This is a genomic window from Stenotrophomonas sp. YJH_SMC_73, assembly GCF_059370155.1.
In genome coordinates, this window is the sequence record NZ_JCAFTJ010000005.1 from 167,166 (window position 1) to 220,259 (window position 53,094).

General features: G+C 67.8%; 60 protein-coding genes and 1 pseudogene (2 of these 61 running past the window's edge). 23 read left to right on the forward strand and 38 right to left on the reverse strand.

Features of this window, described 5'->3' with window-relative positions:
- Positions 1-53 carry the 3' portion of an MFS transporter gene (locus tag AC5P8R_RS10105; protein ID WP_014646208.1) on the forward strand. Its footprint begins 1,465 nt before the window's first position, so only the last 53 of its 1,518 coding nucleotides appear in the window; its start codon lies off the left edge, out of view; its stop codon occupies positions 51-53.
- 278 nt (positions 54-331) lie between these two features.
- On the opposite strand, the gene AC5P8R_RS10110 is transcribed toward AC5P8R_RS10105, so the two are convergent.
- Entirely contained in the window at positions 332-736 is a 405-nt protein-coding gene (locus AC5P8R_RS10110) for a GFA family protein (RefSeq protein WP_014646209.1), read from the reverse strand.
- A 167-nt stretch (positions 737-903) separates the two neighbouring features.
- Between AC5P8R_RS10110 and AC5P8R_RS10115 the strand changes: the two genes are divergently transcribed.
- Both AC5P8R_RS10115 and AC5P8R_RS10120 read left to right on the forward strand, forming a co-directional pair.
- Positions 904-1,878 carry an Lnb N-terminal periplasmic domain-containing protein gene (locus tag AC5P8R_RS10115; RefSeq protein ID WP_014646210.1) on the forward strand — a complete coding sequence of 325 codons (975 nt, stop codon included), beginning with the start codon at positions 904-906 and terminating at the stop codon, positions 1,876-1,878.
- On the forward strand, positions 1,878-3,899 hold the full coding sequence (locus tag AC5P8R_RS10120; RefSeq protein WP_014646211.1) for an esterase/lipase family protein: 2,022 nt from the start codon (positions 1,878-1,880) through the stop codon (positions 3,897-3,899). The genes AC5P8R_RS10115 and AC5P8R_RS10120 overlap by 1 nt, the downstream gene beginning before the upstream one ends.
- Positions 3,900-3,986: 87 nt before the next feature.
- On the opposite strand, the gene AC5P8R_RS10125 is transcribed toward AC5P8R_RS10120, so the two are convergent.
- A complete protein-coding gene (locus AC5P8R_RS10125) occupies positions 3,987-5,408 on the reverse strand; it encodes an MFS transporter (protein ID WP_495223349.1) in 1,422 nt (473 codons plus the stop codon).
- A 29-nt stretch (positions 5,409-5,437) separates the two neighbouring features.
- Between AC5P8R_RS10125 and soxR the strand changes: the two genes are divergently transcribed.
- Positions 5,438-5,872 carry a redox-sensitive transcriptional activator SoxR gene (gene soxR, locus AC5P8R_RS10130; RefSeq protein ID WP_021202603.1) on the forward strand — a complete coding sequence of 145 codons (435 nt, stop codon included), beginning with the start codon at positions 5,438-5,440 and terminating at the stop codon, positions 5,870-5,872.
- Positions 5,873-5,944: 72 nt separating this feature from the next.
- Here soxR and AC5P8R_RS10135 read toward each other — a convergent pair.
- Positions 5,945-6,574 (reverse strand): annotated as a pseudogene (locus tag AC5P8R_RS10135) (short chain dehydrogenase); the annotation flags it as partial.
- 71 nt (positions 6,575-6,645) lie between these two features.
- Between AC5P8R_RS10135 and AC5P8R_RS10140 the strand changes: the two are divergent.
- The gene (locus tag AC5P8R_RS10140; RefSeq protein ID WP_495223350.1) at positions 6,646-7,521 is read left to right on the forward strand and encodes a LysR family transcriptional regulator; all 876 of its coding nucleotides are present in this window, start codon (positions 6,646-6,648) and stop codon (positions 7,519-7,521) included.
- Between the two features lie 59 nt (positions 7,522-7,580).
- Here AC5P8R_RS10140 and proC read toward each other — a convergent pair whose 3' ends face one another.
- Both proC and AC5P8R_RS10150 read right to left on the reverse strand, forming a co-directional pair.
- Complete coding sequence (gene proC / locus AC5P8R_RS10145) at positions 7,581-8,402, reverse strand: pyrroline-5-carboxylate reductase (protein ID WP_495223351.1); 822 nt, start codon at positions 8,400-8,402, stop codon at positions 7,581-7,583.
- 18 nt (positions 8,403-8,420) lie between these two features.
- Positions 8,421-9,098 carry a YggS family pyridoxal phosphate-dependent enzyme gene (locus AC5P8R_RS10150; protein ID WP_032958502.1) on the reverse strand — a complete coding sequence of 226 codons (678 nt, stop codon included), beginning with the start codon at positions 9,096-9,098 and terminating at the stop codon, positions 8,421-8,423.
- An 87-nt stretch (positions 9,099-9,185) separates the two neighbouring features.
- Between AC5P8R_RS10150 and AC5P8R_RS10155 the strand changes: the two genes are divergently transcribed.
- From AC5P8R_RS10155 to AC5P8R_RS10165, 3 genes are all read left to right on the forward strand, one after another.
- The gene (locus AC5P8R_RS10155; RefSeq protein WP_004147099.1) at positions 9,186-10,223 is read left to right on the forward strand and encodes a type IV pilus twitching motility protein PilT; all 1,038 of its coding nucleotides are present in this window, start codon (positions 9,186-9,188) and stop codon (positions 10,221-10,223) included.
- A gap of 78 nt (positions 10,224-10,301) precedes the next feature.
- Complete coding sequence (locus AC5P8R_RS10160) at positions 10,302-11,465, forward strand: PilT/PilU family type 4a pilus ATPase (protein WP_042358565.1); 1,164 nt, start codon at positions 10,302-10,304, stop codon at positions 11,463-11,465.
- Positions 11,466-11,586: 121 nt separating this feature from the next.
- Positions 11,587-12,570, forward strand: a complete 984-nt coding sequence (locus AC5P8R_RS10165) for an aldo/keto reductase (RefSeq protein ID WP_495223352.1) — start codon at positions 11,587-11,589, stop codon at positions 12,568-12,570.
- Between the two features lie 62 nt (positions 12,571-12,632).
- On the opposite strand, the gene AC5P8R_RS10170 is transcribed toward AC5P8R_RS10165, so the two are convergent.
- The gene (locus tag AC5P8R_RS10170; RefSeq protein WP_014646219.1) at positions 12,633-13,529 is read right to left on the reverse strand and encodes a LysR family transcriptional regulator; all 897 of its coding nucleotides are present in this window, start codon (positions 13,527-13,529) and stop codon (positions 12,633-12,635) included.
- 298 nt (positions 13,530-13,827) lie between these two features.
- On the opposite strand from AC5P8R_RS10170, the gene AC5P8R_RS10175 reads away from it, so the two are divergent.
- Both AC5P8R_RS10175 and AC5P8R_RS10180 read left to right on the forward strand, forming a co-directional pair.
- Entirely contained in the window at positions 13,828-14,040 is a 213-nt protein-coding gene (locus AC5P8R_RS10175) for a DUF4287 domain-containing protein (RefSeq protein ID WP_014646220.1), read from the forward strand.
- A 110-nt stretch (positions 14,041-14,150) separates the two neighbouring features.
- A complete protein-coding gene (locus AC5P8R_RS10180; protein WP_014036228.1) occupies positions 14,151-14,858 on the forward strand; it encodes a YitT family protein in 708 nt (235 codons plus the stop codon).
- Positions 14,859-14,918: 60 nt separating this feature from the next.
- Here the strand turns inward: AC5P8R_RS10180 and AC5P8R_RS10185 are convergent, their stop codons facing one another.
- Positions 14,919-15,464, reverse strand: coding sequence for a DNA-3-methyladenine glycosylase I (locus AC5P8R_RS10185; protein ID WP_014646222.1), 546 nt, complete (start codon positions 15,462-15,464; stop codon positions 14,919-14,921).
- Entirely contained in the window at positions 15,461-17,248 is a 1,788-nt protein-coding gene (locus AC5P8R_RS10190) for a DUF4153 domain-containing protein (protein ID WP_495223354.1), read from the reverse strand. Before AC5P8R_RS10190 ends, AC5P8R_RS10185 begins: the two co-directional genes overlap by 4 nt.
- Positions 17,249-17,339: 91 nt before the next feature.
- Here AC5P8R_RS10190 and AC5P8R_RS10195 point away from each other — a divergent pair, with 91 nt between their 5' ends.
- Genes AC5P8R_RS10195 through AC5P8R_RS10205 form a run of 3 tightly spaced genes read left to right on the forward strand, consistent with a single transcriptional unit; the run spans position 17,340 to position 19,359 of the window.
- A complete protein-coding gene (locus AC5P8R_RS10195; protein ID WP_014646224.1) occupies positions 17,340-17,906 on the forward strand; it encodes a YqgE/AlgH family protein in 567 nt (188 codons plus the stop codon).
- Positions 17,899-18,393, forward strand: a complete 495-nt coding sequence (gene ruvX, locus AC5P8R_RS10200) for a Holliday junction resolvase RuvX (RefSeq protein WP_049440988.1) — start codon at positions 17,899-17,901, stop codon at positions 18,391-18,393. The genes AC5P8R_RS10195 and ruvX overlap by 8 nt, the downstream gene beginning before the upstream one ends.
- Before the next feature lie 15 nt (positions 18,394-18,408).
- Positions 18,409-19,359 (forward strand): aspartate carbamoyltransferase catalytic subunit, encoded by a 951-nt coding sequence (locus tag AC5P8R_RS10205; RefSeq protein ID WP_014646226.1) that lies wholly within the window; start codon positions 18,409-18,411, stop codon positions 19,357-19,359.
- Positions 19,360-19,451: 92 nt separating this feature from the next.
- Here AC5P8R_RS10205 and AC5P8R_RS10210 read toward each other — a convergent pair whose 3' ends face one another.
- The 17 genes from AC5P8R_RS10210 to AC5P8R_RS10290 all read right to left on the reverse strand — a co-directional run bounded on the left by AC5P8R_RS10210 (position 19,452) and on the right by AC5P8R_RS10290 (position 33,398).
- Positions 19,452-19,943, reverse strand: coding sequence for an REP-associated tyrosine transposase (locus tag AC5P8R_RS10210; RefSeq protein ID WP_014646227.1), 492 nt, complete (start codon positions 19,941-19,943; stop codon positions 19,452-19,454).
- Positions 19,944-20,079: 136 nt separating this feature from the next.
- The gene (locus AC5P8R_RS10215) at positions 20,080-20,880 is read right to left on the reverse strand and encodes a carboxylesterase family protein (RefSeq protein WP_180835094.1); all 801 of its coding nucleotides are present in this window, start codon (positions 20,878-20,880) and stop codon (positions 20,080-20,082) included.
- Positions 20,881-20,951: 71 nt separating this feature from the next.
- The gene (locus AC5P8R_RS10220; protein ID WP_049405333.1) at positions 20,952-21,218 is read right to left on the reverse strand and encodes a hypothetical protein; all 267 of its coding nucleotides are present in this window, start codon (positions 21,216-21,218) and stop codon (positions 20,952-20,954) included.
- Positions 21,219-21,324: 106 nt separating this feature from the next.
- A complete protein-coding gene (gene mgtE, locus AC5P8R_RS10225) occupies positions 21,325-22,686 on the reverse strand; it encodes a magnesium transporter (RefSeq protein WP_008266103.1) in 1,362 nt (453 codons plus the stop codon).
- A gap of 227 nt (positions 22,687-22,913) precedes the next feature.
- Positions 22,914-24,683, reverse strand: a complete 1,770-nt coding sequence (ptsP, locus tag AC5P8R_RS10230) for a phosphoenolpyruvate--protein phosphotransferase (RefSeq protein WP_495223355.1) — start codon at positions 24,681-24,683, stop codon at positions 22,914-22,916.
- Positions 24,684-24,685: 2 nt separating this feature from the next.
- Positions 24,686-24,955: an HPr family phosphocarrier protein gene (locus AC5P8R_RS10235; RefSeq protein WP_005408385.1), complete on the reverse strand. Its 270-nt coding sequence runs from the start codon at positions 24,953-24,955 to the stop codon at positions 24,686-24,688.
- Complete coding sequence (locus AC5P8R_RS10240; protein ID WP_032958481.1) at positions 24,948-25,340, reverse strand: PTS sugar transporter subunit IIA; 393 nt, start codon at positions 25,338-25,340, stop codon at positions 24,948-24,950. The genes AC5P8R_RS10235 and AC5P8R_RS10240 overlap by 8 nt, the downstream gene beginning before the upstream one ends.
- A gap of 311 nt (positions 25,341-25,651) precedes the next feature.
- Entirely contained in the window at positions 25,652-26,536 is an 885-nt protein-coding gene (rapZ, locus tag AC5P8R_RS10245) for an RNase adapter RapZ (RefSeq protein WP_032958479.1), read from the reverse strand.
- 26 nt (positions 26,537-26,562) lie between these two features.
- Positions 26,563-27,513 carry an HPr(Ser) kinase/phosphatase gene (gene hprK, locus AC5P8R_RS10250; RefSeq protein ID WP_005408388.1) on the reverse strand — a complete coding sequence of 317 codons (951 nt, stop codon included), beginning with the start codon at positions 27,511-27,513 and terminating at the stop codon, positions 26,563-26,565.
- Positions 27,510-27,962, reverse strand: coding sequence for a PTS sugar transporter subunit IIA (locus tag AC5P8R_RS10255; RefSeq protein WP_032130191.1), 453 nt, complete (start codon positions 27,960-27,962; stop codon positions 27,510-27,512). The genes hprK and AC5P8R_RS10255 overlap by 4 nt, the downstream gene beginning before the upstream one ends.
- A 21-nt stretch (positions 27,963-27,983) precedes the next feature.
- The gene (gene hpf, locus AC5P8R_RS10260) at positions 27,984-28,301 is read right to left on the reverse strand and encodes a ribosome hibernation-promoting factor, HPF/YfiA family (RefSeq protein ID WP_169412598.1); all 318 of its coding nucleotides are present in this window, start codon (positions 28,299-28,301) and stop codon (positions 27,984-27,986) included.
- A 58-nt stretch (positions 28,302-28,359) separates the two neighbouring features.
- Positions 28,360-29,781 carry an RNA polymerase factor sigma-54 gene (locus tag AC5P8R_RS10265; protein ID WP_014646233.1) on the reverse strand — a complete coding sequence of 474 codons (1,422 nt, stop codon included), beginning with the start codon at positions 29,779-29,781 and terminating at the stop codon, positions 28,360-28,362.
- A gap of 40 nt (positions 29,782-29,821) precedes the next feature.
- A complete protein-coding gene (lptB, locus tag AC5P8R_RS10270; RefSeq protein ID WP_005415558.1) occupies positions 29,822-30,541 on the reverse strand; it encodes an LPS export ABC transporter ATP-binding protein in 720 nt (239 codons plus the stop codon).
- Positions 30,541-31,107 carry a lipopolysaccharide transport periplasmic protein LptA gene (gene lptA, locus AC5P8R_RS10275; RefSeq protein WP_032959333.1) on the reverse strand — a complete coding sequence of 189 codons (567 nt, stop codon included), beginning with the start codon at positions 31,105-31,107 and terminating at the stop codon, positions 30,541-30,543. Before lptA ends, lptB begins: the two co-directional genes overlap by 1 nt.
- Positions 31,108-31,208: 101 nt before the next feature.
- Positions 31,209-31,784: an LPS export ABC transporter periplasmic protein LptC gene (gene lptC / locus AC5P8R_RS10280; RefSeq protein ID WP_014646235.1), complete on the reverse strand. Its 576-nt coding sequence runs from the start codon at positions 31,782-31,784 to the stop codon at positions 31,209-31,211.
- Complete coding sequence (locus AC5P8R_RS10285; protein ID WP_014036245.1) at positions 31,781-32,329, reverse strand: KdsC family phosphatase; 549 nt, start codon at positions 32,327-32,329, stop codon at positions 31,781-31,783. Before AC5P8R_RS10285 ends, lptC begins: the two co-directional genes overlap by 4 nt.
- Positions 32,330-32,396: 67 nt before the next feature.
- Positions 32,397-33,398 (reverse strand): KpsF/GutQ family sugar-phosphate isomerase, encoded by a 1,002-nt coding sequence (locus AC5P8R_RS10290; RefSeq protein ID WP_014646236.1) that lies wholly within the window; start codon positions 33,396-33,398, stop codon positions 32,397-32,399.
- 54 nt (positions 33,399-33,452) lie between these two features.
- Between AC5P8R_RS10290 and AC5P8R_RS10295 the strand changes: the two genes are divergently transcribed.
- Genes AC5P8R_RS10295 through AC5P8R_RS10305 form a run of 3 tightly spaced genes read left to right on the forward strand, consistent with a single transcriptional unit; the run spans position 33,453 to position 35,290 of the window.
- Positions 33,453-33,683 (forward strand): BolA family protein, encoded by a 231-nt coding sequence (locus AC5P8R_RS10295; protein WP_005408396.1) that lies wholly within the window; start codon positions 33,453-33,455, stop codon positions 33,681-33,683.
- Positions 33,684-33,704: 21 nt separating this feature from the next.
- Complete coding sequence (gene murA, locus AC5P8R_RS10300) at positions 33,705-34,976, forward strand: UDP-N-acetylglucosamine 1-carboxyvinyltransferase (protein WP_014646237.1); 1,272 nt, start codon at positions 33,705-33,707, stop codon at positions 34,974-34,976.
- A complete protein-coding gene (locus AC5P8R_RS10305; RefSeq protein ID WP_014646238.1) occupies positions 34,973-35,290 on the forward strand; it encodes a hypothetical protein in 318 nt (105 codons plus the stop codon). Before murA ends, AC5P8R_RS10305 begins: the two co-directional genes overlap by 4 nt.
- 139 nt (positions 35,291-35,429) lie before the next feature.
- On the opposite strand, the gene AC5P8R_RS10310 is transcribed toward AC5P8R_RS10305, so the two are convergent.
- The 7 genes from AC5P8R_RS10310 to purM all read right to left on the reverse strand — a co-directional run bounded on the left by AC5P8R_RS10310 (position 35,430) and on the right by purM (position 40,359).
- Positions 35,430-36,113 carry a DUF3108 domain-containing protein gene (locus AC5P8R_RS10310; RefSeq protein ID WP_014036249.1) on the reverse strand — a complete coding sequence of 228 codons (684 nt, stop codon included), beginning with the start codon at positions 36,111-36,113 and terminating at the stop codon, positions 35,430-35,432.
- A gap of 2 nt (positions 36,114-36,115) precedes the next feature.
- On the reverse strand, positions 36,116-36,943 hold the full coding sequence (locus AC5P8R_RS10315) for a DUF3108 domain-containing protein (protein ID WP_049405384.1): 828 nt from the start codon (positions 36,941-36,943) through the stop codon (positions 36,116-36,118).
- 68 nt (positions 36,944-37,011) lie between these two features.
- Entirely contained in the window at positions 37,012-37,671 is a 660-nt protein-coding gene (gene purN / locus AC5P8R_RS10320; protein WP_014646240.1) for a phosphoribosylglycinamide formyltransferase, read from the reverse strand.
- Positions 37,668-38,330, reverse strand: coding sequence for a DUF2238 domain-containing protein (locus tag AC5P8R_RS10325; RefSeq protein WP_014646241.1), 663 nt, complete (start codon positions 38,328-38,330; stop codon positions 37,668-37,670). Before AC5P8R_RS10325 ends, purN begins: the two co-directional genes overlap by 4 nt.
- Before the next feature lie 41 nt (positions 38,331-38,371).
- Positions 38,372-38,794 carry a hypothetical protein gene (locus AC5P8R_RS10330; RefSeq protein ID WP_014646242.1) on the reverse strand — a complete coding sequence of 141 codons (423 nt, stop codon included), beginning with the start codon at positions 38,792-38,794 and terminating at the stop codon, positions 38,372-38,374.
- Entirely contained in the window at positions 38,791-39,279 is a 489-nt protein-coding gene (locus AC5P8R_RS10335) for a hypothetical protein (RefSeq protein WP_032957615.1), read from the reverse strand. The genes AC5P8R_RS10330 and AC5P8R_RS10335 overlap by 4 nt, the downstream gene beginning before the upstream one ends.
- A 21-nt stretch (positions 39,280-39,300) precedes the next feature.
- Positions 39,301-40,359, reverse strand: a complete 1,059-nt coding sequence (purM, locus tag AC5P8R_RS10340; protein WP_014646244.1) for a phosphoribosylformylglycinamidine cyclo-ligase — start codon at positions 40,357-40,359, stop codon at positions 39,301-39,303.
- 99 nt (positions 40,360-40,458) lie between these two features.
- Between purM and AC5P8R_RS10345 the strand changes: the two genes are divergently transcribed.
- The 3 genes from AC5P8R_RS10345 to hda are packed head-to-tail and all read left to right on the forward strand — an operon-like array spanning position 40,459 to position 43,471.
- Positions 40,459-41,598, forward strand: coding sequence for a DUF2066 domain-containing protein (locus AC5P8R_RS10345; protein ID WP_014646245.1), 1,140 nt, complete (start codon positions 40,459-40,461; stop codon positions 41,596-41,598).
- Entirely contained in the window at positions 41,595-42,764 is a 1,170-nt protein-coding gene (locus tag AC5P8R_RS10350; protein ID WP_495223356.1) for an AI-2E family transporter, read from the forward strand. Before AC5P8R_RS10345 ends, AC5P8R_RS10350 begins: the two co-directional genes overlap by 4 nt.
- Positions 42,764-43,471: a DnaA regulatory inactivator Hda gene (gene hda, locus AC5P8R_RS10355; protein ID WP_495223357.1), complete on the forward strand. Its 708-nt coding sequence runs from the start codon at positions 42,764-42,766 to the stop codon at positions 43,469-43,471. The genes AC5P8R_RS10350 and hda overlap by 1 nt, the downstream gene beginning before the upstream one ends.
- A 503-nt stretch (positions 43,472-43,974) precedes the next feature.
- Here the strand turns inward: hda and murU are convergent.
- The 4 genes from murU to AC5P8R_RS10375 all read right to left on the reverse strand — a co-directional run bounded on the left by murU (position 43,975) and on the right by AC5P8R_RS10375 (position 47,604).
- The gene (murU, locus tag AC5P8R_RS10360) at positions 43,975-44,685 is read right to left on the reverse strand and encodes an N-acetylmuramate alpha-1-phosphate uridylyltransferase MurU (protein ID WP_049408158.1); all 711 of its coding nucleotides are present in this window, start codon (positions 44,683-44,685) and stop codon (positions 43,975-43,977) included.
- On the reverse strand, positions 44,682-45,707 hold the full coding sequence (locus tag AC5P8R_RS10365; RefSeq protein WP_111205814.1) for an aminoglycoside phosphotransferase family protein: 1,026 nt from the start codon (positions 45,705-45,707) through the stop codon (positions 44,682-44,684). Before AC5P8R_RS10365 ends, murU begins: the two co-directional genes overlap by 4 nt.
- A gap of 64 nt (positions 45,708-45,771) precedes the next feature.
- Entirely contained in the window at positions 45,772-46,041 is a 270-nt protein-coding gene (locus AC5P8R_RS10370) for a GlsB/YeaQ/YmgE family stress response membrane protein (protein ID WP_005415577.1), read from the reverse strand.
- 69 nt (positions 46,042-46,110) lie between these two features.
- The gene (locus AC5P8R_RS10375; RefSeq protein ID WP_032957377.1) at positions 46,111-47,604 is read right to left on the reverse strand and encodes a M20 family metallopeptidase; all 1,494 of its coding nucleotides are present in this window, start codon (positions 47,602-47,604) and stop codon (positions 46,111-46,113) included.
- A gap of 199 nt (positions 47,605-47,803) precedes the next feature.
- Between AC5P8R_RS10375 and AC5P8R_RS10380 the strand changes: the two genes are divergently transcribed.
- The 4 genes from AC5P8R_RS10380 (at position 47,804) to AC5P8R_RS10395 (ending at position 50,950) form a co-directional block, all read left to right on the forward strand.
- Entirely contained in the window at positions 47,804-48,130 is a 327-nt protein-coding gene (locus AC5P8R_RS10380; RefSeq protein ID WP_014036262.1) for a ComEA family DNA-binding protein, read from the forward strand.
- A 351-nt stretch (positions 48,131-48,481) separates the two neighbouring features.
- Positions 48,482-49,564, forward strand: coding sequence for a L,D-transpeptidase (locus tag AC5P8R_RS10385; protein ID WP_046429332.1), 1,083 nt, complete (start codon positions 48,482-48,484; stop codon positions 49,562-49,564).
- 17 nt (positions 49,565-49,581) lie between these two features.
- Positions 49,582-50,307, forward strand: coding sequence for a murein L,D-transpeptidase catalytic domain family protein (locus tag AC5P8R_RS10390; protein WP_032957373.1), 726 nt, complete (start codon positions 49,582-49,584; stop codon positions 50,305-50,307).
- 34 nt (positions 50,308-50,341) lie between these two features.
- Complete coding sequence (locus tag AC5P8R_RS10395; RefSeq protein ID WP_014646254.1) at positions 50,342-50,950, forward strand: HutD/Ves family protein; 609 nt, start codon at positions 50,342-50,344, stop codon at positions 50,948-50,950.
- A gap of 147 nt (positions 50,951-51,097) precedes the next feature.
- Here the strand turns inward: AC5P8R_RS10395 and AC5P8R_RS10400 are convergent, their stop codons facing one another.
- Together AC5P8R_RS10400 and AC5P8R_RS10405 are read right to left on the reverse strand one after the other, a co-directional pair.
- Positions 51,098-52,702 carry a sulfite reductase subunit alpha gene (locus tag AC5P8R_RS10400; protein WP_495223358.1) on the reverse strand — a complete coding sequence of 535 codons (1,605 nt, stop codon included), beginning with the start codon at positions 52,700-52,702 and terminating at the stop codon, positions 51,098-51,100.
- Positions 52,699-53,094, reverse strand: partial view of an FAD:protein FMN transferase gene (locus AC5P8R_RS10405; RefSeq protein ID WP_481440953.1) — the 3' portion only. 576 nt of this gene lie beyond the right edge of the window; 396 of the gene's 972 nt are visible here — the last part of the coding sequence; the start codon falls outside the window, past its right edge; it ends in the stop codon at positions 52,699-52,701. Before AC5P8R_RS10405 ends, AC5P8R_RS10400 begins: the two co-directional genes overlap by 4 nt.

Consider the following 53,094-nt stretch of genomic DNA (forward strand, 5'->3'; position numbering starts at 1 on the left):
TGCGCCTGTTGCTGCGGAAACGCACAGGTGCCTTGGTCGGGGACATGGTGTAGCAGGCTCATCGCCGCCTCCGCCGTCATCCCGCTGTCGTGTCCCGCTCACGCCGCCTATGCCCACCCGGGCCTAGTGTTGATCGTCCCCGTCCCCCACGGAGACCCGCCATGTGGCTGCTCGACCATCTCTGGCCCAGCCGTCGACCCCTTCCTCCCCCGGTCGAGGACGCGCCACAGGCACCGTCACGCCGGCCCTGGCTGAAACGCCCGGCGCGGGCCGGGCGCAGCGGCATGGCGCCCTGGCAGAAGGTGGCCACGCCACCGCGGCGCACGCGCCACTAGCCGGTGCGGTCTGATGGGTGGTTGACCCCGTCGCTGACCGGGATCACCCCAAGCGCGAACGGGTCGATGCCCTCCAGGCAGGCCACGTTGTAGCCGTACTGGTCGGGGTTGGAGCGGCGCCGGTGATGGGTGTAGATGCCGCACACCCCGCAGAAGTAGTGCTCGGCCACATGGGTGTTGAACTGGTACTTCTGCAGGTGATGCTGCCCGCGCACCACCTGCAGGCCCTGGCGGGGGACGCTGGCGGCGATGGCACCCCGGCGTCGGCACATCGAGCAGTCGCAGCGGCGCGGGTCGACGATGCCGTCCGGGAGGTCCAGCAACAGCTCGACCGTGCCGCAGTGGCAGGTGGCGCGGTGCTGGGGTTGGACCGGAACGCCGGCCACGGAAGTGATGCCCATCGTTGCTCCTGTGAGGTGAACCTGGCCGCATGGACGCAGACGGTGCGCCGCGGTCCCTGAACGGGCCGTAGATGCCACGGTGAACCCGCTTGTGGCTAACTATGCGGCTTCGGGACCGCGACAGGATGCCAGTGAGAGCCGCAGGACGTTGGATGACAGGAAGTGCCATGGCGCTGGCAGCGTTGTGGGTGACCGGGCTGCTGGCCTATCAGATGCCGGGGCCGGGCTGGCTGGCCAATGGCATTGCGGTGCTGTGGCTGCTGGTTGCGCTGTGGGCGTCGTGGCAGGTCGCGCGTGGCCGTGGCCATCGTCGCCTGGGCATGGCGTTCGGCGCGTCGCTGGCGCTGGCCGGCCTGTGGTGGCTGCTGCTCACCCCGCGCCAGGACCGCGTCTGGGCCGATGACGTGGCCCAGCGCCTGCACGTGGTGTCCTTCGACGGGCGCCACGTGGTGCTCGACAACGTGCGTGATTTCACCTGGCGCAGCGAGACCGACTACGACGCGCACTGGGTGCGCCGCGCGTACGACCTGGACCAACTCCGCTCGGCCGATCTGGTGCTGTCGTACTGGATGGGCCCGGCGATCGCCCACACCCTGATCTCGTTCGGTTTCGAGGATGGGCGCCACGTGGTGTTCTCGCTGGAGATCCGCAAGGAACGCGGCGAATCGTTCTCGGCGCTGGGCGGCTTCTTCCGCAAATTCGAGATGACCCTGGTGGCCGCGGAGGAGACCGACATCATCCGCACCCGCACCAACGCGCGTGGCGAGGATGTCTACCTGTACCGCCTGCACGGCATGGACCAGGCGCAACTGAAGCAACTGTTCGCCGCGTACATCGCGCAGGCGCGCGAACTGGATGCGAAGCCGGGCTTCTACAACACGCTCACCAGCAACTGCACCACCATCGTCTTCGATCTGGCCCGCCACATCGCGCCGCGCCTGCCGCTGGACTACCGCCTGCTGCTGTCCGGCTACCTGGCCGAATACGCACAGGAGGTCGGCGCGCTCACGCCGGGCGTGCCTTATGCCGAACTGCATGACAAGGGCCGCATCACCCAGCGTGCGCTGGACCTGGGCAGCGGCGACCACTTCTCCACCGTGATCCGCCAGGGCGTGCCCGGCACCGAGCAGGACCCGCAGTAATGACCCGACTCTTCCTGATCCGCTGGCAGCGCGCGCTGCCGGTGTTGTTCGCCGCCTTCCTGCTGCTGGGCAGCAGCGGCTGCGCGATGGTGACTGTCAAGCAGGTGAAGTCCAGCGATTCGCTGGTGAACAAGCGCGCCGATGTGCTCAACACCGGCAAGCTCAGCCCGGCCGCGCGCGAGACGCTCAGCGCGGCGGGCCTGGATGAGTCGCAGTGCGAGAAGGACTTCCTGGTCTGCCGCAGCACGTTGTTGATGACCGATGACCTCAACGTCGAGCAGCGGCTGTCGGCGTTGTCCGAACTGTGGGTGAAGGCCGCGCTGGCGCTGACGCCGAAGAAGACCGCCGCCGGCGATCCGCCGATGAGCGACGCGGCGCTGGATGCCTGGCTGGAAGCCGCGCGTTATGCCTATGCCTACCTGTTCTACAGCGGCCGCTCGCCGTCCGACCGCGCCTTCGAAGACCGGCAGACGCAGGTGCGCGACTACTACAACTACGCCGCCGAGAAGGCGGCGGTGGTGCTGTTCGTGCGCGCGCGTGCAGCGGCACTGGCCGGCGAGGACTATACGAAGCCGATCTCGGTCGGCAGCTGGTCGCTGGCCTCCAACTACCAGCAGTTGAACCTGAAGAGCATTCCGGCGCAGCTGGTGCCGGCCGGCACGGTCAGCTTCGTCGGCCTGCGCAGCACCTATCGCCGCGATGGCTTCGGTGCCGAGCTGGTGATGGTGATGGACCCGCCCAAGCTGGTCGCGCCGGTGATCGCGGGCGATGGGCCGAAGGCGGAAACAGCGGCGGATGATGCTGACGACGAGCGCCGTGGCCGCCGCCATCGGCATGACGATTCGGTGCCGGAATTCAGCGAGATGTCCTCGATCAACGTCACCGCGCTGCTGCGTTTCGAAGGCAGCAGCCTGGAAGACGTGATGCGCACGCGCCGGGTTGAACTGGACGCCTATTCGCCGGAGGCCACTGAACGCATCACCCTGCACGGCGAACAGGTGCCGCTGGCCGGCAATTTCACCGCTGCCTACGGTCTGTGGCTGGCGCAGAGTGGCTTCGCCCGGCAGTCACTGCGCACACTGTTCGGCATGAGTGAGGGCATCGGCGAACCGCACATCTACCTGATGCAGCCGTGGGACCCGAACCGCCGCATCATCTTCATGCTGCACGGCCTGGCCAGCAGCCCGGAAGCCTGGGTGAACCTGGCCAACGAGATCATGGGCGACCCCGAGCTGCGCCAGCAGTTCCAGGTGTGGCAGGTCTACTACCCGACCAATGCACCGATCGCGCTGAACCGCTACGAGATCGCCAACGCGTTCAATGACACGCTCAAGCACTTCGACCCCAACGGCAGCACACGCGCATCGAAGGACATGGTCTATATCGGCCACAGCATGGGCGGCGTGCTCGCGCGGCTGCTGGTGAGCGACTCGGGTGATGTGCTGTGGGATGACCTGCTGGCCAACTATGACCTGAAGGGCGAGCGGCTGAAGCGGGTGCAGGCCAAGCTGGGGCCACTGCTGCATTTCAAGGCGCAGCCGAACGTGGAACGCGCGATCTTCATCGCCGCGCCGCACCAGGGCACGGATATCGCAGGCAACAAGGTCGGGCGGCTGATCGGGCGCCTGGTACGCCTGCCGCTGACCATTCTCGGCAAGTTCGAGGACGTGTTCATGGCGCTGGCACAGGCCGAGCAGCAGGTCGACGGCACCGCCAAGCCGAAGATTCCCAACAGCATCGACAACCTCAAGGCCAGCGATCCGTTCGTGAAGGCCGCCGCACAGCTGCCGATCGAAGCGGGCCTGAAGTACCACTCGATCATCGCCCAGCGCAAGCCGGAGCTGCCGGTGGAGAAGTCCGATGACGGGCTGGTGCCGTACTGGAGCGCGCATCTGCCGGGCGCGCTGTCGGAGAAGGTGATCATTTCCGGCCACAGCGTGCAGGAGACCCCGCAGGCCGTGCTGGAAGTGCGCCGCATCCTGCATCGGGATATCGATGATGTGGGAGCCGGTACACGGTAATGCCGGCCTCTGGCCGTCGCCATCATGGGATTCCCGCGTGCGCGGAGGTTGCCGGCCAGCGGCCGGCACTACCGGAATCCGGCGGCGCTACACCCGCCGCGCGATCACTGCGGCCAGCACCGCCAGACCGAAGGTGATGGCCAGGCACAGCAGGTAGCCGGTGTGCGGCGCGCTTTCCACGAACATGGCGAATAACGCGCCGGACACCGCCAGCGCGGTGGTCACCGACAACGCCTCGCTCAGCTGCAGCGCCGAGGTATTGGCACCCTGCTCATGCGGTGCTGACAGCGACAGGGTCAGCACCGACAGGCTGGCGTAGATCATGCCCATGCCGAAGCCGGTCACGGCCCAGCCGACCAGCGCGACCGGCAGCGGCATCGGGTTGAACAGCACCGACAGCGTTGCGGCGATGCCGAACGTCATCATCACCGTGCCAACGCGCAGCAGCTGCTGGCGTGACCAGCCACGCTGCTGGTGGCCCTGCAGCCATGAACCGGCGAACCAGCCCAGCGCACCGAGGCTGAGCACGGCGCCTGCCCAGCTGGGCGAGAGCCCGCGTTCGCGCTGCAGCAGCAGGGGCAGATAGGCCTCGCAGGCGAAGAACGCCGCTGCAGCAATGCCGCGCAACGCGATCACGCTGGGCAGGCCGCGGCGCAGGATCAGGGTTCCGGCCGGCAGCAGCCGATGCACGCAGAACAGCAGCGCCAGCATCGCCACGCCGATGCAGAGCAGGGCGGCCATGCCCTGTTGCTGGCCGCCGACGTAGAGCAGTAGTGCGGCCAGTGAGGCGCCAGAGGCCCAGCGCACCACGTTGCTGCGTTCGCCATCGTTGCAGACCGCAACGGGAGGTTGCATGCGCGCCAGTGCCGGGCGCAGCAGCAGTGCGGCCGGTATCGCCAGCAGTGGCACTGCCAGGAATACCCAGCGCCAGCCCAGGTGCTGCACCATCAGGCCACTCAACGCCGGGCCGACCATCGAGGGCACCACCCAGCCTGCGGAGAACGCCGCGAACACCTTCGGTCGCAGGTGCTTGGGGTAGCTGCGGCCGACCATCACGTAGAGCGAGACCGAAATCGCGCCCGCGCCCAGGCCCTGCATCAGGCGCCCGGCCACCAGCATGCCCATGCGCGTCGCAAAGCCGGCCAGCAGCAGGCCCAGCACGAAGCAGCCCAGGCCGTACCAGAGTGGCCGCGCGGGGCCGTGGCGATCGGCCCAGCGCCCGGCCAGGGTCATGCCGATCACACTGGTGGCCAGGGTGCCGCCAAAGGCCAGCGCGTACAGGCGCAGTCCATCGAGTGCTTCGGCCACGGTGGGCATCGCGGCCGCGACGGCCAGTGCTTCGAAGGCGTGCAGCGCGACCAGTGCGACCATGCCGATGGTCGTGGCGCGGTAGCGCGCGGACAGGATCGAGCTGTCAGCCGGCAGGTGGGTGTCGGCGGGAGAGAGGGTCGGGGTCATACGGGTCAGGTGCAGGCCGCGCTTGTCAACGGGCGGCGAAGATAGCAGCATGCCACCTCAACTGTAGTTGAGGTCAAGCAATGGCATCCCAGGAACTCAGCGTTGGCGAGGTCTCCCAGCGCAGTGGCGTGGCCGTTTCCGCACTGCATTTCTACGAGCGCAAGGGGCTGATCAGCAGCCTGCGCACCTCGGGCAACCAACGTCGTTACAGCCGGGACGTGCTGCGCCGGTTGGCGGTGATCCGCGTGGCGCAGCGGGTGGGCATGCCGCTGGAAGCAGTCGGCCGTGCCTTCGAAAGCCTGCCTGACGGACGCGCACCGACCAAAGCGGATTGGGCCAGGCTGTCCGCGCGCTGGCGCACCGAGCTGGAAGAGCGCATCCACATGCTGCAGCTGCTGCGCGACGAACTGACCGGCTGCATCGGTTGTGGCTGCCTGTCGCTGCAGCATTGCCGCCTGGCCAATCCCGGCGACGTCCTCGGCGAACGCGGCGACGGCCCGATGCGCTGGGAGTGAGCGACAAAAAGGGGACGGAGGGGATTATGTCGTTTGTGCACTTGCGACTTAATCCCCTCCGTCCCCTTTTTCTTACCAGACCGTGATCGTCTCGCCGCTCTGGATGCCTTCCACCGCGCGCTGGAAGGCCAGTGCCGCGCGCTGTGCGCTTACCGCCTCGAAGCCCGGGAAGTAGGGGCCGTAGGCGGCCATCGATTCGATCAGTACGTTCGGGCTGACCACGTTGATGCGCAGGCCGCGCGGCAGCAGCTCCAGTGCGGCTGCGCGCACGAAGCCTTCCAGTGCGGCATTCACCGAGGTGGCGTTGACGCCGTCGCGGATCGGTTGTGCGCTGACGATGCCGCTGGTCAGGGTGATCGAGCCGCCGCTGTTGAGATGATGCTGCGCGGCCAGTGCCAGCCTCACCTGGCCCAGCAGTTTGTCCTGCAGGCCGAGGTTGAACTGCGCCGGCGTCATCTGCTGCAGCGGGCCGAAGTGCAGCTTGCCGGCGGTGGAAATCACCGCATCGACCGGGCCGGTACGTGCGAACAGTTCGGCGACGCTGGCGTCATCGGTCAGGTCCACGCGCAGTTCGCCGCTGCTGCGGCCGGCGGCGAGAATCTGATGCTGTTGGCCGAGCTGGCGGGCGACTGCCTGGCCGAGGGTGCCGCTGGCACCAACGAGGAGGATCTTCATGGCCGTTCCTTGCGTAAGGGAGTGAGCGCAGTCTGCGCCCTCACAATGGGGTTAGGTAAGCGGCGTATGATTCGCAGATTCCTAACTAAGGATTAGTAATGGATACCCTTCGATGCATGCAGGCCTTCGTTGCCGTGGCCGAGCGTGGCAGCTTCGCCGGCGCCGCCGAACAGCTGCAGGTCTCGGCGGTGATGGTGGGCAAGTACATCCAGCAGCTGGAGGCGCATCTGGGTGCCGCGCTGCTGCAACGGAACACCCGCCGCCAGCGCCTGACCGAAGCCGGCAGCGCCTATCTGGCCGGATGCCGGCAAGTGCTGGAGCAGGTGCAGCAGGCCGAGGCCGATGTGGCCGGTCTGCAGGTACAGCCGCGTGGCCTGCTGCGGGTCAGTGCGCCGACCACCTGGGGCAGCTGCGTGCTGGCGCCGCAGCTGGCCGGCCTGCTGCGCGCGCAGCCGCAGTTGAACATCGAACTGGATCTGAGCAACCGCCGTGTGGACCTGATCGAGGACGGCTTCGACGTGGCGATCCGGGTCGGGCCGTTGCCATCGCAGGAGGTGGTGGCGCGGCCGCTGCCGCCGTATGCGATGAGCCTGTGCGCGGCGCCGTCTTACCTGCGCAGGCGCGGCACGCCACGCACGCCGGCGGACCTGCAGGGGCATGATTGCCTGAGCCATCTTGCCTGGCGTGGTGGCCATGGCTGGCAGTTGGCCAACGGTGAACAGGTGGATTGGGAGGCGCGGCTGACCTGCAACGACGGGTTCGCGCTGCGCGGAGCCGCCGTGGCCGGGGCCGGGTTGGTGTTGCAGCCCACCGCGCTGTTGGCGGGGGAGATCGCAGCAGGGCGCCTGAAGCCGCTGCTGCGCGACTGCCTGCCCGAACCGCGACCGATGCATCTGATCTACCTGCCGGATCGACGGCCGCGCCCGCGGCTGCAGTGCTTCGTCGATTTCGTCATGGCCACATTTGGGCAATGAGCATCCACGCCATGCGTGGATGATGGTAGGTGCCGACCGTTGGTCGGCACACATCGGGATCAATCATTCGCCGCAGACAATTCCCGCCCGCGCACCTGCGCAGCACGCAGCGCGTTGTCCACCAGCACTTCGAAACCACCGGCCTGGAAGCTCTCGATCGCGGCCTGGGTGGTGCCGTTCGGCGAGGTCACACGGCGGCGGAGCTCGGCCGGGCTTTCGCCGGCTTCATCGAGCATGCGCGAGGCGCCCAGCAGGGTCTGCACCACCAGCGTGCGCGCGGCGTCGGCCGGCAGGCCCTGGGCAATGCCCGCCGCTTCCATCGCTTCGGCCAGCAGGAACACGTAGGCCGGCCCGCTGCCGGACACGGCAGTGACCGAATCCATCAGCGCCTCGCGCTCGATCCACACGGTACGGCCGGCACTGGCCAATACCTGTTCGGCCTGCGAGCGCTGCTGTGCATCCACCGACGGCGTGGCATACAGGCCGGTCACGCCGGCGCCGAGCAGGGCCGGCGTGTTGGGCATTGCACGCACCACCGGCAGGTTGCCGCCCAGCCAGCGTTCCAGCTGCGCGCTGGTGATGCCGGCGGCGATCGACACCACCAGTGGCCGGCTTGCCTGGGCCAGTGCCTGCAGCGACTGGCAGACCTCGCGCAGCACCTGTGGCTTCACCGCCAGCAGCCAGGTGCGGCCCTGTGCGGCGGCATCGGCGGCATTGTCGTGCACCTGCACGCCGAAATCGGTGGCCAGCGACTCGCGCAGTGCTGCAACCGGTTCGGCCACGTGGATGTGTGCGGCGGGCACGCCCTGGCGGATCAGGCCGGCGATCAGGCTGCGCGCCATGTTGCCGCCTCCGATGAAGGTGATGGAATCAGCTGTCATGAAACTCTCCTTGCAAGATCAGGCCGGGCGAGGACGCGCGCCGAACAGGGCGGTGCCGATGCGCACCAAAGTGGCGCCCTCGGCGATGGCGTCGGCGTAGTCGCTGCTCATGCCCATCGACAGCGTGTCGACCTGCGCGTGCTGGGCGGCCAGCGACTGGAAAAGTGTGCGCATGCGCACGAACGCATCCCGACGGCGTTCCGCCTCGGGCCATGGCGCGGGAATCGCCATCAGGCCACGCAGGCGCAGGGTGGGCTCGGCGGCAATCGCAGCGGCCAGCACCTCGACATCCTCCGGCGCACAGCCGTGCTTGCTGGATTCATCGTCGATGTTGACCTGGATCAGCACATTCAGCGGACCACGCGCTGCCGGGCGATGGCGCGCCAGCGCCGTCACCAGCTTGGGCCGGTCCACGCTCTGCACCCAATCGAAGTGGGTGGCCACGGCCTCGGCCTTGTTCGACTGCAGGTGGCCGATCAGGTGCCACTCCAGCGCCAGGTGCTGCAGCGCCTGCATCTTGGCCAGCGCTTCCTGCACATAGTTCTCGCCGAAGGCCTGCTGGCCCTGCGCGGCCAGCGCAGCCACGGCCTCGGCCGGTTGGGTCTTGGAAACGGCCAGCAGGCGCGGATCGGGCCGGCCGGCCGCCTCGGCGGCGGCATGCAGGTTGCTCAGGATCTGGGGCAGGGGAGTGGCCACGTAACGCGTTCCGTTGAATCAGGAGGCTATACTGCCGCCCGGGGAAAGATCCTTCCAGTCGAAGCCGTTATTGGGGAGTAGCCGCTCATGGATATCGCCGAACTGCTGGCGTTTTCCGTAAAGAACAAAGCGTCCGACCTGCACCTGTCCGCAGGCCTGCCGCCGATGATCCGCGTGGACGGCGACGTTCGCCGGATCAACATCCCGGCCCTGGACCACAAGCAGGTCCATGCGCTGGTGTACGACATCATGTCCGACAAGCAGCGCCGCGATTACGAGGAATTCCTCGAAGTGGACTTCTCCTTCGAGATCCCGTCGCTGGCGCGCTTCCGTGTGAACGCGTTCAACCAGAACCGTGGCGCCGGTGCGGTGTTCCGTACCATTCCGTCCGAGGTGCTCACCCTCGAGGACCTGGCCTGCCCGCCGCTGTTCCGCGAGGTGATCCAGCAGCCGCAGGGCCTGATCCTGGTGACCGGCCCCACCGGTTCGGGCAAGTCGACCACGCTGGCGGCGATGATCGACTACATCAACAAGAACGAATACGGCCACATCCTCACCGTCGAGGATCCGATCGAATTCGTGCACACCTCGCAGAAGTGCCTGATCAACCAGCGCGAAGTGCACCGCGATACGCATGGCTTCAACGAAGCGCTGCGCTCGGCACTGCGTGAGGACCCGGACATCATCCTGGTGGGCGAACTTCGCGACCTGGAAACCATCCGCCTGGCACTGACCGCCGCGGAAACCGGCCACCTGGTGTTCGGAACCCTGCACACCAGCTCGGCGGCCAAGACCATCGACCGCATCATCGACGTGTTCCCGGCCGGCGAAAAGCCGATGGTGCGTTCGATGCTGTCCGAGTCGCTGCGTGCGGTGATCTCGCAGGCGCTGCTGAAGAAGGTTGGCGGCGGTCGTACCGCAGCGTGGGAAATCATGGTCGGCACTCCGGCCATCCGCAACCTGATCCGCGAAGACAAGGTGGCGCAGATGTATTCGGCCATCCAGACCGGCCAGCAGTACGGCATGATGACCCTGGACCAGCATCTGCAGGACCTGGTCAAGCGCAGCCTGATCACCCGCAACCAAGCCCGCGAGTACGCCAAGGACAAGCGCCTGTTCGAGTAAGGCGGGACAACCACGGGCGGCGTGCACCAGTGCGGCGCCGTCCCCGTGCCGTTTCCTCCACCGACCGTTTCCTGGTACATGCCCTCTTGGGAGCCCGCCGTGAACAGCACCGCGACCACCATCGATTTCACTTCGTTCCTCAAGCTGATGGCGCACCAGCGCGCCTCGGACCTGTTCATCACGGCCGGCATGCCGCCGGCGATGAAGGTCAACGGCAAGATCTCGCCGATCACCCAGACCCCGCTCACGCCGCAGCAGAGCCGCGACCTGGTCCTCAACGTGATGACCCCGGCGCAGCGCGAGGAATTCGAGAAGACGCACGAATGCAACTTCGCCATCGGCCTGTCCGGCGTCGGCCGCTTCCGCGTCAGCTGCTTCTACCAGCGCAACCAGGTCGGCATGGTGCTGCGTCGCATCGAGACGCGCATTCCGACCGTGGAAGAACTGAGCCTGCCGCCGATCATCAAGACGCTGGCGATGACCAAGCGCGGCATCATCCTGTTCGTCGGCGCCACCGGTACCGGTAAATCGACCTCGCTGGCAGCGATGATCGGTTACCGCAACCAGAACTCGACCGGCCACATCATCACCATCGAAGACCCGATCGAGTTCGTGCACAAGCACGAGGGCTGCATCATCACCCAGCGCGAAGTCGGCATCGATACCGACAGCTGGGAAGCCGCGCTGAAGAACACCCTGCGCCAGGCGCCGGACGTGATCATGATCGGCGAGGTGCGTACCCGCGAAGGCATGGATCACGCCATCGCGTTCGCCGAAACCGGCCACCTGGTGCTGTGCACCCTGCATGCGAACAACGCCAACCAGGCGATGGACCGCATCGTCAACTTCTTCCCGGAAGACCGCCGCAACCAGCTGCTGATGGACCTGTCGCTGAATCTCAAGGGCGTGGTCGCGCAACAGCTGGTGCCATCGCCCGATGGCCGCTCGCGCAAGGTGGCGATGGAGATCCTGCTGGGCACGCCGCTGGTGCAGGACTACATCCGCGACGGCGAGATCCACAAGCTGAAGGAAGTGATGAAGGACTCGGTCCAGCTGGGCATGAAGACCTTCGACCAGAGCCTGTTCGAGCTGTACCAGGCCGGCGAGATCAGCTACGAGGACGCGCTGCGCTACGCCGATTCGCAGAACGAGGTGCGCCTGCGCATCAAGCTCAGCCAGGGCGGCGACGCACGTACCCTGTCGCAGGGGCTGGACGGCGTGGAGATCTCGGAGATCCGTTGACCTGGCCGGCATCGGTCGTGGCTGGATTGATGAATTCCGGTCATGACCGACTGCGGCCGGGCTGGCTCAATCCAGCGCCACGACAGGCGTATCGTCATCACTCCCCCTCTGGAGCACGACGATGCAGACACGCGAACTGGGCCGCAGTGGCCTGAAGGTTTCCGCCCTCGGCCTGGGCTGCATGGGCCTGACCCATGCCTACGGGCAGCCGGTCGAGCAGGGCCAGGGCATCGCCCTGCTGCAGGCCGCCGTCGAGCGCGGCGTGACCTTCTTCGACACCGCCGAGGTGTATGGTCCGTACACCAACGAAGACCTGCTCGGCCGCGCGCTGGCGCCCTACCGCGACAGGCTGGTGATTGCCACCAAGTTCGGATTCAAGGGCGCGCGCACCGATGACGGCCTGGACAGCCGCCCCGAGAATATCCGTGCCGTTGCCGAAGCCAGCCTCAAGCGCCTGCGCACCGACCATATCGACCTGTTCTACCAGCACCGCGTCGACCCGAACGTGCCGATCGAGGATGTGGCTGGCACCGTGCGCGACCTGATCGCCGAAGGCAAGGTCGGCCACTTCGGGCTGTCCGAGGCGAGCGCTGCCACCGTGCGTCGCGCGCATGCGGTGCAGCCGGTTGCCGCCGTGCAGAGTGAGTACTCGCTGTGGTGGCGCGAACCGGAGCGCGAGTTGTTGCCGACGCTGCAGGAGCTGGGCATCGGCTTCGTGCCATTCAGCCCGCTTGGCCGCGGCTTCCTCACCGGCACGATCAACGCCGACACCACCTTCGATGCCAACGATTTCCGCAACAGCGTTCCGCGTTTCGAAGTGGAGGCGCGCCGCGCCAACCAGGCGCTGGTGGATCGCATCAGTACGATTGCCGCAGCACGGGGCACGACGCCGGCGCAGGTGGCGCTGGCCTGGCTGCTGGCACAGGCGCCGTGGATCGTGCCGATCCCAGGCACCACCAAGATCCATCGCCTGGAAGAAAACCTGGGCGCGGCCGACCTGCAGCTGGCACCGGAGGAGCTGCAACGCATCGCACAGGCGCTGGACGAAGTGTCGATCGTCGGCGAGCGCTACAACGCGCAGCGTGCCGCCCAGGCCAAGGGCTGATCACCAGCTGGGTGCGGACCGTTGGTGGTGGGTGCGGACCGTTGGTCCGCACGCCTTGCCCCTCACCCCAGCGGCCCGCGCAGCGCATCAAGCACCGTGCGCATCGCCACGGTGACGTGGCGGCGCGACGGGTAGTACGCGTAGTAGCCATCGAAGTGCGGGCACCAGTCGTCCAGCACCGACTGCAGGCGGCCATCGTCCAGCATCGGCTGCACCTGGTCTTCCGGCAGCCAGGCCAGTCCGCTGCCGGCCAGCGCAGCGGCGCGGGTCATGCCCATGGTGTTGAACGTCCATTGCCCGCCAACGCGCACACTCAGTTCGTTGCCATCCTGGCCGAAATCCCACGGCATCAGTCCCCCATGCGTAGGCAGGCGCAGGGTCACGCAGTTGTGCTTGGCCAGGTCGTCCGGATGCTGCGGCACCACGTGCTGGCGGAAGTAGCTGGGTGCACCGACCACGCGCATGCGCAGCGGCGGGCTGATCGGCACCGCGACCATGTCGCGCGCCAGGCGCTCGCCGAGGCGGATGCCGATGTCGTAGCGCTCGGCGACGATGTCGGCCAGGCCGTAGTCGGTGGTCAGTTCCACCTTCAGGTCCGGATAACGCTGCAACAACGGCGCCAGCCGCGGCCAGGCGATGTACTCGGCGGCATGGCCGGTGGCGTTGATGCGGATGGTGCCGGCCGGGCGTTCGCGGTACTCGGCCAGCGCGGCCAGCCCGTCCTCGATCTCGGCCAGGCGTGGGCCCAGGGTGTCGAGCAGGCGGGCACCGGCTTCGGTGGTCGATACGCTGCGGGTGGTACGGGTCAGCAGGCGCACGCCCAGGCGCTGTTCCAGGCCGCGCATGGCATGGCTGAGCGCGGACTGGGACACGCCCAGCTGGGCGGCGGCCCGGGTGAAGCTGCCCTCGCGGGCAACGTGGACGAAGGCCTGCAGGTCGTTGAGGTTTTCGCGGGGCATGCTGGAATGATACGGCCGGGCTGCGCCCGGCACCTGCCGAAGCAACGTCAACGGCCACGTCAACTTCAAAAACTGGCTATCCGTGAGATGGCGGGGTGGGCCCGGTTGAGGGGGACGCCGTAAACCCATCCATGGGGGCTTGGTCGCGGCATCCATGCCGCTCACACCCCCTCAACCGGACCCACCCCGCCTTCGACAGTTGGCTGCGGCCTGTCGGGCGAGGCGGGGTCGGACGTTTGGGTGTGTCGATTTCTGCGTCTGTGGTTCGTCGAATGAATGACTTCAACGGGAGCTGCACATGAGCACTGACACCAAGCCGAAAGGCCCGGCCTCGTATTTCCCCTCCATCGAGAAGACCTACGGGCAGCCGGTGGCGCACTGGTTCGGGTTGCTGGCCGGGAAGAAGGGCCTGAAACACATGGAACTGGTCAGCTTCCTGAAGAGTGAACATGGCTTGGGCCATGGCCATGCCAACGCACTGGTGGCTCACCATCTGGCCGGCAAGGGCTGAGCAGCGCCGAGCCCGGGGCAGTGCGAGGCGCATTCAGCTGAACGATTTCATCTGCAACTGTCATGCAGATCGTGTCTAATACCGCTCCCCACCTGCTGTTCCCCCACCGCATGTCCCTTCCTTCCCATGGCCCCGCGCCGTGCGACGACGCTGACGGCCACCTGGTCACCGCCGGTCCGCTGACCCCGCCGCCCGACAGTGCTGGCACCACCGCCGACGAAAAAGCGCTGCGTCACTCGATCGCCGAGGACGTGCAGGGCATGGTGCTGGCCACGATGGTGGCCTCGCTGGGCTTGGCCATCTTCGCCAAGGGCGGGCTGATGATCGGCGGCATGGCGGGCATGGCCTTCCTGCTGCACTACGCGATGGGCTGGAACTTCGGCCTGGTGTTCGTGCTGGTCAACCTGCCGTTCTACTGGGTGGCGCTGCGGCGCATGGGCTGGGAATTCACCCTGAAGACCTTCGCCGCAGTCACCGCCTGTGGCGTGCTGACCGACCTGCTGCCGCGCTGGATCGACTTCTCGCACATCAACCCGCTGTATTCGGCGATCGTCGGTGGTGCCTTGTCCGGCCTCGGCATCCTGTTCTTCATCCGACACCGCGCCAGCCTTGGCGGCATCGGCATCCTGGCGGTGTACCTGCAGCGCACCCGAGGCTGGAGCGCCGGCAAGGTGCAGATGTCCTACGACGCCTGCCTGATGGTAGCCGCGTTCTTCGTGCTGTCGCCATCGAAGGTGCTGTACTCGGCCATCGGCGCGGTGGTGCTCAGCCTGGTGCTGATGTTCAACCACCGCCCCGGCCGTTACATGGGCGTGTGACCGTTCAACGGGGTTGCCGGCCAGCGGCCGGCACTACCGGCACCCACGCGCGGAGATCCCTCAGCGGGCGGCGGCCTGCAACCACGGCGGCGACAGCGTCAGCAGCCGCGCATGCACCGGGCAATCCTCGGCGTGCGCGCCGGGCAGGTAGCCCAGGCTCATCAGGAACTCGCCGGTGATCTCGCCACCGGTGAAGCGGAAGGTCTTCTTGAACAGCTTCACCCAGTCGGCCTTGCTGCGCGGATGATGGGCATCCAGCCACGCCGCGAAGCTGCCATGACTGGCCCGCAGCTGCTGGATCACCTGCGCGTTGTGGATGGCGGCCAGTACCTTCAGCCGGTTGCGGATGATGCCCGCGTCCGATAGCAGGCGCTCGATGTCCTGCTCGGCATAGGCCGCCACGCGGTCGACATCGAAGCCGTCATAGGCCGCGCGGAAGCCCTCGCGCTTTTTCAGGATCGTCTCCCAGCTCAGCCCGGCCTGGTTGATTTCCAGCACCAGCCGCTCGAACAGTTCGCCCTCGTCACGCTGCGGGAAGCCGTACTCGTTGGCGTGGTAGTAGTCGTGCACCGGATGGCCCGGGGCGATGAGGCAGTAGCCGCTCATGGGGAAGACTCGCTGGATTCGGGTTCGGGATCGATGGCCACTGCGGGGCGCCCACCGATGGACAGCATCGGCCAGCGTGGTGGTTCGAGAGTGAGTTTGCCATCACGCAGCGCCTGGTTGATTGCCTCGGCCTGGCCGCTGGCGGTGCCGAACAGCGAACCGGCCCGGCGCCAGTGGGTGTCCCTGCCACGTGCGTACAGCACGCAGTCCGGCCCACGGATGGTGTACAGCTCGCACAGCAGCACTTCGCCGGTACCATCGCCGTCGAGGTCGCGATGCACGATCAGGCAGTCGCGCTCGCTCTGGGCGCAGGATTCGCCATCGATCGCGCGCGTGGCCAGTGCCTGCCACCAGTCGTCCGGTGGCGAGCTGGATCCCTTGGCCAGCTTCAACGCGCGCTGCAGGGCGACGACGTCCTGCGGCCCCTTGTCGAGGCGCTGGCCGTCATCCCAGCGCGAGGTACGTGCCAGCGCGGCAGCGATCACCTGTGGCGCGTTGGCATCGGCGGTGATGGCTGGATCACGCTGCAGTTCGCGCAGCGCCCGCACACCGCGGTGGCCAAGATCGAAGCGCAGCACGTTGACGTCACTGCTGGTGATCGCGGGCGGGTCCGCACGCAGGCGCGCCAGCTGGCTGGACAGGGTCAGCCGCACCGGGTCCAGCAGCGGCGAGTTGCCCAGCAATGCCAGTGCCAGCACCGCCCAGCACATCCAGCGGTTGACCGGCTCCAGCATCTGCAACCAGCGGCGCTGCCGGCGCAGCACCGCCAGCGCGTAGCCCACGGCATAGCCGGCCACGGCCACTGCGACGAGTACCGCCCAGAACCGGTCCACGGTCCAGCCGTACTGCACCACGCGCAGCCCCAGTGCGTACAGCGCCAGTGCGGCGTAGACCGGCAGCGCCAGCAGGCTGGCTTCAACCAGACGGCGCAGCACGACGGGGTAGGGCGCGGTGTCGTCCCCCTGCTGGTAGACCGCATTGGTGAACGTCACCAGCAACAGCGACAGCACCAGCAGCAGGCTGGCGGCCGAGCGGGTCTTCCACAGCGGTTCCAGCCCGGTAAGCGGCAGGCTCAGCACGAACAATACGGCGATGAACGAGAGCAGCGGCAGCAGTCCGCGGCAGATCGCGAACAGCACCTGGCGGGTGATCTGGATCGCGCGGTGCTGGGTGCGCCCGATCAGCACGCCGAACCCGGCCAGGCTGCCGGTAGCCAGCGCAATGAAGGCATCCTGGCGGAACAGGTCGCGGAAGACGGTGACCTCCAGCAGCTGGAACAGCGCCGCCCACAGCCACAGCAGCAGCCAGGTGAGCCCGGTGAACAGTGCCGCCAGGGCGAGGGTCAAACCGTTCTGCCAGGCGCGCTCGAACAGCTCGGGGTAGCTGGCGCGCCAGTGCCCGTGCTGCAGCTGGAACTGCCACCAGGGCAGCACCACGAACACCGCCACGGCCATGCCCAGGGTCAGTGGAAACTGCAGCGCGCTCGACTCCAGCGCGGTCTCGACAGTGAGGTTCCAGCCGATCCAGGCGGCCAGCGCCAGCACCACCGCCGAGCCGAGCACGGCCTGCAGCCACAGGCGGCGCTGGCCCAGCTCGACCAGGCTCAGCGCCACCGCGCTGGGAATGGCCAGCACCCAGGCGTACCAGCAGTAGCGCCAGCCGATATCGCGGAACGGCCACGCATCGGACAGTTCCTGCGCGGCATACAGCATCAGACCCTGCAGCAGGGCAATCAGGACGATGGCGCTGCGTGCCGGCAGGGTCAGGGGCGATGAAGACTGCATCGATGACCTTCCATGGCAAAGCACCATCCTAGCCCATCGCGGTTCGCCGCCTTTGCGCGACCATCCCGCCCCCAGCAGGTAGAATGGGACCATGCCTGTAACGCCGACCTCCCTCGCCGATCACCTCCTCGTCGCGCTGCCGTCGCTGCTCGACGCGACCTTTGCCCGCAGCGTCGCGCTGATCTGCCAGCACGACGAGAACGGGGCGATGGGCGTGCTGGTCAATCAGCCTTCCGAGTACACGCTGGGTGAAGTGCTTGCACAGATGGACATCACCACCGGTGACGGCGACCTGCAGGCGCGCATGGTGCTCAACGGCGGCCCGGTGCATCCCGAGCGCGGCTTCGTCATCCATGACGACGCGCGGGCGTGGGATTCCAGCCTGATCGTGGGTGACGGCCTGTACCTGACCACTTCGCGCGACATCCTTGAAGCGATGGCGCGTGGCGAAGGCCCGGCCAATGCCGTGGTCACCCTCGGCTGTGCCGGTTGGGGCGCAGGGCAGCTGGAAAGCGAGCTGTCCGAGAACAGCTGGCTGACCGTGCCGGCCGATGCCGAGCTGGTGTTCCAGCTGCCACTGGAGCAGCGCTGGCAGGGTGCGGCCTCGCGCATCGGCGTGGACCTGTTCCGCCTGACCGACTACAGCGGCCATGTCTGAGCCGGCCACGCCCGTACCGGCTCCTGCTGCCCCGGCGATCCGCCGTGACGGCACCGTTCTGGGTTTCGACGTCGGCTCGCGGCGGATCGGCGTGGCCATTGGCAGTGCCTTCGCTGCGCATGCGCGCGCGGTGGCGGTGGTCGATGTGCACGGCAATGGCCCGGACTGGACCGCGATCGAACGCCTGCTCAAGGAATGGAAGCCCGACGGCCTGGTGGTCGGCGACCCGCTGACCCTGGACGGCCAGGACCAACCCAACCGCAAGCGCGCGCAGGGCTTCGCCCGCCAGCTGCGGGAACGTTTCAAGCTGCCGGTGGTGATGATCGACGAGCGTTCCAGCTCGGTCGAGGCCGCCCGCCGCTTCGCCGTCGAGCGCGCCGAAGGGCGCAAGCGCCGCCGTGATGCGGCCGCGCTCGATGCCGTGGCCGCGGCGGTGATCATCGACCGCTGGCTGTCGTCCCCCGACGACGCCACCCCCATTCCCTGACTGCCCGACACCGCCATGACCGCCCAGCAAATCGATGCCTCCGGACGCCTGCGCCACCTGCTGACCCTGGAGGGCCTGCCGCGCGGGACCCTGCTGCAGCTGCTTGACCGGGCAGGTCAGATCCGCGATGCCGCAGTCGGCCGCGTCGGCAACAAGCGCCACGTGCTGGCCGGTTCGGCGGTGTGCACGCTGTTCTTCGAGCCGTCCACGCGCACCCGCAGCTCATTCCAGCTGGCCGCGCAGCGCCTGGGCGCCGATGTGCTCAACTTCGATGCCTCGACCTCGTCCACCCGCAAGGGCGAAACCGCCTGCGATACGCTGCGCAACCTGGAAGCGATGGGCGTGCGCGGCTTCGTGGTGCGCCACCCGGAGGATGGCGCGGTAGCCGCACTGGCAGAAGCGGCGGGCGAGGGCACCGCACTGATCAACGCCGGTGACGGCCGCAGCGCGCACCCGACCCAGGGCCTGCTGGACATGCTGACCCTGCGCCAGGCCAAGGGCCCGGATTTCTCGAAGATGAAAGTGGTGATCGTCGGCGACGTGAAGCACTCGCGCGTGGCCCGCACCGACCTGCATGCGCTGCGCACGCTGGGCGTGGGTGAGATCCGCGTGTGCGGCCCGCAGTCGCTGCTGCCGGACGATGAGACCCTGAAGGGCTGCGTGGTCGGCGATGATTTCGACGCGATGCTGGAAGGCGTCGACGCGCTGATGATGCTGCGCCTGCAGCGCGAGCGCATGGAAGAAGGCCTGGTGCCGTCGCTGGAGCAGTACCACGCCCAGTACGGCCTGACCCGCGAGCGCCTGGCGCGCGCCGGCAAGGATGCCGCGGTGCTGCACCCGGGCCCGATCAACCGCGGCGTGGAAGTGACCGACGACGTGGCCGACGGCCCGCAGTCGTGGGTGCTGCGCCAGGTCGCCAACGGCGTCGCCGTGCGCATGGCCGTGCTGGAAACGCTGCTGGGCTGACCACCCGCTCTGGTAGGTGTCAACCTTGGTTGACACACTTGCCGCGCGGCTTGTCCGCGCACCGCTCTGGTAGATGCCAACCTTGGTTGGCACTATCCATCCGCGCCCAAGTTGTCGAGCGGATCACACGAAGCCCCAAGCTCCCATTCGCACCATGCATGGGGATATTGCCCAAGCCGCGTCGCCAGTCCGGCCCTGATCGGATTTCCCATCAGGTACATCGCACGCCGGTGCAACGATTCGTCAGAGCGGATCGCATGATCGTGATAGCAGGCCTGCCAGAAGCGCCCGACTCGCCCCAGCAACCGGTTTGCCTGCTGGGCTGTGCGCGACTTGAAACGCTTCATGACGGTTTCCAGCGTTCCCGCACGTAGTTCGACCAGCCAGTGGATGTGGTCGGGCATGACCACGTACGCAATCGAGCGGGTGAAGCCTTCCTGATCCAGTCGCTGGAATTCGCGGACTGCCAAGGCGGCCGCTGCGGCGTTGGTGAAGAGCGGCGCGCGGTCATGGACGACGGCGGTGAGGATATAGCTGAGGCCGATGCTGGAGCGACGACCGAGCAGGAGACGTGTGTTCTGCATGGAGCAAGCATGGACGGGCCTGCTTCCAGTGAACATCGGGGAATGGGTTGGTTTCAGGTAGGCCAGTGCCAACCAAGGTTGGCAACTGCCAGGGCAGTCAATGCCAACCAAGGTTGGCAACTACTGAAGCTGCGGCTCAGCGCTTCTGCGCGAACAGCCATGCCCACATCGCCGGGTCGGCGTAGGTGGCGTCCCAGGCATTGTGGTTGCCTTCCGGGTACTCGGTGTAGCGCACGTCGCGTGCAGCGGCGCTCCGGAATGCGGCGTGCAGTCTGCGATCGTCGTCCGGTGGCACTACATCATCCAGCGCACCGTGGAAGATCCAGATCGGCGTGCCTCTCAGGCGCTGGGCGATGGCCGCATACGGATCGGTTTCCTGGGCGACCTGCTCGACGAACAGGGTCGGGCGCACCGCGCGCGGCGCCAGCACCGCGCCGCACACGGGCACGATCGCGGCGAAGCGCCCGGGGTCATCCAGCGCGATGTTCCAGCTCCCATAGCCGCCCATCGACATCCCGGTCAGGTACTGCCGTGAGGGATCGGCACCGAACTCGGCGATGGTGGCGTCCAGGGCGGCCAGCGCAACGCGGTTGTTGCGCCCGCTCCATTCCTGGTGGCCCGGCACCTGGGGGAATACGGCCAATGCGGGGAAGTCGGCCGCGTGCCTGCGCAGGTGCGGCCCCAGCCCCGCATGGGTCTGCTTGACACCGTCGCCGCCACGCTCGCCGGAGCCGTGCAGGAACAGGATGACCGGGAGTCTGGTGGGAGCGGTGGCCTGAACGCCGGCCGGAATGAACACCTGGTAGTAGGCGGTCTCGCCGTCCACCTTCACTGCGCGGCCCTCGAAGCGGCCGCGCGCGCTGTCCGGCAGCGAAGTGCAACCGCTCATCATCAGAAAGGCCAGCAGCGGCAGCCAGCGCGACATCGATCGGACCATGGGATTTCCCGGGGCGGCAGGGTCAGCTGCATCCTAGCCCGCCGCAGGTCAACGCGGCATCGTGCGGCGCGTCACTCCGGTCGCGGGAAACTGGCAATGATGTCCAGCTGCTCCTGCGCTTCGGCATTGCCGTCGGCGGCGGCCGCCTGCACCTGCGCGATGTCCGGATGCAGCACCACCAGCAGCGGGTTCTCGCAGACCGGGCAGGCGTACTCGGTGGCGTCCTCGTCCAGCTCCATCTCCATGGCACGCGAGCTGCCCTTCCATTCGCAGGCCGGGCAGGTGTGCTGCTGGTCGCGCCAGCCGGGCTGGAAATAGTTTTCGATCGTTGTTGCCATGGGTGTTCCAGTTGGGATCGGGTCAGAGCCCCGCGCAGCGGAGATCCGACCCTGGGTTTTGGCGTGGGTCGGAACTCCGCGCGGCGGGGATCGGACCCTGCAGGGTTCAGTGCAGCAGCACCAGCGTGGCCAGGCCGAGGAAGGTGAAGAAGCCCATCGAGTCGGTCACGGCGGTCAGGAAGATGCCGCTGGCCAGCGCCGGGTCGAAGCCGAAGCGTTTCAGGGTCAGTGGCACCAGCACGCCGGCCAGTGCGGCGAACAGCAGGTTGCAGGTCAGCGCGATGGCGATCACTGCCGACAGCCCGGGCGAGTGGAACCAGGCCAGCACGATCAGCCCCAGCACGGAACCCAGCATCACGCCGTTCAACAAGGCGACCCGCACCTCCTTCCACAGCAGCGTGCGCGCGTTGGACGCGCCCACCTGGCCCAGTGCCAGGCCGCGCACCATCAGCGCCAGCACCTGGGTACCGGCATTGCCGCCCAGGCCCGCCACGATCGGCATCAGCACGGCCAGCGCCACCAGCTTGTCGATGGTGCCTTCGAAGTGGCCGACTACGCTGGAGGCCAGGAAGGCGGTGCACAGGTTCACCGACAGCCACATCAAGCGCCGGCGCATGGCGCGCCAGACCGGGCTGAACAGGTCTTCGTCCTCGTCCAGGCCGGCGGCGCCCAGTGCCTGGTGCTCGGCCTGGCCACGGATGATGTCGACCACGTCATCGATGGTGATGCGGCCGATCAGGATGTTGTTGTCGTCCACCACCGGCGCGGAGATCCAGTCATGGTCGGAGAACTGGCGGGCGACCTCCTGGTCGCTCTCGCCGACGTCAATGGCCGGCTGCTCGTCGTCGATCAGGCGGTTGATCGGGGTGGTGTCCTCGTGGGTCACCAGTGCCGCCAGCGACACCCGGCCGAGGTACTGATGGCGCCGGCTGACCACGAACAGGTGATCGGTATGGTCCGGCAGTTCGCCGCGCAGGCGCAGGTAGCGCAGCACCACGTCGACATTGACGTCGGCGCGCACGGTCACCACGTCCGGGTTCATCAGGCGGCCGGCGCTGTCCTCGGGATAGGACAGCACCTGCTCCAGACGCTCGCGGTTCTCGCGGTCCATCGACTTGAGGACCTCGTCGATGACCGTATCGGGCAGGTCTTCGACCAGGTCGGCCAGGTCGTCGATGTCCAGGTCTTCGACCGCGGCGATGATCTCGTCCGGGTCCATGTCCGCGAGCAGGCTCTCGCGCACGTCTTCGCCGACGTGGACCAGCACCTCGCCGTCATCTTCCGGATCAACCAGGCCCCACACCACCTCGCGCTTGCCCGGCGGCAGCGATTCAAGCAGGTTGCCGATCTCGGCCGGGGCCAGGGTGTTGACCAGCCGACGTACCGGGCCCAGCCGGCCGCTGTCCAGTGCATCGGACAACATCCGCAGTTGGCGCGCAGTCTTGTCGTGGCGTACAGCTTCAGCCATCGCAGCTCCCGCGGGATAAGAAAAGCCGCGATCCCGGCAAGGATGCGGCAACAGGGGTGTTCAGCGCGTCATTATCGCAAGGGGATGTTTCAACGCATAGCCGCCGGGTGGCGGTAGTGCCGGCCGCTGGCCGGCAACCTCTTGGCCTTCAACGAGACGGGGTCAGATCCCTTTTCCCGCGGAAAAGGGATCTGACCCCAGGCGTGCATCCCGGCGAGCGGGTGGTGTCAGGGCGTATCGGCCACCAGCGCCAGCCAGCGTTCGATGGCGCGGCGGTCGCGCGCGGCCAGCAGCTTCGGGGCACGGGCGCGCAGCGCACCCAGATCGGCTTCGCGGATGGCACGGCGCACCTCCAGCAACGTACCGGGATGCAGGCTGAACTCGCTTAGGCCCAGCGCCAGCAGCAACGGGGTCATCCGCGCATCACCGGCCATCTCGCCGCAGACCGCCACCGGAATGCGGTGGCGTGCGCCGGTCTCGATCACCATCTGCAACAGCCGCAGCACCGCCGGGTGCAACGGTGAATACAACTCGCCCAGCGCCTCGTTGTTGCGGTCGGCGGCCAGCAGGTACTGCACCAGGTCGTTGGTGCCGATCGACAGGAAATCGACCAGATCGATGAAACTCTCCAGCGCCAATGCCGCCGCCGGGACTTCGATCATCGCGCCCAGCGGCACGTGCTCGGACACCATATGGCCTTCGCTGCGCAGCTGTTCGCTCAGCTTGAGCATGCGCCGGCGCACCGCCAGCAGTTCCTCGCGGGTGCTGACCATCGGCACCAGCACGCGCAGCTTGCCGTAGGCCGAGGCGCGCAGGATCGCGCGCAGCTGGGTGTCGGCCACCTTGGGCCGTGCCAGCGACAGGCGCACGCCGCGCAGGCCCAGTGCCGGGTTCTCTTCGTTGCTCAGGGTCAGGCCGGTACGATCGGCCTTGTCCGCACCCAGGTCGAGCGTGCGGATGGTTACCGGCCGGCCGCTCATGCCCAGTGCGGCATCACGGTAGGTCTGGAACTGTTCTTCTTCGTCCGGCAGCTCGTTGCGCTGCAGGAACAGGAATTCGGTGCGGTACAGGCCCAGCCCCTGCGCGCCCAGCGCATGCGCCTGGGTGACGTCCTCCAGCGATTCGGCATTGGCCAGCAAGGCAATGTCGACCTGGTCGCGGGTACGGCTGGGCTTGCTGCGCAGGCGGCCAAGCTCGCGCTGCTCGCGCGCGTGTTCCTTCAGGCGTGCGCGGTAGTCACGCAGGTTGTCGGCCAGCGGGTTGACGGTGATGCTGCCGTCGGCACCGTCGATGATCAGCACGTCGCCGTCGGCGACGCGGCTGAGCAGTTGCGGCACATTGACGATCAGGGGCAGGTGCAGGCTGCGCGCCAGGATCGCGCTGTGCGACAGCGCGCTGCCGGCGGCGGTGACGATGCCGACCACGCCCTGCGCCTGCAGCTGCGCCAGTTCGGATGGGGCGATGTTGTCGCAGACCAGGATCTCGCCGGCCAGGCCCTTCATCACCGGCGGGCGTTCGGGTTGCAGGAAGGCGTGGATGCGGCCGATCACATGGTCGAGATCGTCCATGCGGCTCTTCAGGTAGGCATCGTCCATGCCATCGAAGACCTTGGCCAGGCGGTCACGCTGCAGGCGCAGCGCGTAGCCGGCACTGTACGGGCCGCTGCGGATCAGTTCGTCCAGGCCATACAGCAGCTCGGGGTCGTCCAGCAGCAACGCGTGCAGGTCGAGGAACTCGCCCACTTCCTGGTTCAGTGCGCCATGCAGGCGCTGACGCAGTTCGTGCATTTCCGTACGCGCGGCATCCAGCGCACGGTGCAGGCGGGCCAGTTCGGCCTCGACCTGGTGGGCGGCCACGCGTTGCTCGGCCACTTCCAATGCATGCGGCAGTCGCACGCGCGTCCGGCCCATCGCCGTTCCGCGCGCCGCGCCATGGCCGGCCAACAGCTGTACCGGCCGTTGGCCGGAAGGGAGCTGGCCGGCGCGTGCGCGTGGCACGCTCAGCTGTCCTCGTCGAAGCGGCGTTCGAACAGGCCGACCACCGCCTCCATCGCGGCGGCTTCATCTTCGCCGTTGATGCGCACGGTGACCGGAGTGCCCTGGCCGGCGGCCAGCAGCATCACGCCCATGATGCTCTTGGCGTTGATCTCACGGCCCTTGGCGGCCATGGTCACGTTGCAGCGGAACGGCGCCAGGGTCTGCACCAGCTTGGCGGTGGCCCGGGCATGCAGGCCCAGGCGGTTGCTGACGGTGAGTTCTCGTTCAAGCATCGTCGACTATCGCTCCATTACGGGTACCCGCCGCGGCTGTGGCGGGCAGTTGATCCAGTCCCTGTTCCGGATAATTCATCACCCGCAGCAACATCGGCAGGCTCAGCGCCGACACCCGGCGAACCGGGGTTCCCAGCCGGGCCAGCTGCCCTGCAAGGTTGGCGGGGCTGGCGCCGTACAGGTCGGTCAGGATCAGCACGCCCTCACCACTGTCGACCCGCCGCAGGGCGGCCGAGGCGAGCGGGAGGAGGGCGTCCATGTCTGCGTCGAACGGTACTTCGAAAGCTTCGGTTTTCAGCGGCAATTGCCGCAGGAGCCGGGTCGCCACGTCAAGCAGGGCGGTCCCGACCCCGGGATGTGTTACGAGGAGAATGCCACAGGTCATTACTGCACGTTAACAGGTCAAGGTGAATCGGCGATAGCAGCAGATGAGGGGCACTGTGTCCCGTATTCAGCGTTATCGGGGTCAGAGCCCTTTTCCCCTGGAAAAGGGATCCGACCCCATGCGTTTTTCGATGCCTGGCAGCGATTCATCCACGCATGGTGTGGATCCATCGTGTCGACCAAGGTCGACACCTACCCACACCGCCCCGCCATCCCACGGAATGACGCTTTTGCTGTTGCTGTTGCTGTTGCTGTTGCCGGCCAGCGGCCGGCACTACCGACGGGTGCCGGGCGCAGCCCGGCCGGCCCCCCTCAATCCTGTTCGCGGTGGTAGGTCGCCACGTCCTGCCAGCCCATCTCGCGGGCATGCCGGGCCATGCGCTCGGCCAGGAACACCGAGCGGTGCTTGCCGCCGGTGCAGCCGAACGCCACGGTCACGTAGCTGCGGGTGCCATCACCCAGTTTCGGCAGCCAGGTATCGAGGAAATCCATCAGCTGGGCCAGGTAGCGCTGCACGTCCGGTTGCGCTTCCAGGTAGTCGCGTACACCCGGTTCGCGGCCGCTGAGCGCACGCAGGTCCGGATCCCAGTGTGGATTGGGCAGCACCCGCGCATCGAACACGAAGTCCGCCTCGGCGGGTACACCGCGCTTGTAGGCGAATGATTCGAACAGCAGCGACAGGCCGGTGGCATGGTCCATCGCGAACTCGGTGATGATCCGCCGCCGTAGTTGGTGCACGTTGAGGTTGCTGGTATCGATCACCGCATCGGCCTCGCGGCGCAATGGCGCGGTCAGCTCGCGCTCGCGGGCGATCGCCTCGGGCAATGACAGGCCCAGCTGGCTCAGCGGATGGCGGCGGCGGGTGTCGGCATAGCGCTTGAGCACCGTTTCGTCGCTGGCCTCGAAGAACAGCACCTTCACTTCCACGCCGGCGTCGGTGGCCAGCTGCCGCCAGTCGCCCAGCTGGCTCAGGTCGGCCTGGCCGCGCACGTCGATGCCCACCGCCAGCCGGCGCGGCGCGCTGCCGTCGTGGTTGGCCAGCAGGCTGCGCACGAAGTCCGGCAGCAGGTGGATCGGCAGGTTGTCCGAGCAGTAGTAGTCCTGATCCTCGAAGGTCTTCAGGGCGACGGATTTACCCGAGCCGGACAGGCCGCTGACGATGATCAGGGTCGGGGCGGAGGGGGGGGCGGTGCTCATGGACAGGCTCTTCGAGGGGCAGGGAATCAGGGTGTTCGCCGTTCCAGCAGATTGCTGTGGCGGGCGATGAACATCGCTGCCGGATCAATGCCCTTGGTGCGCAGGATGTGCAGGCGGGTGGCGGCTTCGGTCAGCACGGCCAGGTTGCGGCCGGGCATCACCGGCAGGGTGATCAGCGGAACGTCGAGGTCCAGCACATGGCGGGTGCCCGAGTCGCCGGTCAGGCGCTCGTAGCCATGCGGGGTGGGTTCGGTCATCGGCTTGGTCAGGTGGACGATCAGCCGAAGGTACTTGTTCTTCTTTACAGCCGTGTCGCCGAACATCTCGCGCACATTCAGCACGCCCAGGCCGCGCACTTCCAGCAGGTCCTGCAGCAGTTCGGGGCAGGTGCCGTCGAGCACGTCCGGGGCGATCTGGGTGAATTCGGGCGCATCGTCGGCCACCAGGCGATGGCCGCGGCTTAGCAGCTCCAGCGCCAGCTCGCTCTTGCCCGACCCGGCCTCACCGGTGATCAGCACGCCGATGGAATAGATCTCCATGAACACGCCATGCAGGATCACCCGCGGCGCCAGCGTGCGCGCCAGGTGGTAGGACAGGTGGTTGAGCAGTTCGTGGCCGCGCTTGGGCGACAGCCACAGCGGTGTACCGGATTCATCGGCGGCCGCGCGCAGGTCTTCCGGGCACGCCTGGTTGCGGGTCAACACCAGCGCCAGCGGATGCGACTGCATGATCTTCTCGATGGTCTCCCAACGCTGGCGGGGTTCCAGCGCGTCCAGCCAGGACAGTTCCTCGGTGCCCAGGATCTGCACCTTGTTGGGATAGATCGCATTGAGGTAGCCGGCCAGCGACGGACGCCGCGAGACCGTGTTGCCGGCCTCCAGCTCGCGTTTCTCACCGGATTTGCCAGCGGCCCAGCGCAGCCCCAGCCGCTCGCGCTGCTGTTCGAACAGTTCACGGGCGGTGATGCTGGTATTCATGCGGCACTCGCAGGTGGGGTCATGTCCAGCGCCTCGCGCAGCGCCCGGGCATCGCCGGCTTCGCGCAGGGCCTGGCGGATGTCCGGTGCGGAAAACAGCTCGGCCAGCTCGGACAGCAGCATCAGGTGCTGGTGGGTGTAGTGGGCGGGGACGGCCATCGCGAACACCAGGTCCACCGGTTCGTCGCCGCCGAAATCGACCGGGGTCGCCAGTCGCAGCAGGGCGCCACGGGGGCGGTCCAGGGTCGGCGCGCGGCCGTGGGGGATGGCGATGCCGTGGCCGATCGCGGTGCTGCCCAGGGCTTCGCGCTGGCACAGGTTCAGATAGATCTGTTCGGCGTTGGCCTGGCGGCAGGCCAGCAACCCGGCGGCGGCCTGCAGGACGCTGTCACGGTCGGTGGCCGTGCAGAGCTGGGTCTGCACGGCCGCCAGGAGGTCAGTCAGGGGCATGTCTGCGGGGAACGGTGGCGATCAGCCACCATTGTCGCCCACCGGCAGCGGTGCGTGCTGCTGTTTTTTCTCCTTGTGCTTGATGACCAGGCGGTCAATCTTGTCCGCAAGCAGGTCGATCGCGGCATACATGGTCTGGCCGCCGGCCTCGGCGTGCAGGGTCTGCCCCGGAATGTTGAGGCTGGCGTCGACGTGGTGTTCGGTCTTCTGCAGCTTGAGGGTCACCCGCGCTTCGCAGTGCTGGTCGAAGTGTTTTCCGATCCGGGCCAGCTTCTCCTCTACATAGGACTGCAGGGCCGGGGTGACTTCGACGTCTTTGCCAAACGTTTCGATGCGCATCGGGTTTCTCCTGTGTTCGGATGTGCCAATGAACCTCTCCGCCGGGCGCGGCGGCGCGTCAAGCGATTCTGACCCTTTCGTGCGAGGCGGAAATGTTCATGGCTTCACGATACTTCGCCACGGTGCGTCGCGCTACTGGAATTCCCGACGATTTGAGCAGGTCAGCCAGCTTGGCGTCAGAAAGCGGCTTGCGCGGGTTCTCGTCGTCGATCAGGCGGCGGATCATTGCCTGGATGGCCGTGCTGGACGCCTCGCCACCGCCTTCGGTATCGATGCCCGAGGCGAAGAAGGCGCGCAGCGGCAGGGTGCCGCGCGGCGTGCGCACGTGCTTGCGGGCGATCGCGCGCGACACCGTGGATTCGTGCAGGCCCAGCTCGGCGGCGATCTCGCGCAGGGTCAGCGGGCGCAGCGCCTGCTCGCCGAATTCGAGGAAGCCGGCCTGTTGCAGGATCAGGCTGCGCACCACCCGCAGCAGGGTTTCGCCGCGCTGCTGCAGGCCCTTCAGCAGCCAGCGCGCCTCCTGCAGCTGGCCGCGCAGGTAGCCGGCGTCGGCCTCGCCACAGCGGCGGATCAGCTGTTCGTAGCCACGGTGGATCACCACCTTCGGCCCGGCATGGGCCGCCAGCGCTGCGCGCCAGATGCCGTTCTGCCGCCACACCACCACGTCGGGCACCACATAGGTGTCCTGCGACAGCGGCGCGATCTGCGTGCCCGGACGCGGGTCCAGCGAGCGCAGCAGCGCGACTGCCGTCTCGACCTCGTCCAGTGGCTGTTTCAGTTCATGCGCCAGCCCGGAGACGCCACTGCGCGGCAGCCGTTCCAGCGGGCCTGCGGCAATCTGTCGCGCCAGCGCCAGCCCCGGCGTGTCGGCAGGCAACACGTCCAGCTGCAGCTGCAGGCACTCGCCGAGCGTGCGCGCGGCAACGCCGACCGGGTCGAAACGCTGGATGCGATGCAGCACCGCGAGGATTTCATCCTCACCGGCATGGACCGCCGGCAGCAGGGTTTCGGCGATGGTGGCCAGCGGTTCGCGCAGGTAACCATCGTCGTCCAGCGCATCGATCAGTGCAGCGCCGATGCTGCGGTCATGCGTGGAAAGATGCGACAGGTGCAGCTGCCACAGCAGGTGGTCGGCCAGCGTTTCGGTTTCCGCCACGCGCTCGGCGGCACTGCCGGTGTCATCGTCATCGTCGAAGCTGCCACCACTGCCGGCGGCACTCCAGTCGAGTTCGGCCGGCGCCCAGTCGTCGCCGTTGTCGGTGCGTTCGGCGGGCGCGTCGGCATCGGTGCTGTCGCTGGCCTCATTGGCGGCACTGCTGTCGTTGCTGTCGGCCCAGTCCAGCAGCGGATTGCTCTCCACGGCCTGGGCGATTTCAAGCTCCAGCTCGGTCGTGGACATCTGCAGCAGCTTGATCGCCTGCTGCAGCTGGGGCGTGAGCACCAGCTGTTGTCCCAACGATGTCTGCAGCCGAGTCTTCATGCCTGTGCCGAACGGAAGGAAAGGGACCCGGCGCCTGCGGTCACAGCTTGAAGGAATCCCCAAGGTAGACGCGACGTACGTCGGCGTTGTCCAGGATCGCCTCCGGCGAGCCCTGGGCCAGCACGGTGCCCTCGGCGAGGATATACGCGCGGTCGCAGATTCCCAAGGTCTCGCGCACGTTGTGGTCGGTGATCAGCACGCCGATGCCACGCTGCTTGAGATGGGTGACGATGCGCTGGATTTCACCCACCGAGATCGGGTCGACACCGGCAAACGGTTCGTCGAGCAGGATCAGGCGCGGCTGCGCGGCCAGTGCGCGGGCGATCTCGCAGCGACGACGTTCGCCACCGGACAGGCTGGCGCCGAGCTGGTCGGCCACATGGCCCAGCTGCAATTCGTCGAGCAGGCTGTTCAATTCGCGTTCGCGGCCGGCCGAATCCAGGTCTTCGCGAAGCTCCAGTACCAGGCGGAGGTTGTCGGCCACCGTCAGCTTGCGGAACACCGACGGCTCCTGCGGCAGGTAGCCCACGCCCTGCTTGGCACGGGTGTACATCGGATCGCTGGTGATGTCCTTGCCGTCGAGCACGATGCTGCCGGCATCGGCGGCGACCAGGCCGACGATCATGTAGAAGCAGGTGGTCTTGCCGGCACCGTTGGGGCCGAGCAGGCCCACCACTTCACCGGCGTCGAGGGTCAGCCCGAAGTCCTTCACGACTTCGCGCTGCTTGTAGCGCTTGCGCAGGCCCTTGGCGACGAGCATTACTTCTTGCTCCCGGCCGGCTTGGCCGACGTGCTGGCCGGCGCCGCCGCCTTGGGCGTGGCCGCCGGCTGTGCCGCCGCGTTCTTGTTCTTCGGCGGAATGACGGTGCGCACGCGGCTGCCATCGCCACCGGAATTCATTTCGCCGCTACGGGTGTTGTAGACCATGCGCTGGCCGGCATTGGTGCCGCGCGCGCTGGTGACCTTGTAGTTGCCGGTCAGGGTGATGATCTCGGTCTTGATGTCGTAGTCGATGCGATCAGCCACCGCGTCCATCCAGGTGCCATCGTCGAGCTGCTGCTTCATCGTGGCCTGCTTGCCGGTGAACACCGCACGCACGGCCTCGCCGTCCTTCAGGTAGATCTCGGCTTCGGACGAGCGGATGTCCAGCGAGCCCTGGGTGACGGTCACGCCCTGCGAAAGCACGGTCTTGCCATCGCCGGTGAGCACGCCCGACTGCGCGCCGGAGTCGATGTTCATGTTCTCGTTGCGGTCGGTGGACTTGGCAAAGGCAGCGCTGGGAACAAGGAGACCGAGCGCGAGTACGGCTGCAAAGGGAATCTTCATCGGGGTCCGTTCTACCGGTGGGGCCGCCCGGGAAACCGGGGGCGGATGGGTGGGCTGCCTGCCTTGCGCCTGTCCGGGGACGTCGCAGGAGGGCGGCGGAATCAGCGTCGGGGCGTGTAACGGCCCTTGGACTGGCTGAGGAAATGATACGTGTTGTTCTTCGAATCCACCTCGAAGCCAACGCCGGACTGTTCCATGCCGGGGCGGGTCATGGTGACCAGCGCATCGGTGCGGGCACGGTTCTCCTTCGGGAACACGTCCAGGTGGTCGGTGCGGAAGGTGGTCGGCACCACGCCCGGATCGGCCGGGCTGTCGCCGGCGACATTGCCGCGCAGCTTCATCTGGTCGCCCTTGGCGCTGAGCCAGCCCGTCTCGGCACGCAGGGTCCAGTGCTTGCCATCCTTGTCCGGCATCTCGAACAGCGGCGTGGCGATGTTGATGGTCTGGTCGCCACGCTGGCGCTCCAGCAACGGTGCGCGCAGGGTGGTCGATTCCTTGCCGTGCTCATCCAGGGCGACGACCTGGAAGTCGTGCAGGACGTAGTCCACGCCGACATCTTGGCCGGCAGTGGCCGGACCCTTGTCGCGGTTGCGCAGGGCCGCCCAGCTGCTGAGCAGGGCCGCCAGCAGCAGGCCGATGCCGAGCAGGGTGCGCCAGTTCAGGCTCGGCAGGTTCATGCGCCGAACCTCGCCAGGACCGCGTCCACATGTCCCTGCGCGGCCAGCAGGATGTCACACAGCTCACGGGCTGCACCACGTCCGCCATCGGCGCGGGTCTGCCAATGCACGCGCTCGGCGATCCACGGGTGGGCGTTGGCCGGCGCCACCGCCAGGCCGACCGCGCCCAGCGGTGCCAGGTCAGGCAGGTCGTCGCCCATGAAGGCCACCTGCTCCAGGCCGATGCCGTGCTGCGCACACAGCGCCTGCACGCTGGCCAGCTTGTCGCCCACGGCGATCTGGGTATCGATGCCGAGGTCGGCGCCGCGCCTGAGCGCGGACTGGCTGTTGCGCGCGGTGATCAGCACGGGGTGGATGCCGTGCTGCTGCAGCAGTTTCAGGCCCAGGCCATCCTGCACGAAGTACGCCTTGCTCTCGTTGCCGTCCTTGTCGTAGTACAGCCGACCGTCGGTGAGGGTGCCGTCCACGTCGAAGCAGGCCAGGCGGACGCGGGCCGCGGCGGCATGCAGGTGGGCGGGGAAGGCGGGCAGGGGGGACCAGGGCATCAGGGTGGCAGGCTCGGTGGATTCGGGTTGGGACGGTACAGACTGAATGGGGTCTACGGACTGTCGGTTAAACCACCCGGGCCCGCAACAGGTCATGAATGTTCAGGGCACCGACCGCCCGGCCCTGGTCGTCGACCACGATCAGGCCCGTGATCTTGTGGGTCTCCATCAGCCGGGCAGCCTCCACCGCCAGCTGGTCGGCGCCGATGGTACGTGGGTTGCGGGTCATCACATCGGCGATCTTCGCGGTGCGCACGTCCAGCGCGCTGTCCAGCGCCCGGCGCAGGTCACCGTCGGTGAACAGGCCGATCAGCACACCGTCGGCATCGACCACGGCGGTCATGCCCAGCCGCTTGCGGCTCATTTCGACCAGCGCCTCGCTGAGGCTGGCGTCGGCCCCCACGCTGGGCAGGTCCTCCCCGGTGTGCATGACGTCGGTGATATGCAGCAGCAGGCGGCGGCCGAGGCTGCCGGCCGGGTGCGAGCGGGCGAAATCGTCGGCGGTGAAGCCGCGTGCGTCGAGCAGGGCCACGGCCAGCGCATCGCCCATCGCCAGCGAGGCGGTGGTGCTGGAGGTCGGCGCCAGCGCCAGCGGGCAGGCCTCGGCCGGCACGCTGACGTCCAGGTGGATATCGGCGGCGGTGGCCAGGCTGGACTGCGGGCGGCCGGTCATGGAAATCAGCACGTTGCCCTGGCGCTTGAGCACCGGCAGCAGCATCAGCACTTCGTCCGATTCGCCCGAATAGGACAGGGCCAGCACCACGTCGGCCTCGGTGATCATGCCCAGGTCACCATGGCCGGCTTCGCCCGGATGCACGTAGAACGCGGGAGTGCCGGTGGAGGCCAGCGTAGCGGCGATCTTGCGGGCGATGTGCCCGGACTTGCCCATGCCGGTGGCGACCACCCGGCCGCGGCTGGCCAGGATCGCCTGGCAAGCCTGCTGGAAGGCCTCGCCGAGGCGGTCGGCCACGGCATCCAGCGCCTGCCGCTCGATCTCGAAGACGCGGCGGCCGCTGGCGACCAGGCCGGCAGGGTCGACGGAACGGGGGGGCAACAGGGATTCGGCCATGCGGATGCCACGCAGCGGAAGTAGAATGGAGGCACATTTTATTAGGAAAGCCCGTTGGACGCCGACACCATCCGCAACCTGATCGAAACCGGCCTGCCCGGCGCCCGCGCCGACGTGCAGGGCGACGATGGCGTGCATTTCGAAGCGACCGTGGTCTGCGAGGCCTTTGCCGGCAAGATGCCGCTGGCCCGCCACCGGATGGTCTATGCCACCCTGGGCGACCTGATGGGCGGCGCGATCCACGCGCTGGCGCTGAAAACCGTGACCCCGGCCGAAGCCGGCTGAACCGCAGAAGATCCCGAATACATGGCCAAGATCGTTGTGACCGGCGGCGCTGCGCTGCACGGTGAAGTGAGCATCTCCGGCGCCAAGAACGCCGTCCTCCCCATTCTCTGCGCGACCCTGCTGGCCGATGCGCCGGTGGAGATCACCAACGTGCCGCACCTGCACGATGTGGTCACCACGGTGAAGCTGCTGGGTGAACTGGGTGCCAAGGTCACCATCGACCAGGGCACGCTGTCGCGCGGCAGTGCGATCGTGGTCGACCCGCGTCCGGTCAACCAGCATGTCGCCCCGTACGAGCTGGTCAAGACCATGCGCGCCTCGATCCTGGTGCTGGGCCCGCTGCTGGCCCGCTTCGGCGCGGCGGAAGTGTCGCTGCCCGGCGGCTGCGCGATCGGCTCGCGTCCGGTCGACCAGCACATCAAGGGCCTGCAGGCGCTGGGCGCCGAGATCGTGGTCGAGAACGGCTTCATCAAGGCCACGGCCAAGCGCCTGAAGGGCGGCCATTTCACCTTCGACATGGTCAGCGTTACCGGCACCGAGAACGTGCTGATGGGCGCGGTGCTGGCCGAAGGCACCACCATCCTCGACAACTGTGCGATGGAACCGGAAGTGACCGATCTGGCGCATTGCCTGATCGCGCTGGGCGCGAAGATCGAAGGCCTGGGCACTGCCCGCCTGGTCATCGAAGGCGTCGAGCGCCTGTCCGGCGGCCGCCATGAAGTGCTGCCCGACCGCATCGAGACCGGCACCTTCCTGGTGGCTGCGGCGATGACCGGCGGCAAGGTCACGGTCAACCGTGCGCGCCCGAACACCATGGACGCGGTGCTGTCCAAGCTGGTCGAAGCCGGTGCGAAGATCGAGACCACCGACGACACCATCACCCTGGACATGCAGGGCAAGCGGCCGAAGGCGGTCAACCTGACCACCGCGCCGTACCCGGCGTTCCCGACCGACATGCAGGCGCAGTTCATGGCGCTCAACTGCGTGGCCGACGGCGTCGGCGTGATCAACGAAACGATCTTCGAAAACCGTTTCATGCACGTCAACGAGTTGCTGCGCCTGGGCGCGGACATCCAGGTCGAAGGCCACACCGCCATCGTGCGGGGCAGCGAGCACCTGAGTGGCGCACCGGTGATGGCCACCGACCTGCGTGCCTCGGCCTCGCTGATCCTGGCCGGCCTGATGGCCAGCGGCGAGACCACCATCGACCGCATCTACCACCTTGACCGTGGCTACGAGAACATCGAAGAGAAGCTGTCTTCGCTCGGTGCCACCATCCGGCGCGTGCCATGATCCTGCGCGGCAAGTTCAGCCCGCGTCGCAAGGCGCTGCTGGCGCTGGTGCTGATCGTGCTGGCGTGGCTGGGCTACGCCTGGTACGCCAACATCGCCATCACCCAGGGCATCGAGCAGAAGGACATGGACTGGAATGGCGATGGCACGGTCTCGCGCGACGAGATCATCGAGTCGTTCTATGCGGTTGCGGTGAATGACAGCCAGGACGGCAACCGCCATTGCCGCGCCTTCGTCTGGCGCAGCACCGGCGAGCAGATCCGCGTGGACTGCCGTACCGAGTTCAAGCCGGCGGCGGCCGAAGAAAAGAAGTAAGAAAAACGCCCGCGAAAGCGGGCGTTTTCTTTTCGCGGGGCCCGGGGTCGGACCCCTTTCCATCGGAAAGGGCTCCGACCCCAGCCACACAACCGGGGTCAGAGCCCATCCCCGAGGGGATGGGATCCGACCCCGGCACTCAGTTCATCGCCTTGATGGTCAGGTCCAGTGCATCGCGGTCGTTCTCCCGCTGCAGCATGCGCGCCGGCACCGGGAACTCCGGCACGATCCAGGCGATCAGCTCCTTGTTGCCGTCGGCACGCGAGACCTTGGTCGCTTCGTAGCTCTTGCCGCCCACGGTGATCGACTCCTTGCCGATGACGCGGTAGGTCATGTTCTTGATGCGGCCTTCGTCGACCATGCGATAGGTCAGCGGCTTGCCGGCGGCGAGGTCACGGGCGATCGCCAGGTTGATCAGCAGCGCGTCCATGTCACCGGATTTCAGTGCGATAGGTCCAGCGCGGTCCGGCTTGATGTCGCCGGTCCAGGTGGCCTGGTTGCTGGTCCAGTTGTAGTTGGCCTGCACGTTGCGCTTCTTCACCAGCAGCGCCGAACGGTCCTGGCTGCTGAGCGGGCGCAGCTGGCCGCGCACTTCTTCGAACACGGTACTCTGGCTCAGGTCGGCCAGCTGGTTCTTCACCTGCAGCGTGTAGCGCCACTTGTTGGCACCCTCGCTGCTCAGCGTCATGCTGCCATTGGCCTGCATGCCCATGTAGCTGGCCAGGTAATCGGCCTTGAACGGCTGCAGGGCCATGGCCGGCAGGCTGGCCACCGACAGCGCGGCTGCAGCGATCCAGGTGAGGGGGCGGGTCAGGGTGCTCATGCTCAGACTCCTTGGTATTCGATCAGGCGCAGATCGACGCGGTCTTCGCCGTCTTCGCGTTGCAGGATGCGCACCGGGGTGGGGACACCGTTGGCGATCCAGAGGATGGTTTCGTTGTTGCCGCCGTTGGTCCGGTAGACCCGCAGCGCGTTGTAGGACAGGTCGCCGACCTCGACGTTCTCGGTCTGCGGCGCGGCCTGGTAGTCGTGCTGGCGGACCTTGCCCATGTCCACGTAGCGGTAGTGCATGGTGGCACCCGGACGGGCATCCCGCATGATCGCCAGGTTGATCAGCAGGGCGCTCTGGTCGCCCGGCTGCAGCGGAATCGGCTGCGCACGCTTCTTCTCGACGTCGCCGGTCCACTGCGCGGTACCGGCCTGCCAGTTGTACGTGCCGACCGCCTTCTTGCCCAGGAACAGGCCCTTGCGCACCGTGCTCTGGCTCAGCGGTGCATAGGCGCCGGCGCGCTCCTCGAACACCGTGCTCTGCTCGATGTTCAGGCCCAGCACGCTGGCAAAGCCGCGGCGGCCGACCACCTGCATGTCGACCCGCCACTGGTTGCCGCCGGTATGGGTGACCTGCATGCTGGCGTCGCCGGCCTCCTTGCCTTTGTAGAAGGCCTGGTAGGTGGCGCTGAACGGCTGCAGCGGCGGCGGTTCCCACGCCAAGGCCGGCAGGGCCGGGGCCGCCGCTTCGGCCGGCGGTTGCACCGCTGGCACCGGCGCCGGAGCCGGCGAGGCGGCAGGCGCCTGCGCCTGGCCCCAACCCACGCCGGGAAGCACGACAAGCGACAGCAGCAGTGAAGTGGACAGCAGGGTCGTGGTCTTCATGGAAGAGAGGAGCCGCAGGAGGTGGGCAGGATGCCAGCCCCGCAGTCAGCGGGGCGTGTGCGTGGGCGTTACCGGTTCAGGTTCCCGGCGGAATCTAGGGCCAGCGGGCTAAACAGGGGGTGACCGTCCAGTTGCGGCTGGCCCTCCCGTTCAGTCAGGCGGCCGGCGCACAGCAGCTGCAGCGTGGCGATCAGCAGGGGATGCTCCACCGCCAGCACACGCGCGGCCAGGGTGTCGGCGTCATCGCCGGGCAGCACCGGTACCCGCACCTGGGCCAGCACGGCGCCGGCGTCCAGCTCGGGTACCACCAGGTGCACGCTGGCACCGTGCTCGGCATCGCCTGCATCCAGTGCCCGCGCATGCGTGTCCAGCCCCTTGTGCAGCGGCAGCAGTGACGGGTGGATGTTGACCAGGCGGCCATTGAAGCGCTGCACGAAGGCGGCGCCGAGTATGCGCATGTAGCCGGCGCAGACGATCCAGTCCGGTGCGACCGCGGCCAGTGCGTCGCCCAGTGCCTGCTCGTAGGCGGCGCGGTCCTGGAATTCCTTCGGCGCATGCGCCCAGCGCAGGTTGGCGCTGACCCGCTGCAGCGCGGCGGCGGCCGGGCGGTCGGAAAATACGCCGACGACCTCGGCGCGCAGGCGTCCCGCAGCGATGGCATCGAGGATGGCCTGCAGGTTGCTGCCGCGGCCGGAGGCAAGCACGGCAATGCGGGTGGGCGCGGTCATTGCGGGGTACTCCGGCGGATCAGCGGCCAGGTCAGCAGGCTGCCCACGGTGGCCATCAGCATGTCGGCATGGGCGTCCCACATGTCGCCCTGCTGCCCGTTGTAGGCCTCGGCGGCGTCCGGCGACAGGGCGAGCGCGATGGCCCATTCGAACCACTCGTAGACCAGGCTGGCGCACATCACCGTCATCACCGCCAGGGCGAAGGCCTGGCCGCGGCGCAGCGCCGGCCAGGCGTGACGTGCCAGCTGCAGCAGTGCCGGCGTGAAACAGACGCCGAACAGGAAGTGGATGAGGCGGTCGAAATGATTGCGCTGCCAGCCGAACGCCGCATTCGGCGACCAGCCGATCAGCGCCTGCGTCCACGCGTCGTAGGGAACGTTCGAGTACAGCCAGCGGGCGGCCACACAGTGCAGCGCGATGAAGCCGCAGATCGCGATGAAGGCACCGTTGCCCAGCCAGCCACCCCGGCGGTCGACCCACAGCAGGGCGCCCAGGCCGATCACGGTCAGCGTGCTGTGCAGCGCCTGCTCGGTGGGCCACAGCGGCTGGATCCAGCTGACCGCGAATACCGCCAGCACGGCAGCGAAGGCCAGCTTCTTGGGGCGCGAGAAACGGAAGGCGCTGGGTGAAGCGGTCGTGGGGAGGGCAGGCGCGGACATGGGAAGTCGATCAGGAAAGGGCGGGGCGTCTGCCGGCAAGTTCAGACGCGGAGATGGTCGCCGCGGTCGAACAGGGCGGCCATGTCAGGCTTGGACAGGAACACCCAGGCATAGGCGGTCAGGGCCATGCCCAGCGGGCCGGCCAGCACCGCCAGCCAGGCCGCGCGCTGGCACCAGGCCAGCCCGGTGCGGCGCGACAGCAGGCGCGCGGTGTGCAGCTGCACGAAGCCCAGCGCGGCAGCCAGCGCTGAAACGACGCCGTACACGGTGGCCAGTACCGCGCCATCGTCCAGCCCGCGCGAGCTGGCAACCAGGCCGATGAAACCGAGGAAGGCCAGCGCGGCCATCCAGTGGAAAACCGCCAGCGCGTAGAACAGCACCTTCAGCGTCTGCAGGTGGCTGCCCAGCTGAAGGTGCGCCAGGGTCTGCTGCGGCAGCGGCGGCGGTGCGCCCGGGCTCGTCATGCCGCCGTGCCCGCTGTGTCGAACGCGGCCTTGACCTGCGGACGCAGCAGCGTGATCAGGCTGAGTACTCCCAGCACGGTACCGATCGGCGTGAACAGACAGGCCAGCCCGGCCACGATCAGGCACAGCAGGTAGCGGCGGCGGCGGGCCAGGCAACGGCCGGCGTAGGCCACGAACGCGCCCAGGGTGACGCCACCGAACACGATGACACAGCCGATCACGACGAACATCCAGCCGAACACGCGCTGTTCGGCCGGCGACGAGGGCTGGCCGCCGGAGTTCATCGGCAGGTTGCCGGTGAGCGCGGTGACGCCGAGCACGATGTGGACGATGAAGATCAGCGAGAACAGCGCGATCAGGCCGCCGACCACGTAGTGCGCGATTGACAGCATGCGCAGGTGGTCGGCGTCCTGGGGGCTGAACGCCGGTACCGCCGTCGTTGGCGGCGGCACGGGGGTAGGGGGCAGCGGGGGCATTGCGTCCATGCGGGCTCCTCGGGGCCGGGTTCAGCCGATGTGGACGCGCTCGGCGCCTTCAGCAGTGACCACCTGGCCGATGGTCCAGTGGTCCAGGCCCTGCGCCTTGACCGCCTCGGACACGGCGGCGACCTGGTCGGCTGCCACGATCAGCACGAAGCCGATGCCGCAGTTGAAGGTGCGCCACATCTCGCTGTCGGCCACGGCGCCTTCCTTCTGCAGCCACTGGAACACCGGCGGCAGGGTCCAGGACGATGCCTGGATGTCCAGGCCGAGGCCGTCGGGCACCACGCGGATGATGTTCTCGGTCAGGCCGCCACCGGTGATGTGGGCCATGCCGTGGATGGCCTCGCCGTGCGACTTCAGCAGTGCCAGGATCGGCTTCACGTACAGGCGGGTCGGTGCCATCAGCGCGTCGACCAGCTTCACGCCGCCCTCCAGCTCCAGGTCGGCCGGGCGGCCGGCGCGGTCGTAGATGCGGCGCACCAGCGAGTAGCCGTTGGAGTGCGGGCCGGACGAGGCGATGCCGATCAGCACGTCGCCGGCGGCCACGCTGGCGCCGTCCTTCAGCTCGCTCTTCTCGACCGCGGCGACCGTGAAGCCGGCCAGGTCGTACTCGCCCGGGGCATACATGTCGGGCATCTCAGCGGTTTCGCCGCCGATCAGCGCGCAGCCGGCCTCGGTGCAGCCGTTGGCGATGCCGCCCACGACCGCTGCGGCGGTGTCGATGTCCAGCTTGCCGGTGGCGAAGTAGTCCAGGAAGAAAAGCGGCTCGGCACCCTGCACCAGCACGTCGTTCACGCACATGGCGACCAGGTCGATGCCGATCGTATCGTGGCGGTTCAGCTGGTGGGCCAGCTTCAGCTTGGTGCCCACACCATCGGTACCCGACACCAGCACCGGCTCGCGGTACTTGTTGGACAGGTCGAACAGGGCGCCGAAGCCGCCCAGGCCGCCCATCACTTCCGGGCGGAAGCTGCGCTTGACCAGGGGCTTGATCCGCTCGACCAGCGCGTTGCCGGCGTCGATGTCGACACCCGCGTCACGGTAGGTGAGGGGGGAAGGGGCGGAAGACGGGGTGTTGGTCACGGGCGTCGGCGCTGGCAGGGGTTGAATGAGCGATTTTAACAGGCCGCATTGGCGCAAAGGCCGTATTCGGGCAACAATTCCCCCGGATTCGTCGAGCCAATGGATGTCCTGATGCGCCGCAGCCTGATTCTGACCCTGCTCCTTGCACTGAGCCTGCCGGTGGCCACGATGGCCCAGAGCGGCCTGCGCACCGAGGGAGATGTCGCCACCGCTTCGGGGGCCTACGAGGCCGAAGTGCCCGTCAACAGCCAGGCCGAGGCCGATCGCAACGGTGCCCTGGCCCGTGCCCTGAGCGTGGTGCTGGGCAAGCTGTCCGGCGACCGCAACGTGATGTCACGCCCCGGCGTGGTGCAGGCGCTGCGCAATGCCAAGGACTACGTGGCCAGCTACGACTACAAGCAGGACCAGAGCGTGGGTGCCAGCGGCGCACCGAGCTTCCGGACCCTGCTGGTGGCCCGCTTCCGCGAGGATGACGTCGATTCGCTGGTCTCGGCGCTGGGCCTGCCGCTGTGGCCGCAGCCGCGACCGAAGCCGGTGCTGTGGCTGGCCGTCGACGACGGCAGTGGCCCGCGCCTGGTCAGCGTGCAGCAGGCCAATGCCGCCCGCCCGCTGCTGAACCGCGCCATCGAGCGGGGTTACAAGCTGGGCCTGCCCAGCGGCGGTGCTGCCGAACAGGCCCTGGCCGGTGCCATCTGGCGCCAGGACAGCGCCGCCGTGGCCCGTGCCTCCTCGCGCTACTCGCCGCCGATGCAGCTGATCGGCAAGCTTTACCGCGCCAACGGTGGCTGGCAGGCGGACTGGGTGTTCGTCGACAACGGCCGCGAACTGAACAAGTGGACCAGCAAGGACGCCAACGCCATGCGCGCGATGGCCGCCGGTGCCGACGGTGCCGCCGATGCGCTGGTCAAGCGCTATGCCAAGGCCGGCGTGGCCGTCGGCCAGGCCGGCACCTACCGCCTGGTGGTGACCGGCATCAACAGCGCCGATGACTACCTGCGGCTGGCCGCTGGCCTGCGCGAGGTGCCGGTGGTGCGCAGCGTCACCCCGCTGCACGCCTCGGCCGGCCAACTGGAGCTGAGCGTGGAGATGACCACCGGCCTGGCCGGCTTCAACCGCATGCTTGGCGACAATGGCGTGCTGGTGCCAAGCGCGCCGCTGCCGGCCCTGCCGACCCCGATCGATGACACCACCGGTGCCCCGGTGGCCGCGCCGGTCAGCAACGAGTACCGCCTGCGATGATCCTGAGCCCGGAAGCTGAAATCGCGCAGTTCCTGCGCCGGCTGAAGTACATCCTGTTCGCCGGCCTGATCGGCTGGGTGGTGTGGCTGCTGGCGCCGATCCTGACCCCGTTCGTGCTGGCACTGGCGCTGGCCTGGCTGGGTGACCCCCTGGTGGACCGCATCGAGGCCACCGGCCGCTCGCGCATGACCGGCGTGGTGCTGGTGTTCGCAGCGATGGTGCTGGCGATCGTGGCACTGCTGCTGGTGCTGGTGCCGATGATCGAGCGCCAGATCACCACCCTGATCGCGGCCGCGCCGCAGGCGCAGGCGTGGCTGATGCAGACCGGCATCCCCTGGTTCGAGCACAAGACCGGCCTGGAAGTGATGCAGTGGCTGGATCCGGACCGCCTGATCGAATGGGTGCGCAGCCATTGGCAGCAGGCCGGCGGCTTCGCCACCACGTTCATGGGCTACGTCTCGCGTTCGGGCTTTGCGATGGTGACCTGGGTGGTCAACATCCTGCTGCTGCCGATCCTGGCGTTCTACTTCCTGCGCGACTGGGACAAGCTGGTCGAGCGGGTGGCCTCGGTGATTCCGCGCAACCAGATCGGCACCATCAGCGCGCTGGCGCGTGAATCCAACGAGGTGCTGGGTGCGTTCATCCGTGGCCAGTTCCTGGTGATGCTGGCGCTGGGCGTGATCTACGCCGGTGGCCTGTCGCTGGTCGGCCTCAAGCTGGGCCTGCTGATCGGCCTGATTGCCGGCCTGATCAGCTTCATCCCGTACCTGGGCGCGACCACCGGCGTGCTGATGGCGGTGATCGCCGCGCTGGTGCAGGCGCAGGGCTTCGACCTGAAGCTGCTGATCCTGGTCGGCGTGGTGTTCACCGTGGGCCAGCTGCTGGAAAGCTACGTGCTGACCCCGCGCATCGTCGGCGACAAGATCGGCCTGCACCCGGTGGCGGTGATCTTCGCGGTGATGGCCGGCGGCCAGCTGTTCGGCTTCCTCGGCATGCTGCTGGCGCTGCCGGTAGCGGCGGTGACCAACGTGCTGCTGCGCTATGCCCACCAGCGCTATCGGCAGAGCGAACTGTACGTGGGCGAGAAGCCGGCGATCGTGCTTGATGGCGTGGTCGACGCGCCCCATATCATCGTTCCGGACGACAAGGGCCCCGACCTGAAGTGATGGGTGTGCCGCAACTGCCGCTGGCCCTGCATTACCCGCGGGACCAGCGCCTGGAGACCTTCATCGGCGCGCCGGATGGCGCGCTGGCGCAGCTGCGCGCGATCGCGGTTGGCGCCAGCCCCGACTGGGTCTACCTGGAAGGTGCGGCGGGAACCGGCAAGACCCACCAGGCGCTGGCGATGTGCTCCAGCGCCGAGCAGGCCGGACGGTTGCCGACGTACGTGCCGCTGGCCAGCGCCGCCGGCCGTGTCCGTGCGGCGCTTGATGGGCTGGAAGCGCGCGAACTGGTGGCGCTGGACGGCCTGGACGAGGTTGCCGGCAACCGCGAGGATGAGATCGCGCTGTTCGATTTCCACAACCGTGCACGCGCTGCGGGCGTGACCGTGCTGTACACGGCACAGAAGGCGCCGGGCGAACTGGGCCTGGTGCTGCCGGACCTGCGCTCGCGGCTGGGCCAGTGCGTGCGCGTGCTGCTGCAGCCGCTGGATGAGGAAGGACGGGCGGCGGTGCTGCGCGAGCGTGCACTGCGACGCGGCCTGGCCATCGACGAAGCGGCCATCGAGTGGCTGCTGTCGCACACCGGCCGTGAGCTGGGTGGATTGATCACCCTGCTGGACTGGCTGGACCGCGAATCGCTGGCGGCGAAGCGGCGGATCACCGTGCCGTTCCTGCGCCAGGTGCTGGAAGAAGGCCGGCCTCGTTACTGAGGGATGTTGTTCGGCAGGGCTGCGCCCTGCACCCGCAGAAGCAACGTCAACGTCAAAAGCTGGCTTCCTGAGGGGAGGCGGGGCGCTGTGGGCTTGCGGGGCCGCCGTAAACCCGTCCCTGGGGGCTTGGTCGCCGCATCCATGCGGCTCACACCCCGCAAGCCCACAGCGCCCCGCCTTCGACAGGTTCCCGCGATCTGCCTGGTCTCTGTACTGCACTGCTGTTGGTGGGTGTCGACCTTGGTCGATACGTGTCTTGCTTGTGGTGGGTGACGACCGTTGGTCGTCACCAGAGCGAAGCGACCCGCTTCTGCTTTTCTTTCTTTCTTCCGTGGCTGGACGCGCACGGAAACTGTCAGAGGCCGGGCGGGTGGGCCATGCAGGGGCGTTGGCGCCATGGATGGCGCCATCGAGCTTACAGGGACGTACTTGCAGCGTCCCCTGCATGGCCCACCCGCCCGGCCAAGCACGCGATCCGCTCTACGCGACCAACCACGAGGGGCTCAGCCGTTCGCCGCCAACTCCGCATCCAGCGCGCGCAGGCGATCCACCGTGCCGACGTCGGTCCAGCGCCCGCGATGGTGCTGCCCGGTCATCAACCCCTGCGCCATGAAGTGCTTCTGCAGCGGCACCACCGAGAACTTCGGTGGCAGCCGCTCGCTGCCCGGCGCATCGCCGATCACCGCGCGCCAGTCGGCCACGATCGAAGGACGGTACACGCCGATGCCGGCATAGGTCAGGCACGGTCCTTCGCGGTCGTGGTGCAGGAACCCCTGTGCATCCAGGCGGTAGTCACCATTCGGGTGCTGAACCGGATTGTCGACCAGCACCAGGTGCGCCTGGCCCTGCGGCTCGCGCGGCAGCGTGGCGAAATCGAAATCGGTCCAGATGTCGCCGTTCACTACCAGGAACGGGGCATCGCCCAGCACCGGCAGGGCGTTGAGGATGCCGCCGCCGGTTTCCAGCGGGGTCTGCCCTTCGTACAGGAAATGCAGGCGCAGGCCCCACTGGCTGCCATCGCCAAGCGTCGCCGGGAACTGTTCGGCCAACCATGCGGTGTTGACCACCACCTCGCGCACGCCGAGTGCGGCCAGGCGTTCCAGGTGCCAGACGATCAACGGCTTGCCAGCCACTTCCAGCAGCGGCTTGGGCGTGTGCAGGGTCAAAGGGCGCATGCGCTCGCCGAGGCCGGCGGCAAAGACCAGTGCCTTCATCGGGCTACGCGCATCGGTGCACCCAGCTCGGCCAGCGCCGGCTTGATGCGGTCGTCCAGCAGCTGCTGCAGCGGTGCCAGCTCGCGGTAGCGCGGCAGCACTTCATCCAGATAGGTGATGAAGCGCGGTGCGTCGTCGAGGTAATGGCCCTTGTTGTCGCGGTAACGCAGCCGGCAGAACAGGCCCAGGATCTTCACGTGGCGCTGGATGCCCATCCAGTCGGCATCGCGCAGGAAGGTGGCGCGGTCGGGCACCGGCAGGCCGGTGTCGCGGGCGCGCTCGTGATACTGCGCCAGCCATTCGTCCACGCGTTGCAGTGGCCAGCTCAGGAAGGCGTCCTTGAACAGGCTCACCGCATCGTAGGCGATCGGGCCGCGCACCAGGTCCTGGAAATCCAGCACTGCGGGGCCGTCGTCGACCGGCATCAGGTTGCGCGGCATGTAGTCGCGGTGGGTCATCAGCTGGGCCTGGCCCAGCGCGTTGTCCATCAGGCGGCGATGCACCAGCTGCAGGCCTTCGATCTCGCCGCAGTCCAGTTCAAGGTTCAGGTGGCGCTGCAGGAACCATTCGTCGAACAGGCCGGCATCGCGCTGCAGCAGTGCTTCGCCGAACTGGCCGAAGTCGGCCGGCACCGGGATCGCCTGCAGGCGCAGCAGCTGCTCGATCGAACGACCGAACCATTCGTCAGCGTTGCGCTCGTCGAGGATCCTGGCCAGGGTCGGGCCGCCGAGATCTTCCAGCAGCAGGAAGCCGGCATCCAGGTCCTGCGCGAGCAGCATGGGCACGCGCAGACCGTTGTCGTGCAGCAGGCCGCGCATGCGCAGCCACGGCCGCGGATCTTCCAGCCCCGGCGGGGCGTCCATCACGATGTGGCTGCCGCGCGTGCTGGTGGCGCGCCAGTAGCTGCGCATGCCGGCGTCAACCGAAGCGCGTTCGACCACCGCGTTGGCATCATCGAGCTGGGTACGGGCCCACTGCAGGCGCTGCGCGCTGCGCTGGGGATCGGAGGCGGGTTCGGTCATGCGGGCATATCCGGGCGCGCCGGGCGCGCCAACGTCGGCAACAGGAAGGGAAGGGGGAGCGGCGTCAGCGGCGACCGCTGAACAGGCGCAGGACGGCCAGCACGGCCACCGCGCCCACCACCGCGCCGAGGAAACCGGCCGGTTCGCCGGGGGCGTACCAGCCCATGTACTGGCCGAACCAACCGGCCAGCAGGGCACCAAGGATGCCCAGCACGATGGTCAGCAGGCAGCCCATGCGGTTGTTGCCGGGCATGAAGAAACGCCCGAGCAGGCCGACGAAGAAGCCGACCAGCAGGATGTACAGCCAGCTGCTGCTGCCGAACAGACCATTCATGCGCGCGGATTCCGCTTGAGTGTGGACGCAGCCTAGCAAGGCCAGGCTGCGTCCGTCACGAGTGCCGGATCAGCAGCAGCCGTGGTCGCCGTGGCGGGTGCCGCTGTCGGCAGCCACCGGCGAGCCGCTGGTCTCGCCGCGCAGGCTGGCGGCGTAGTGCTCGCTGATCACCTTGGATACGCAGGCGGTGACCTTCTTGCCCATCGGGATGTGCAGGAACTCGTTCGGGCCATGCGCATTGGAGTGCGGGCCGAGCACGCCGGTGATCATGAACTGCGCGCCCGGGAACTTCTCGCCCAGCATGCCCATGAACGGGATCGAGCCGCCTTCGCCCATGTACATCGCCGGCTTGCCGAAGAAGGCCTGGCTTGCGTCGTCGATGGCCTGGGTCAGCCACGGCGCCATCGCCGGGGCATTCCAGCCGGTGGAGGCCTTTTCCAGGTCCAGGGTGACCTGCGCGCCGTTCGGCGGGTCGCGCAGCAGTGCTTCCTTCAGCAGCTCGCCGCAGGTCTTGCCATCGGCGGTCGGCGGCAGGCGCAGCGACAGCTTCACCGAGGTCTGCGGACGCAGCACGTTGCCGGCCGATTCCAGCGGCGGCATGCCACCGACGCCGGTGACCGACAGCGCCGGGCGCCAGGTGCGGTTGAGCACCAGCTCGGTCAGGTCCTCGTTCATGGGGCGCAGGCCGTCGACCATCGGGAACTTCTCGAAGATCTCGGTATCCACCACTTCGGCGGCACGCTTGGCCTGTTCCAGGCGCTCGGCCGGGATCTCCACGTTCATGCCGTCGATCAGGATGCGGCCGGTGTCCTGGTCCTCGATGCGCGAAAGGATCTGGCGCAGCAGGCGGAAGCTGGACGGGATCACGCCGGAGGCATCGCCGGAATGCACGCCTTCGTTGAGCACCTTCACGGTGAAATTGCCGCCGGTCAGGCCGCGCAGCGAGGTGGTGCACCACAGCTGGTCGTAGTTGGCGCAGCCCGAATCCAGGCAGACCACCAGCGACGGCTTGCCGATGCGGTCGGCCAGGTGGTCGACGTAGGCCGGCAGGTCGTAGCTGCCGGACTCTTCACACGCTTCGATCAGCACCACGCAGCGGGCGTGCGGCAGGCCCTGGGCCTGCAGTGCCAGTACCGCAGCCAGCGAGCCGAAGATCGCGTAGCCGTCGTCCGCACCGCCGCGGCCATACAGCTTGTCGCCGCGCAGGACCGGGGTCCACGGGCCGAGGTCGTCGTCCCAGCCGGTCATTTCCGGCTGCTTGTCCAGGTGGCCATAGAGCAGGATGGTGTCGTCGCCGGTTTCGGCGCCGGTAGCCGGAATTTCCAGGAAGATCAGTGGGGTACGGCCTTCCAGGCGCACCACTTCAACCTTCAGGCCGGGCAGCTGCTGGGCCTTGGCCCAGTTCTCCATCAGGGTGACCGCCTGTTCCATGTAGCCGTTCTGCACCCAATTGGCGTCGAACATCGGCGACTTGTTGGGAATGCGGATGTAGTCGACCAACTGCGGGACGATTTCGCTGTCCCACTTGTCATTGACGAATTGGCCGAGCTTGGCGCTGTCCATCTGAAACTCCGGTTGCATGGGCTGATCCGGCCATTCTACGCCTGTGCCGCGGGTAGGGTTTTTCCTACATCACGTCGGGTATTTGGCTGGCTTACGGAAATCCGGGAAACCGATAGGCTGTGCACATGTGGTGACGGACACTGTTCCTGCCGACGGGATTGCCGGTCGGGGCGGCCAGAATCACAGGGAGATACACGTCGTGCCTTGGTTTGTCGTGTTGAGGGCGCTGGTGCTGGTAGTGGGGATCGCTGGGGCGCATGCCGCCGAACCGATCGACATCAACCGCGCCGATGCCCAGGCGCTGCAGCAGGGATTGACGATGGTCGGAGCCGCCAAGGCCGAGGCGATCGTCGAGCACCGGCGCAGACACGGCCCGTTTCATCGCGTCGAGGACCTGACGCAGGTGAAGGGGATAGGGAAAGCGATCGTCGAACGGAATCGACAGCGGATCACCGTAGGCAACAGGTTGTTGCCGGCGGATCCGGTACCCGGATCGGTACCGGTGCGGACCGTACCCAGGCGCTGACAGCAGGAATCGTCGGAACCGGCAGGAGGCTGGTTCACCGGTCACGGACAGGAAGGCCGTGACCACCGACCGCCGCAGGACGCGGCACCAATCACCAGGATGGTGGCATCACAGACCTGTGGAAGGGGCTGAGATACAAACAGGACAGACGCGGCCGCGTGCAGGATGCAACGCTACCCCCACAGCGCAGGATGCGAGGGGGCGGCAGCAGGCCGACAAGGACGTAACGATTGCCCGGTACGACACATGGCTGTGTCGCCGGGCAATTTCATTTCCGGCGCCTGGTTTTGCCGCGGCCACCACGGGCCGATGGTGTACGGTGGCCGCTCCGCATGGAAAGGACCCCGCTGGATGCTTGTGCACCGTCCCACGACCCTGATGCTCGCCCTGGCACTGACCCTGCCACTGCTGGCCCATGCCGCTGCGCCGACGCCGACAGCCAAGCCTGCGGCCGAAGCCAGCACCGCTGAAGTGCGCGGACCGACCGACCTGAAGCCGGGCGAGTACCTGTGGCATCCGGAAATCTCACCGACCGGCCCGATCGTGCTGGTGGTCAGCCTCGATGAGCAGCGCGCCTACGTGTACCGCAACGGCATCGCCATCGGCCTGACCACGATCAGCTCGGGCAAGGCCGGGCACGAGACGCCGACCGGCGTGTTCACCATCCTGCAGAAGGACAAGGACCACAGGTCCAACCTCTACAACAGCGCGCCGATGCCCTACATGCAGCGGCTGACCTGGGATGGCATCGCCCTGCATGGCGGCAGCCTGCCCGGGCATCCGGCCTCGCATGGCTGCGTGCGCCTGCCGCAGGCGTTCGCGCAGAAGCTGTTCAGCGAAACCCAGCGCGGCGATACGGTGGTGGTGGCCGACGCCAAGAGTTCGCCGATGACCCTGGCCTATCCTTCGGTGCTGGCACCGGTCAACGCGCGCGGCCAGGCTTTGCCGGAAACCGAGGGCGGGGCCCCGGCGCAGGCCTGGTGGGACGACAGCGCAGCCCCGGCCGGGCAGGTCGGCATCCTGGTCAGCCTGCATGACCAGCGCCTGTACGTGCTGCGCGACGGCGTGATGATCGGCGAGTCGCCGCTGAAGGCCGACGCCCTGCCCGCATTCCAGGGCACCACGCTGTTCGTGATGGGGCAGGGCTACAGCGATACGCCCAGCCCGCTGGACGTGAACCAGCGCCTGCACCAGTGGACGGCCTATCCGCTGCTGGGCCAGGATCGTGCCCAGGCCACCCCGGACCTGCTGGCCACGCCCTCGTTGCCAATGGCGCTGCCGGCCGATTTTGCCCGCCAGCTGTACCAGGTGCTGGTGCCGGGCACGACCCTGCTGGTGACCTCGTTGCCGGCGGTCCGCCCAAGCCCGGCTGAATCCGGAATGCAGCCGGTCTTGGAATCCGAGCCGCCAGGGTCCACCCTCAAGGGCAACTGAGTCCCCTCGTTGTGCCCATGACTGCATCCCGCCTGTGCCGGCTGGCCGCGTTCGGCCTGCTGGCGACCTCGGCCAGCGCCCCGGCGCTGGCACAGACGCCCGCCCTTGCCACCAGCGCTGATGATCTGGCTGCCTTGCTGTCGCGCAGTGCGCCCAAGGCTGACCGCCACGTGTTGCAGCTGGCGGCGCACGCCATGCGCTGTGCGTTGCAGCGTCCGGAGCTGGGCATCAACGGTGATCGTCTCAGCGTGATCGATTATTCGCGGCCGTCCACCGAGCCGCGCCTGTGGGTGTTCGACCTGGCCCACCAGCGCCTGCTGTTCGAGGAATGGGTGGCGCATGGCCGCAACAGCGGCGAGAACCGCACCCAGCACTTCTCCAACCGCGATGGGAGTTTCATGTCCAGCCTCGGCGCGTTCACCGCGCAGGAGACCTACATGGGCGGTAATGGATATTCGCTGCGCCTGGCCGGGCTGGAGCCGGGCTTCAACGACCGTGCGCGCGAACGCGCGATCGTCATCCACGGTGCGCCGTACGTGAACCCGGCCACCGCGCAGCTGCAGGGGCGCTTGGGTCGCAGCCTGGGTTGCCCGGCGGTGCGCCTTTCGGTGGCCAAGCCGCTGATCGATGCGTTGCGTGGCGGCACGATGGTGTTTGCTTACTACCCTGACCAGGATTGGCTGAAGCACTCGCAGCTGCTGGCCGGCGGATGCGGTGGCCAGGGCACGCTCGCTACGCGGTGATGCATGATGGCGCGTGGCGTGATGCAATGCGCCGATGAACGTCGACTCCCTGTTGCACACTCCGAGCCAGGTCATTTCCAGCCTGGACTATCGTCGCGAACGCTGGCGGAATGGACTTGGCTGGACCCGCGAGATCCTGCGCCTGCCCGCAGAGGGTGATGACTGGGCGCTGCGCCTGTCGGTGGCCGAGATCGAGCAGGACGCTGCGTTCTCCACCTTCCCCGGCGTGGAGCGAGAACTGGTGCTGCTGCAGGGCAATGGCGTGCGCCTGCGTTTCGAGGATGGCCGCGTGGCCCAGGTGCTGCCGCCGCACGGGCGGGTGCGCTTTGCCGGTGAAGAAGCGCTGCACGGTGAACTGGTCGATGGCACCACCCACGACTTCAACCTGATGTGGAAGCGCGAGCTGCTGCAGGCCGAACTGCTGCACCGGCCGCTGGTGGGGTCGATGTTCTTCTTCTGCGAACCGGGCGTTGCGTGGGCGCTGCATCTGCTGGCCGGACAGGCGCAGTTCGGTGCCGATAGTGGCCTGCCGGCGCTGCAGGCGGGAGACACCGCGTGGTTGGCGGCGGGCGAGAGGCAACGGCATGCGCTCAGCGGTGGTGGCGAGTTGTTGGCGATACGGGTGAGCGCGGCGGGGGCATGATTCCTGGGCGCCGGTGGGCGCCATCCACGCATGGCGTGGATCTACTGCCGTGCGGTTGCCACCATGCCTGGACACGCCGTCATGGTGCGGCTGTGGTTGGGGTCAGAGCCCTTTCCTGCGGAAAGGGAACCGACCCCGATGGTTCGTTCAATACACATCGCGCCGGTAACGACCGGCCAGCAGCAGCGCTTCCCTGCCTGCGGTACCCAGCACCCGCTCGATCACTGCATCCACGCCCGGGGCCATGCCCTGCAGGCTGCCGCAGACCAGGATCGTCGCGCCTTCATCGACCCACTGCCGCAGCGTCGCCGCTTCGGCCTGCAGCCGGTCCTGCACATAGCGATGCGCGCCGCCGTCGCGGCTGAACACTGCATCCAGCCGTGCCAGCGTGCCGCTGGCCAGCATCGCCTGCAGTTCTTCGCCGAAATGGAAGTCGTGCGCGGCGGTGCGCTCGCCGAACAGCAGCCAGGTGCGGCGCGCGCCGCGCTGGGCACGTTCGTGCAGGTGCGCGCGCAGGCCGGCGATGCCGGTGCCGTTGCCGATCAGCAGCAGCGGTACATCGGTGGGCACGCCATGGAAATTGTCGTTGCGGCGCAGCCGCAGTTGCACCGGTTCGCCGATGGGCGCGTGGTCGCACAGCCAGCCGCTGCCGATGCCGGGTGTACCGTCGGCGCGCAGTCGGCGGCGCACCAGCAGCTCCACCGCGCCGTCGGCCATCACCGAGGCGATCGAGTACTCGCGATGCGGCAGCGGTTGCAGGGTTGCCAGCAGTGCGGGCAGATCACCCGGAGGAACCAGCGAGGGCAGATGCGAGCGCTCGATACGGGCCAGCAACGCCTGCCCGTCATCCAGCTTGGTGTCTGCATTGAAGCCCTGTGCATCGAGCCAGGCGCGCGCGCTGTGGCGTGGGTGCTGCGGGCCGATCTCGGCGATGTCGCCGGCCTGCCACTGCACATCGACGCCAGGCGGTGGCTGCAGGCGCACCCGGTACACCGGGCCGCCTGGGCTGCCCGGATTCAGATGCTGGCGTTGCAGCAACGTCCACGGCTGATACTCGGCCGGGCTCCAGTCAGGCAGTTCAGTGGCGCCTCCGCCAAGTTGTCCCAGCAGCTGCTGCCAATGTCGCAGCGCCGCCGGATCGGCATTGTCGACCTCGATCGCATCGAACAGCGGGTGCGCGCCGTGCTGGCGCAGCCACTGGTCCAGCTGGTGGCCGAATCCGCAGAAGTGGCCATAGCTGCGGTCGCCCAGCGCTAGCACGCCGTACTGCAGATGCTGCAACGGAGGCGGCGCGGCCATCACCCCGCGCAGGAACGGCAGGGCGTGGTCGGGCGGATCGCCTTCGCCGGTGGTGCTGGCAATGAACAGCGCGCGCTGGCTGTCGGCCAGCAATGCGGCGTCGACCTCATGCAGCCCGCGCACACGCACCGGCACGCCGGCACCACGCAGGGCCTCGGCACTGCGTTCGGCCAGTTCGCGGGCAAAGCCGGTCTGGCTGGACCAGACCAGCAGGAGCGTTGCGGTATCGGCGGACGCCGCATCATCGCGCGGACGAGTGCGCCACCACAGGGCTGCGCAGGCCAGCGCGTACAGCGCGGTGGCGATGATGGCGATCTGCGATTGCCGTGCCGGCGGTGCGCCCTGCCACCAGGCTTCGCCGAGGTGCAGGCGCAGCAGCGCACAGGCGATCAGCGCCAGTACGATCAGTACAAGTGTGTTGCCGAGCCACGCACGCGATGGCCGAGTGCTCATGCGTCCTGCCCGTCGAGCAGACGCTGGAAGGCGCTGCTGAGAAATTCCTGCGGGCCGTCTGCGGTGCGTTGCAGGTAGCGCGCGGCCAGTCCTTCGCGCTCGGCCAGCGCCATGCCCTGTTCGCGACCCAGCACGGTCAGTGCGGTAGCCCAGGCATCGGCGTGCATGGCGTCGTCGGCCACGACGGTGACCGCTGCGGCGACCTGCTGCACCGGCCTGCCCGTACGCGGGTCGAGGCTGTGGCTGTAGGCCTCGCCATCGGCCTGGTACTGGTGCCAGCGATCGCCCGAAGTGGCCACCGCCTTGCCGTCCAGCGCCAGCACCCGTGGCGGGGTTTCGGTGTGCACATCCTCTTCCGGTGCGGATTCCACCAGCACGCGCCACGGTTGGCC

What these genes read in the sequence shown, in the direction of transcription:
- AC5P8R_RS10110 (WP_014646209.1), bottom strand. Translation starts at nt 736, where the DNA reads ATGGGCATCACTTCCGTGGCCGGCGTTCCGGTCCAACCCCAGCACCGC.
- AC5P8R_RS10115 (WP_014646210.1), top strand. Translation starts at nt 904, where the DNA reads ATGGCGCTGGCAGCGTTGTGGGTGACCGGGCTGCTGGCCTATCAGATG.
- AC5P8R_RS10120 (WP_014646211.1), top strand. Translation starts at nt 1,878, where the DNA reads ATGACCCGACTCTTCCTGATCCGCTGGCAGCGCGCGCTGCCGGTGTTG.
- AC5P8R_RS10125 (WP_495223349.1), bottom strand. Translation starts at nt 5,408, where the DNA reads ATGCTGCTATCTTCGCCGCCCGTTGACAAGCGCGGCCTGCACCTGACC.
- soxR (WP_021202603.1), top strand. Translation starts at nt 5,438, where the DNA reads ATGGCATCCCAGGAACTCAGCGTTGGCGAGGTCTCCCAGCGCAGTGGC.
- AC5P8R_RS10140 (WP_495223350.1), top strand. Translation starts at nt 6,646, where the DNA reads ATGGATACCCTTCGATGCATGCAGGCCTTCGTTGCCGTGGCCGAGCGT.
- proC (WP_495223351.1), bottom strand. Translation starts at nt 8,402, where the DNA reads ATGACAGCTGATTCCATCACCTTCATCGGAGGCGGCAACATGGCGCGC.
- AC5P8R_RS10155 (WP_004147099.1), top strand. Translation starts at nt 9,186, where the DNA reads ATGGATATCGCCGAACTGCTGGCGTTTTCCGTAAAGAACAAAGCGTCC.
- AC5P8R_RS10160 (WP_042358565.1), top strand. Translation starts at nt 10,302, where the DNA reads ATGCCCTCTTGGGAGCCCGCCGTGAACAGCACCGCGACCACCATCGAT.
- AC5P8R_RS10165 (WP_495223352.1), top strand. Translation starts at nt 11,587, where the DNA reads ATGCAGACACGCGAACTGGGCCGCAGTGGCCTGAAGGTTTCCGCCCTC.
- AC5P8R_RS10170 (WP_014646219.1), bottom strand. Translation starts at nt 13,529, where the DNA reads ATGCCCCGCGAAAACCTCAACGACCTGCAGGCCTTCGTCCACGTTGCC.
- AC5P8R_RS10175 (WP_014646220.1), top strand. Translation starts at nt 13,828, where the DNA reads ATGAGCACTGACACCAAGCCGAAAGGCCCGGCCTCGTATTTCCCCTCC.
- AC5P8R_RS10180 (WP_014036228.1), top strand. Translation starts at nt 14,151, where the DNA reads ATGTCCCTTCCTTCCCATGGCCCCGCGCCGTGCGACGACGCTGACGGC.
- AC5P8R_RS10185 (WP_014646222.1), bottom strand. Translation starts at nt 15,464, where the DNA reads ATGAGCGGCTACTGCCTCATCGCCCCGGGCCATCCGGTGCACGACTAC.
- AC5P8R_RS10190 (WP_495223354.1), bottom strand. Translation starts at nt 17,248, where the DNA reads ATGCAGTCTTCATCGCCCCTGACCCTGCCGGCACGCAGCGCCATCGTC.
- AC5P8R_RS10195 (WP_014646224.1), top strand. Translation starts at nt 17,340, where the DNA reads ATGCCTGTAACGCCGACCTCCCTCGCCGATCACCTCCTCGTCGCGCTG.
- ruvX (WP_049440988.1), top strand. Translation starts at nt 17,899, where the DNA reads ATGTCTGAGCCGGCCACGCCCGTACCGGCTCCTGCTGCCCCGGCGATC.
- AC5P8R_RS10205 (WP_014646226.1), top strand. Translation starts at nt 18,409, where the DNA reads ATGACCGCCCAGCAAATCGATGCCTCCGGACGCCTGCGCCACCTGCTG.
- AC5P8R_RS10210 (WP_014646227.1), bottom strand. Translation starts at nt 19,943, where the DNA reads ATGCAGAACACACGTCTCCTGCTCGGTCGTCGCTCCAGCATCGGCCTC.
- AC5P8R_RS10215 (WP_180835094.1), bottom strand. Translation starts at nt 20,880, where the DNA reads ATGGTCCGATCGATGTCGCGCTGGCTGCCGCTGCTGGCCTTTCTGATG.
- AC5P8R_RS10220 (WP_049405333.1), bottom strand. Translation starts at nt 21,218, where the DNA reads ATGGCAACAACGATCGAAAACTATTTCCAGCCCGGCTGGCGCGACCAG.
- mgtE (WP_008266103.1), bottom strand. Translation starts at nt 22,686, where the DNA reads ATGGCTGAAGCTGTACGCCACGACAAGACTGCGCGCCAACTGCGGATG.
- AC5P8R_RS10235 (WP_005408385.1), bottom strand. Translation starts at nt 24,955, where the DNA reads ATGCTTGAACGAGAACTCACCGTCAGCAACCGCCTGGGCCTGCATGCC.
- AC5P8R_RS10240 (WP_032958481.1), bottom strand. Translation starts at nt 25,340, where the DNA reads ATGACCTGTGGCATTCTCCTCGTAACACATCCCGGGGTCGGGACCGCC.
- rapZ (WP_032958479.1), bottom strand. Translation starts at nt 26,536, where the DNA reads ATGAGCACCGCCCCCCCCTCCGCCCCGACCCTGATCATCGTCAGCGGC.
- hprK (WP_005408388.1), bottom strand. Translation starts at nt 27,513, where the DNA reads ATGAATACCAGCATCACCGCCCGTGAACTGTTCGAACAGCAGCGCGAG.
- AC5P8R_RS10255 (WP_032130191.1), bottom strand. Translation starts at nt 27,962, where the DNA reads ATGCCCCTGACTGACCTCCTGGCGGCCGTGCAGACCCAGCTCTGCACG.
- hpf (WP_169412598.1), bottom strand. Translation starts at nt 28,301, where the DNA reads ATGCGCATCGAAACGTTTGGCAAAGACGTCGAAGTCACCCCGGCCCTG.
- AC5P8R_RS10265 (WP_014646233.1), bottom strand. Translation starts at nt 29,781, where the DNA reads ATGAAGACTCGGCTGCAGACATCGTTGGGACAACAGCTGGTGCTCACG.
- lptB (WP_005415558.1), bottom strand. Translation starts at nt 30,541, where the DNA reads ATGCTCGTCGCCAAGGGCCTGCGCAAGCGCTACAAGCAGCGCGAAGTC.
- lptA (WP_032959333.1), bottom strand. Translation starts at nt 31,107, where the DNA reads ATGAAGATTCCCTTTGCAGCCGTACTCGCGCTCGGTCTCCTTGTTCCC.
- lptC (WP_014646235.1), bottom strand. Translation starts at nt 31,784, where the DNA reads ATGAACCTGCCGAGCCTGAACTGGCGCACCCTGCTCGGCATCGGCCTG.
- AC5P8R_RS10285 (WP_014036245.1), bottom strand. Translation starts at nt 32,329, where the DNA reads ATGCCCTGGTCCCCCCTGCCCGCCTTCCCCGCCCACCTGCATGCCGCC.
- AC5P8R_RS10290 (WP_014646236.1), bottom strand. Translation starts at nt 33,398, where the DNA reads ATGGCCGAATCCCTGTTGCCCCCCCGTTCCGTCGACCCTGCCGGCCTG.
- murA (WP_014646237.1), top strand. Translation starts at nt 33,705, where the DNA reads ATGGCCAAGATCGTTGTGACCGGCGGCGCTGCGCTGCACGGTGAAGTG.
- AC5P8R_RS10305 (WP_014646238.1), top strand. Translation starts at nt 34,973, where the DNA reads ATGATCCTGCGCGGCAAGTTCAGCCCGCGTCGCAAGGCGCTGCTGGCG.
- AC5P8R_RS10310 (WP_014036249.1), bottom strand. Translation starts at nt 36,113, where the DNA reads ATGAGCACCCTGACCCGCCCCCTCACCTGGATCGCTGCAGCCGCGCTG.
- AC5P8R_RS10315 (WP_049405384.1), bottom strand. Translation starts at nt 36,943, where the DNA reads ATGAAGACCACGACCCTGCTGTCCACTTCACTGCTGCTGTCGCTTGTC.
- purN (WP_014646240.1), bottom strand. Translation starts at nt 37,671, where the DNA reads ATGACCGCGCCCACCCGCATTGCCGTGCTTGCCTCCGGCCGCGGCAGC.
- AC5P8R_RS10325 (WP_014646241.1), bottom strand. Translation starts at nt 38,330, where the DNA reads ATGTCCGCGCCTGCCCTCCCCACGACCGCTTCACCCAGCGCCTTCCGT.
- AC5P8R_RS10330 (WP_014646242.1), bottom strand. Translation starts at nt 38,794, where the DNA reads ATGACGAGCCCGGGCGCACCGCCGCCGCTGCCGCAGCAGACCCTGGCG.
- AC5P8R_RS10335 (WP_032957615.1), bottom strand. Translation starts at nt 39,279, where the DNA reads ATGGACGCAATGCCCCCGCTGCCCCCTACCCCCGTGCCGCCGCCAACG.
- AC5P8R_RS10345 (WP_014646245.1), top strand. Translation starts at nt 40,459, where the DNA reads ATGGATGTCCTGATGCGCCGCAGCCTGATTCTGACCCTGCTCCTTGCA.
- AC5P8R_RS10350 (WP_495223356.1), top strand. Translation starts at nt 41,595, where the DNA reads ATGATCCTGAGCCCGGAAGCTGAAATCGCGCAGTTCCTGCGCCGGCTG.
- hda (WP_495223357.1), top strand. Translation starts at nt 42,764, where the DNA reads ATGGGTGTGCCGCAACTGCCGCTGGCCCTGCATTACCCGCGGGACCAG.
- murU (WP_049408158.1), bottom strand. Translation starts at nt 44,685, where the DNA reads ATGAAGGCACTGGTCTTTGCCGCCGGCCTCGGCGAGCGCATGCGCCCT.
- AC5P8R_RS10365 (WP_111205814.1), bottom strand. Translation starts at nt 45,707, where the DNA reads ATGACCGAACCCGCCTCCGATCCCCAGCGCAGCGCGCAGCGCCTGCAG.
- AC5P8R_RS10370 (WP_005415577.1), bottom strand. Translation starts at nt 46,041, where the DNA reads ATGAATGGTCTGTTCGGCAGCAGCAGCTGGCTGTACATCCTGCTGGTC.
- AC5P8R_RS10375 (WP_032957377.1), bottom strand. Translation starts at nt 47,604, where the DNA reads ATGGACAGCGCCAAGCTCGGCCAATTCGTCAATGACAAGTGGGACAGC.
- AC5P8R_RS10385 (WP_046429332.1), top strand. Translation starts at nt 48,482, where the DNA reads ATGCTTGTGCACCGTCCCACGACCCTGATGCTCGCCCTGGCACTGACC.
- AC5P8R_RS10390 (WP_032957373.1), top strand. Translation starts at nt 49,582, where the DNA reads ATGACTGCATCCCGCCTGTGCCGGCTGGCCGCGTTCGGCCTGCTGGCG.
- AC5P8R_RS10395 (WP_014646254.1), top strand. Translation starts at nt 50,342, where the DNA reads ATGAACGTCGACTCCCTGTTGCACACTCCGAGCCAGGTCATTTCCAGC.
- AC5P8R_RS10400 (WP_495223358.1), bottom strand. Translation starts at nt 52,702, where the DNA reads ATGAGCACTCGGCCATCGCGTGCGTGGCTCGGCAACACACTTGTACTG.